The sequence below is a fragment of the Streptomyces ossamyceticus genome, from assembly GCF_001418475.1.
In the GTDB taxonomy this organism is placed as follows: Bacteria; Actinomycetota; Actinomycetes; order Streptomycetales; family Streptomycetaceae; genus Streptomyces; species Streptomyces ossamyceticus.
On the sequence record NZ_LIQX01000237.1, the window covers coordinates 1 to 48,100 of the forward strand.

General features: G+C 71.0%; 40 protein-coding genes and 4 pseudogenes. 22 read left to right on the forward strand and 22 right to left on the reverse strand.

Annotated elements, in window-relative coordinates:
• Positions 1-854: pseudogene (locus AOK15_RS18300) on the forward strand (hypothetical protein); the annotation flags it as partial.
• Between the two features lie 140 nt (positions 855-994).
• Here AOK15_RS18300 and nhaA read toward each other — a convergent pair.
• Together nhaA and AOK15_RS18310 are read right to left on the reverse strand one after the other, a co-directional pair.
• A pseudogene (nhaA, locus tag AOK15_RS18305) lies at positions 995-2,343 on the reverse strand (Na+/H+ antiporter NhaA).
• 195 nt (positions 2,344-2,538) lie between these two features.
• The gene (locus AOK15_RS18310; protein WP_055518079.1) at positions 2,539-3,618 is read right to left on the reverse strand and encodes a PucR family transcriptional regulator; all 1,080 of its coding nucleotides are present in this window, start codon (positions 3,616-3,618) and stop codon (positions 2,539-2,541) included.
• 588 nt (positions 3,619-4,206) lie between these two features.
• On the opposite strand from AOK15_RS18310, the gene AOK15_RS18315 reads away from it, so the two are divergent.
• The 3 genes from AOK15_RS18315 to AOK15_RS18325 all read left to right on the forward strand — a co-directional run bounded on the left by AOK15_RS18315 (position 4,207) and on the right by AOK15_RS18325 (position 8,305).
• Positions 4,207-5,442, forward strand: a complete 1,236-nt coding sequence (locus AOK15_RS18315) for a cation:proton antiporter (protein ID WP_055518082.1) — start codon at positions 4,207-4,209, stop codon at positions 5,440-5,442.
• 213 nt (positions 5,443-5,655) lie between these two features.
• Positions 5,656-7,590 (forward strand): potassium channel family protein, encoded by a 1,935-nt coding sequence (locus AOK15_RS18320; protein ID WP_055518084.1) that lies wholly within the window; start codon positions 5,656-5,658, stop codon positions 7,588-7,590.
• Between the two features lie 259 nt (positions 7,591-7,849).
• On the forward strand, positions 7,850-8,305 hold the full coding sequence (locus tag AOK15_RS18325) for a hypothetical protein (RefSeq protein ID WP_055518086.1): 456 nt from the start codon (positions 7,850-7,852) through the stop codon (positions 8,303-8,305).
• Between the two features lie 25 nt (positions 8,306-8,330).
• Here AOK15_RS18325 and AOK15_RS18330 read toward each other — a convergent pair whose 3' ends face one another.
• From AOK15_RS18330 to AOK15_RS18365, 8 genes are all read right to left on the reverse strand, one after another.
• The gene (locus tag AOK15_RS18330) at positions 8,331-8,642 is read right to left on the reverse strand and encodes a hypothetical protein (protein ID WP_055518088.1); all 312 of its coding nucleotides are present in this window, start codon (positions 8,640-8,642) and stop codon (positions 8,331-8,333) included.
• 14 nt (positions 8,643-8,656) lie between these two features.
• The gene (locus tag AOK15_RS18335) at positions 8,657-8,836 is read right to left on the reverse strand and encodes a hypothetical protein (RefSeq protein WP_055518090.1); all 180 of its coding nucleotides are present in this window, start codon (positions 8,834-8,836) and stop codon (positions 8,657-8,659) included.
• 70 nt (positions 8,837-8,906) lie between these two features.
• The gene (locus AOK15_RS18340) at positions 8,907-13,865 is read right to left on the reverse strand and encodes a DNA repair ATPase (protein ID WP_055518151.1); all 4,959 of its coding nucleotides are present in this window, start codon (positions 13,863-13,865) and stop codon (positions 8,907-8,909) included.
• A gap of 199 nt (positions 13,866-14,064) precedes the next feature.
• On the reverse strand, positions 14,065-16,098 hold the full coding sequence (locus AOK15_RS18345) for a flotillin family protein (RefSeq protein ID WP_055518092.1): 2,034 nt from the start codon (positions 16,096-16,098) through the stop codon (positions 14,065-14,067).
• Positions 16,099-16,257: 159 nt separating this feature from the next.
• Positions 16,258-16,746, reverse strand: a complete 489-nt coding sequence (locus tag AOK15_RS18350; protein WP_157870291.1) for a hypothetical protein — start codon at positions 16,744-16,746, stop codon at positions 16,258-16,260.
• A 283-nt stretch (positions 16,747-17,029) separates the two neighbouring features.
• Positions 17,030-18,139 carry an SPFH domain-containing protein gene (locus tag AOK15_RS18355; RefSeq protein WP_055518096.1) on the reverse strand — a complete coding sequence of 370 codons (1,110 nt, stop codon included), beginning with the start codon at positions 18,137-18,139 and terminating at the stop codon, positions 17,030-17,032.
• Positions 18,140-18,168: 29 nt separating this feature from the next.
• A complete protein-coding gene (locus AOK15_RS18360) occupies positions 18,169-18,606 on the reverse strand; it encodes an NfeD family protein (protein ID WP_055518099.1) in 438 nt (145 codons plus the stop codon).
• 247 nt (positions 18,607-18,853) lie between these two features.
• A complete protein-coding gene (locus AOK15_RS18365) occupies positions 18,854-19,042 on the reverse strand; it encodes a hypothetical protein (RefSeq protein WP_055518101.1) in 189 nt (62 codons plus the stop codon).
• A gap of 19 nt (positions 19,043-19,061) precedes the next feature.
• On the opposite strand from AOK15_RS18365, the gene AOK15_RS18370 reads away from it, so the two are divergent.
• Together AOK15_RS18370 and fdhF are read left to right on the forward strand one after the other, a co-directional pair.
• The gene (locus AOK15_RS18370; protein ID WP_055518102.1) at positions 19,062-20,747 is read left to right on the forward strand and encodes an NAD(P)H-dependent oxidoreductase subunit E; all 1,686 of its coding nucleotides are present in this window, start codon (positions 19,062-19,064) and stop codon (positions 20,745-20,747) included.
• Entirely contained in the window at positions 20,744-23,431 is a 2,688-nt protein-coding gene (gene fdhF, locus AOK15_RS18375; RefSeq protein ID WP_055518153.1) for a formate dehydrogenase subunit alpha, read from the forward strand. The genes AOK15_RS18370 and fdhF overlap by 4 nt, the downstream gene beginning before the upstream one ends.
• A 90-nt stretch (positions 23,432-23,521) precedes the next feature.
• Here fdhF and AOK15_RS42285 read toward each other — a convergent pair whose 3' ends face one another.
• The gene (locus AOK15_RS42285) at positions 23,522-23,914 is read right to left on the reverse strand and encodes a cation transporting ATPase C-terminal domain-containing protein (protein ID WP_338059911.1); all 393 of its coding nucleotides are present in this window, start codon (positions 23,912-23,914) and stop codon (positions 23,522-23,524) included.
• A gap of 100 nt (positions 23,915-24,014) precedes the next feature.
• Positions 24,015-24,338 carry a winged helix-turn-helix transcriptional regulator gene (locus AOK15_RS18385; protein WP_079058556.1) on the reverse strand — a complete coding sequence of 108 codons (324 nt, stop codon included), beginning with the start codon at positions 24,336-24,338 and terminating at the stop codon, positions 24,015-24,017.
• Between the two features lie 117 nt (positions 24,339-24,455).
• Between AOK15_RS18385 and AOK15_RS18390 the strand changes: the two genes are divergently transcribed.
• From AOK15_RS18390 to AOK15_RS18425, 8 genes are all read left to right on the forward strand, one after another.
• Entirely contained in the window at positions 24,456-25,079 is a 624-nt protein-coding gene (locus tag AOK15_RS18390; protein ID WP_055518105.1) for a VOC family protein, read from the forward strand.
• A 27-nt stretch (positions 25,080-25,106) separates the two neighbouring features.
• Positions 25,107-25,727: a cupin domain-containing protein gene (locus AOK15_RS18395; RefSeq protein ID WP_205632166.1), complete on the forward strand. Its 621-nt coding sequence runs from the start codon at positions 25,107-25,109 to the stop codon at positions 25,725-25,727.
• 95 nt (positions 25,728-25,822) lie between these two features.
• The gene (locus tag AOK15_RS18400; RefSeq protein ID WP_240508488.1) at positions 25,823-26,245 is read left to right on the forward strand and encodes a DsbA family oxidoreductase; all 423 of its coding nucleotides are present in this window, start codon (positions 25,823-25,825) and stop codon (positions 26,243-26,245) included.
• 94 nt (positions 26,246-26,339) lie between these two features.
• Positions 26,340-26,873 (forward strand): cupin domain-containing protein, encoded by a 534-nt coding sequence (locus AOK15_RS18405; RefSeq protein WP_079058557.1) that lies wholly within the window; start codon positions 26,340-26,342, stop codon positions 26,871-26,873.
• Positions 26,874-27,207: 334 nt separating this feature from the next.
• On the forward strand, positions 27,208-27,390 hold the full coding sequence (locus tag AOK15_RS18410; RefSeq protein WP_055518113.1) for a hypothetical protein: 183 nt from the start codon (positions 27,208-27,210) through the stop codon (positions 27,388-27,390).
• Between the two features lie 45 nt (positions 27,391-27,435).
• The gene (locus AOK15_RS18415; protein WP_055518115.1) at positions 27,436-28,206 is read left to right on the forward strand and encodes an SDR family NAD(P)-dependent oxidoreductase; all 771 of its coding nucleotides are present in this window, start codon (positions 27,436-27,438) and stop codon (positions 28,204-28,206) included.
• Between the two features lie 51 nt (positions 28,207-28,257).
• Complete coding sequence (locus AOK15_RS18420; protein WP_055518122.1) at positions 28,258-28,629, forward strand: DoxX family protein; 372 nt, start codon at positions 28,258-28,260, stop codon at positions 28,627-28,629.
• A 215-nt stretch (positions 28,630-28,844) separates the two neighbouring features.
• Positions 28,845-29,798, forward strand: a complete 954-nt coding sequence (locus AOK15_RS18425) for a GNAT family N-acetyltransferase (RefSeq protein WP_240508486.1) — start codon at positions 28,845-28,847, stop codon at positions 29,796-29,798.
• 853 nt (positions 29,799-30,651) lie between these two features.
• On the opposite strand, the gene AOK15_RS18430 is transcribed toward AOK15_RS18425, so the two are convergent.
• The 3 genes from AOK15_RS18430 to AOK15_RS18440 form a co-directional block, all read right to left on the reverse strand.
• A complete protein-coding gene (locus tag AOK15_RS18430) occupies positions 30,652-31,530 on the reverse strand; it encodes a potassium channel family protein (protein WP_055518126.1) in 879 nt (292 codons plus the stop codon).
• A 157-nt stretch (positions 31,531-31,687) separates the two neighbouring features.
• Positions 31,688-34,087, reverse strand: a complete 2,400-nt coding sequence (locus AOK15_RS18435; RefSeq protein ID WP_055518129.1) for a glycoside hydrolase family 65 protein — start codon at positions 34,085-34,087, stop codon at positions 31,688-31,690.
• Positions 34,088-34,145: 58 nt separating this feature from the next.
• On the reverse strand, positions 34,146-35,021 hold the full coding sequence (locus tag AOK15_RS18440) for a universal stress protein (protein WP_055518164.1): 876 nt from the start codon (positions 35,019-35,021) through the stop codon (positions 34,146-34,148).
• A 475-nt stretch (positions 35,022-35,496) separates the two neighbouring features.
• Here AOK15_RS18440 and AOK15_RS18450 point away from each other — a divergent pair, with 475 nt between their 5' ends.
• Complete coding sequence (locus AOK15_RS18450; protein ID WP_055518134.1) at positions 35,497-36,141, forward strand: CBS domain-containing protein; 645 nt, start codon at positions 35,497-35,499, stop codon at positions 36,139-36,141.
• A gap of 72 nt (positions 36,142-36,213) precedes the next feature.
• Here AOK15_RS18450 and AOK15_RS18455 read toward each other — a convergent pair.
• Positions 36,214-36,525 (reverse strand): annotated as a pseudogene (locus AOK15_RS18455) (pyridoxamine 5'-phosphate oxidase family protein); the annotation flags it as partial.
• Positions 36,526-36,547: 22 nt separating this feature from the next.
• Here AOK15_RS18455 and AOK15_RS42300 point away from each other — a divergent pair.
• Positions 36,548-36,763, forward strand: a pseudogene (locus tag AOK15_RS42300) (dsRBD fold-containing protein); the annotation flags it as partial.
• Between the two features lie 20 nt (positions 36,764-36,783).
• Here the strand turns inward: AOK15_RS42300 and AOK15_RS18460 are convergent.
• From AOK15_RS18460 to AOK15_RS18470, 3 genes are all read right to left on the reverse strand, one after another.
• Entirely contained in the window at positions 36,784-38,172 is a 1,389-nt protein-coding gene (locus tag AOK15_RS18460) for a nicotinate phosphoribosyltransferase (protein WP_055518137.1), read from the reverse strand.
• A gap of 40 nt (positions 38,173-38,212) precedes the next feature.
• Positions 38,213-38,818, reverse strand: a complete 606-nt coding sequence (locus AOK15_RS18465; protein ID WP_055518139.1) for an Rv1733c family protein — start codon at positions 38,816-38,818, stop codon at positions 38,213-38,215.
• Between the two features lie 157 nt (positions 38,819-38,975).
• Entirely contained in the window at positions 38,976-39,797 is an 822-nt protein-coding gene (locus AOK15_RS18470; RefSeq protein ID WP_055518167.1) for a universal stress protein, read from the reverse strand.
• 207 nt (positions 39,798-40,004) lie between these two features.
• Between AOK15_RS18470 and AOK15_RS18475 the strand changes: the two genes are divergently transcribed.
• The 5 genes from AOK15_RS18475 to AOK15_RS18490 all read left to right on the forward strand — a co-directional run bounded on the left by AOK15_RS18475 (position 40,005) and on the right by AOK15_RS18490 (position 44,201).
• A complete protein-coding gene (locus AOK15_RS18475; protein ID WP_055518170.1) occupies positions 40,005-40,874 on the forward strand; it encodes a universal stress protein in 870 nt (289 codons plus the stop codon).
• The gene (locus tag AOK15_RS18480; RefSeq protein WP_240508487.1) at positions 40,867-42,381 is read left to right on the forward strand and encodes a bifunctional aminoglycoside phosphotransferase/ATP-binding protein; all 1,515 of its coding nucleotides are present in this window, start codon (positions 40,867-40,869) and stop codon (positions 42,379-42,381) included. The genes AOK15_RS18475 and AOK15_RS18480 overlap by 8 nt, the downstream gene beginning before the upstream one ends.
• 145 nt (positions 42,382-42,526) lie before the next feature.
• The gene (locus AOK15_RS42305; RefSeq protein WP_205632167.1) at positions 42,527-42,703 is read left to right on the forward strand and encodes a hypothetical protein; all 177 of its coding nucleotides are present in this window, start codon (positions 42,527-42,529) and stop codon (positions 42,701-42,703) included.
• The gene (locus AOK15_RS46910; protein WP_157870293.1) at positions 42,700-42,873 is read left to right on the forward strand and encodes a hypothetical protein; all 174 of its coding nucleotides are present in this window, start codon (positions 42,700-42,702) and stop codon (positions 42,871-42,873) included. The genes AOK15_RS42305 and AOK15_RS46910 overlap by 4 nt, the downstream gene beginning before the upstream one ends.
• A gap of 440 nt (positions 42,874-43,313) precedes the next feature.
• The gene (locus tag AOK15_RS18490; RefSeq protein WP_055518141.1) at positions 43,314-44,201 is read left to right on the forward strand and encodes a universal stress protein; all 888 of its coding nucleotides are present in this window, start codon (positions 43,314-43,316) and stop codon (positions 44,199-44,201) included.
• 76 nt (positions 44,202-44,277) lie between these two features.
• Here AOK15_RS18490 and AOK15_RS46915 read toward each other — a convergent pair whose 3' ends face one another.
• The 3 genes from AOK15_RS46915 to AOK15_RS18505 all read right to left on the reverse strand — a co-directional run bounded on the left by AOK15_RS46915 (position 44,278) and on the right by AOK15_RS18505 (position 47,246).
• Complete coding sequence (locus AOK15_RS46915; protein WP_055518143.1) at positions 44,278-44,490, reverse strand: hypothetical protein; 213 nt, start codon at positions 44,488-44,490, stop codon at positions 44,278-44,280.
• Between the two features lie 182 nt (positions 44,491-44,672).
• Positions 44,673-45,878, reverse strand: coding sequence for a cytochrome P450 family protein (locus AOK15_RS18500; RefSeq protein WP_055518145.1), 1,206 nt, complete (start codon positions 45,876-45,878; stop codon positions 44,673-44,675).
• Positions 45,879-46,280: 402 nt separating this feature from the next.
• Positions 46,281-47,246, reverse strand: coding sequence for a pirin family protein (locus tag AOK15_RS18505; RefSeq protein ID WP_055518146.1), 966 nt, complete (start codon positions 47,244-47,246; stop codon positions 46,281-46,283).
• A gap of 319 nt (positions 47,247-47,565) precedes the next feature.
• Between AOK15_RS18505 and AOK15_RS18510 the strand changes: the two genes are divergently transcribed.
• The gene (locus tag AOK15_RS18510; RefSeq protein WP_055518148.1) at positions 47,566-48,054 is read left to right on the forward strand and encodes a MarR family winged helix-turn-helix transcriptional regulator; all 489 of its coding nucleotides are present in this window, start codon (positions 47,566-47,568) and stop codon (positions 48,052-48,054) included.
• Positions 48,055-48,100 lie beyond the last annotated feature (46 nt).

Here is a 48,100-nt window from a genome sequence, read left to right on the forward strand (position 1 = left end):
GGGTGTGGGTCATCGCCGTCGGGGCGACCACGGCGGTCGCCGTCCTCGTCACCGCACGGGCCCTGGCCGACGAGGCCCTGGCCCGCCGGGCGGCGCCCTTCCTGGCACTCGCGCCTGCCGCCGTGTGGATGGGAACGTCGGCCGACGGCTACTTCGCGGCCGTCGCCGCGTGGTTCGTGGCCCTGCTCGCACTCGCGGTGACAACACGGACGACACGCCGGTCGGGGGCCGCCGCGCTGGGCGCCGGCCTGCTGTTCGGTCTGACCTGTTATCTGTCGTACGGGCTCACGCTGTTCGCGGTGATCGGGACGGGCGTGCTCGTGCTCGGGCGGAACCGGCTCAGGGCATTGCCCTTCCTGTTTGCGGGAGTGGCCGTCGTACCGCTGGCGTTCACGCTCGCGGGCTTCGACTGGTGGGAGGCGTACCACCTGCTCGTCGAACGCTACTACCAAGGGGCGGGCGGGTTCCGGCCCTACGGCTACTGGGTGTGGGCGAACCTCGCCTGCACCGTGCTGGTGGTGGGGCCGGCCACGGTGGCGGGGCTGCGGCGGTCCGTGGCGGTACTCGTCCGGGAGCGCGAGCGGCTCCGGCCGCGCGAAGGCTCCTGGCCCGTCCGGATCATGTCCCGGCACACCCCCGAAGTCCGCCTGGCCCTGTTGGTGCTCGTCGCCTGTACCGCACTTCTCGTCGCCGACCTGTCGGGAATGAGCAAGGCGGAAACCGAACGGATCTGGCTGCCCTTCGCGGTGTGGCTCCTCGCGGCGGGAGCCTTCCTCCCCCGGCGCCGCGCCTGGCTGGCCGCTCAGGCCGCCGTCGCGCTGCTCCTCAACCACCTGCTCCTGACCGGCTGGTAGGGGCCCCGGTCCACCGGTCACTGTCCTCCACCGGACGCGAGCCGCCCGAGATGCGGACGCGCGGTGGCTCGGCGCGGCCTCTTACGACCGGCTGCGGCTGCTGATCGACCGGGCTCCCGTCGAGGTCCGGGTTCCGGGTACTACTGGCGCCGCGAGGACGACGGACCTCCGGCTGCCCTTGTTTCCGCACCGTCGTCACCGAGGACGGCGCGTTGGTAGACGTCGGGGATGCCGTCGGCGTCCTCGTCGCGGTTCTCGGCTTCCACCAGGCGGCGGTAGATGCCGTTGCGGCGTTTGATCAACAGGGCCGCGACCGTCGCGGCGGTCAGAGAGCCGATGAGGACGGCCGCCTTGATGTGCTCGGCGGCGGCCGGATCGGTGAAAGCGAGTTCACCGATGAGCAGGGCGACGGTGAACCCTATTCCGGCCAGTACCGCGAGGGCGAATACATCCGCCCAGGCCAGCTCGGGGTTGAGACGGGCCCGCGTGAAGCGGGCCGCGAGAAAGGTACCGGCGAAGATACCCACCGTCTTGCCCAGCACCAGTCCGAGGACGACTCCCAGCGGTTCCGGACGGGTGAACACCTGCCCCAGCCCGTCACTCGACACGCTCACCCCGGCGGCGAAGAGCGCGAACAGCGGCACCGCCACCCCGGCGGAGACCGGCCGCAACAGGTGCTCGGTCCGCTCACCGGGAGAGGCGTCCTCGCCCTCGTGGGGGGGGTGGTGCGGAGAATCAGCCCCATGGCCACACCTGTCACCGTGGCGTGCACTCCGCCGTTGTACATCAGCGCCCAGATCACCAGGCCCAGCGGCACGTACCACCACCAGCCGCGCACCCGGAAGCGCTGCAGCAGGTGGAAGACCACCAGTCCGGCCACGGCCCCGGCGAGGGCGACCGGGTTCAGGTCGCTGGTGAAGAAGACCGCGATCACCAGGATGGCGCCCAGGTCGTCGACCACGGCCAGGGTCAACAGGAAAGCTCGCAGGGCGGACGGCAGGTGGGTGGAGAGCACCGCGAGGACGGCGAGCGCGAACGCGATGTCGGTGGCCATGGGCACGGCCCAGCCCTCGGTGCTGCCGCCGCCGAGTCCGACGGTGGCCAGGTACACACCGGCGGGGACCGCCATGCCGCACACAGCCGCGACCACGGGGAGGGCGGCCGTGGCCGGCGTCCGGAGTTCGCCGACCACCAGTTCACGTTTCAGTTCGATGCCGGCGACCAGGAAGAACACCGTCAGCAGCCCGTCCGCCGTCCAGTGCCCCACGGACAGGTCCAGGCCGAGCGCCGCAATCCCGAAGTGCGCGTCGCGCAGCTGCTCGTAAGCACCGCTCCACGGGGTGTTCGCCCACCCCAGCGCCACCACGGCCGCCGCCAGCAGAACCAGTCCGCCGACCGTCTCCGTACGCAGGGCACGGGCCACCCGCATCCGCTCCGGCCAGGGCAGCAGAGCGAGGAAGACAGAACGCTCACGGCGGGCGGCGCACATCCGGGAAGACCTCCACAGCATCGGTTCCGGGCATACGTGCCCCTTCGACGCCGACCAGACTTCCCGGCACACCCCGCGCCCTTGACGCGTTCTTTACACAGTAACCGCCTCGGCTCCGGGCATGCGCCCCGGGCGCTCCTGATGCGGGCGGTCGGATGCGATCATCGCCACGTTTGGACACCCCCGCGAGCCACGTCAGAGAGGCTTGGTCGGCCAGTCCAGCAGCCGGGCCCCGATCACCGCGGTCTGGAGGGCGTAGCGGTGCACCGGATCGGACGGGTCGGCACCGGTGAGCTTGTGGATGCGCTCCAGGCGGTAGGTGAAGGCGCGCACGCTCAGCGACAGCCGTCGCGCCGCCTCCGCGGAGACGCACCCGCAGTCGAAGTAAGCGGTCAGGGTGTCGAGGAGCGGCTGGGCGCCGCCGCGGGCCTGGCGCAGCGGGCCGAGGGCGCTTTCCACCAGGTCGGCCATGGCCTGCCGGTCACGGGTGAGGACGGGGTAGACGAGGAGGTCCGCGGCGCGCAACACGGGATCGTCGAGTTCCAGGCGTTCGGACAGATCGAGGGCGTTCAGAGCTTCCTCGTACGACTGGACGACGCCGGCCGGTCCGGCGTGCGGGCGGCCGATCCCCACCTGTCCGCCGGCCGTCGCGGCGAACGCCTGCTTGGCGAAGTACGCGAGCACGTCCTCCTGGTCGCCCGGGGCGACGCAGACCAGTCGGCCGTCCTTGGTCGTGAGGAGGACACTGCGGTCGCCGAACCGCCCTATCAGAGCGCGCTCCACCTCCCGAAGCACCAGGTCGCCCTCCTCGTAGGCGGCCGTGCCGCGGGCCACGGCCACCGCGTGCTCGTACGACAGCCTCAGCCCGTAGCGTTCCGCACGCTGGGCGAGTCGGCCCAGGTCACTGCGGCCGTACAGCAGGTCGTCGATGAACTCCCGGCGGGCGGCCTCCTCCTGGCGTACGGCATGCCGTTGGGCCCGTTCGTAGCCCTCCGCGAACGCGTCAAGAGCCTGCGCGGCAGCGGACAGCACATCGTCCGCGGATGCTCCGCTCGCGGTGGGCCAGTGTGCCCGGGTGGCCGCCATGTGGGCGCCGACCAGGGCACGCAACCCGACCCCGGCGTCGGCCGCCTGTTCACCCAGGGCACGACGCGAAGCCAGCTCCTCCCTGGAAAGTCGGCGGCCCGTCGCCGAGGCGTCGGCGAGGATGCCGGCGTATCCCTCCAGGTAGGCCTCGTATCCCACAAGCCTTTCGGACGCGTCCCGTCCCGCCATGCGGATCCCCCGTATCGAATGTGTCACCGACGTCGTCCTGACGCGCGGTCGCAGGAGCGTACTCCGGCCGGTGCCGGGACCGCTGCCTGTCCCCGGCAACAAGGCACCGGAGGGAACGAGACCGCCGAGCGCGCGCGGGCGACGCGACGCGACGCGACGCGCAGGCTGCGGCCAGATGTGCCGGGACGTCTGGTCGGCGGCCATGTCGGCCTGCCCCCGGAGGTTCCGGTGCACCTGTTCCGTTTCCGCCGTCGACAGTCCCCCTTCCGCGCCGGCTCGGGGGCATGGGGTGGTGCGGCTGCGAGGCGGGCCCTCGACTTCCGTAGCGCCGTCGTCCGGTCCGCCATGCGGAGGATCGGCGTCAACCGGGCCCTCGCCCGTCCCCTGCCACGGCAGGAACGGCACCTCTTCCCGAACCCCGTCCAGGGGAGCGCGCACTGCCTGGTTCCGGCAACGAAGGGAGTCGCGTGGCTGCGCGCCAAGGGCCTGTCGACGCGGCGTAAGGAATGTGTAGGGTGCCCACGGTGTGCCGGGAAGTCTGGTCGGCGGTTCTGGGAGAGCTCTTTTCGCCGATCGGGGGTCCTGTTCATGGTGCTCGTCGTGGTTTTCGGGGTGGCGCTGCTGATCGCGGTGCTGCTGTCGGGTCTGGCCGCACGCACGGTGCTGTCGACGTCGCTGCTCTTTCTGGTCGGCGGCGCTCTCGTCAGCGACGGCTTCCTCGGCTGGATCCACATCTCGCCGGACAGCGAGATCGTGTCGGTGACGGCGGATCTGGCGCTGTTCGCGGTTCTGTTCACCGACGGCATGCACGTCTCCCTCCCCAAGCTGCGGGCGAACTGGCGCAACCCGGCCCGCGCTCTGGGGCTGGGCATGCCGCTGGCGTTCGTCGGAACGGCGCTGATCACGCACTACCTCGCTGGACTGGACTGGACGACGTCGTTCCTGGTCGGGGCCGTGCTCGCGCCGACCGACCCGGTCTTCGCCTCCGCGATCGTCGGCCGCAAGGAAGTCCCCGCGAAGCTACGGCAGTTGCTGAACGTGGAGAGCGGCATCAACGACGGGCTCGCCCTGCCTGTCGTGCTGGTCCTGATCGCGGCGGCCGGGCCGACCTCCGGCCACGCCGAGGCCGACCTCGGGAAGATCGCCTTGGAGCTGCTCCTCGGTCTGTCCTTCGGCCTCGCCCTGCCCTTCGTCGTCATCGAGCTCGTGCGGTTCCGGCTGCTGGGCGCCGAGCCCAAACTGCAGCCGCTGCTGCCGCTGGCGATCGGTGTGATCCTTTACGCGGTCTGCCACCTCACCCACGCGAACCCCTACCTCGCCGCGTTCTCCGCGGGCGCCGTGCTCACCGCGCGCTCGCTGGAGGCGAAGGAGTCGTTCGAGCCGCTGGGCGAGGCTCTGGCGGAGCTGGCGAAGTTCGCGGCGCTGCTGGTGTTCGGGGCCCTGCTGACCCCGCAACTGTTCGGGGACCTGTCGGTCGGCGGGTACGTCGCGGTGATCCTTGCGATCGTGCTGATCCGCCCCGCGTCGCTGCTGCTCTCGCTGCTCGGCACACGCTTCACCCGTCAGGAGAAACTGGTCGCGGCCTGGTTCGGACCGAAGGGCTTCGCCTCGGTGGTGTACGGACTCCTCGTCCTCCAGGCCGGGATCCCGCAGGGCGAGGAGGCCTTCACCCTCATCGCCGTGTGCATCGCCTTCTCGATCGTCGCGCACAGCTCCACCGACGTACCGATCGCCCGCCTCTTCCACGTCGACGACCTCGCGGGTGTCCCGTCCGGTGCCGACACCCCGCACGCCTCCCATGGAGCCGACCGTGTTGGCGCGTGACCTTGCCGAGCCCTACCCGCACATCACCACCGACGAAGACCCCGCCCTCGCGGACTGGCTGCCTCCCGGCAGCCCCAGGACCGCGGGCCCGCTGGTCGCCGCCGAGCGCGTCCCGGCCCTCGCACTCGCACTCGCACCGCCGAAAACCACGGTCGGCCGGCGTCGTGCGTCCACGCACCCCCGCCCCGCTCCCTGTCAGAGAAGAGGTGCCGCATGACGGTGTTCCCGCAGCGCTCAAGGCAGGCTCCCGGATCAGGGCACATGATCGTGTGCGGTGACGACGCACTGGCCGAGCGGCTGGCCGGTGAACTCACCTCGGTGTACCGGGAGCGGGTCACCCTGGTCGTACCTCCGGCGCCCGGGACCGGCACCGTCGCACGGGCACGTGCCTCGGCGTTGCTGGGCCGGGTGCAGTCCGTGATCGGGCGCGCGGACGCCGGCACGGACGCGCCACGCGTGCTCGAAGCCCCCGAGCTGGACGAGGGTGTGCTGGCCGAGGCAGGGGTAGGTGGGGCGGCCGCGTTGGCTCTGGTCCATGAGGACGACGAGGCCAACATCCGTGCCGCGCTCGTGGCCCGCCGGCTCAACCCCCGGCTGCGCCTGGTCATACGACTCTACAACCGCAAGCTCGGCCAGCACTTGGAGGAACTCCTCGACCAGGCCGCCGCCCTGGCCGTCCCCGGCCTGGACCCGGCGGCCCTGGACACCTCCACCACCGTCCTGTCGGACGCGGACACCGCCGCTCCCGCCCTCGCGGCCACCGCCGTGGCGGGCACCAGCAAGGTCGTCCAGGCCGACGGACTGCTGCTGCGCGCGGTGGAACGCACACCCCCGGCTGCGGGCGAGGTGGCCGACCCCGGTCTGTGCACACTCGCCCTGCTGTCGTCGACCACCGACGACCCGGCCGGTGCGGAGGGCTCGGACGCCAGCGGCCGGGAAGGGCCGACGCTGCTGCCCGACGACGAGACCGTGGCCGCCGCCACCGGACGCGGCACGGTCGTCCTGGAGACCGTCACGCACACCGGCACCGCTCCCCCACCAGGCCGCCTGGCCGGACGAGGGTGGCCGCTCACCACCCTGTTCCCGGCCCGACTGCGCTGGACTCTGGCAGGACTGGTGACCTGTGTGCTGGCTCTGGCCGTCGCCACCTCCCTGACCATCGACGGCCACCCGCTGCACGCCGCCTACCTCACCCTGCTCGACCTGTTCGCCATCAACGACCCCGCCCTCGACGAACCCACGAGCCGTCAGGTGCTCCAGCTCCTCGCCGGTCTGGCCGGGCTGCTGTTCCTGCCCGTACTGCTCGCCGCCGCGCTGGAGGCGTTCGGCACCTTCCGCACCGCGTCCGCGCTGCGCCGCCCGCCCCGCTCCCTGTCCGGCCACATCGTGCTGCTCGGCCTCGGCAAGATCGGCACCCGCGTCCTGTCCCGGCTGCACGAGCTGGGCATACCCGTGGTGTGCGTCGAAGAGGATCCGGAGGCACGCGGTATCCCGCTCGCCCGCCGCCTGCGTGTGCCGACCGTCGTCGGCGACGTCACCCAGGAAGGCGTTCTGGAAGCCGCCGGTGTCGACCGCGCCCACGCCCTGCTCGCCCTCACCAGCAGCGACACCACCAACCTCGAAGCCGCCCTGTACGCCCGCTCCGTCGCGGCCCGTCTGCGGGTGGCCCTGCGTCTGTACGACGACGACTTCGCCACCGCCGTCCACCGCACTCTTCGCGCCGCCCACCCCCACGCACTCACCCGCAGCCGCAGCGTCTCCACCCTCGCAGCGCCCGCCTTCGCCGGCGCCATGATGGGCCGCCAGATCCTCGGCGCCATCCCCGTCGAGCGGCGTGTCCTGCTCTTCGCGGCACTGAACGTCGCCGGGCACCCACAGCTGGAAGGCCGCACCGTCGCCGAGTCCTTCCGCCCCGGCGCCTGGCGCGTCCTCGCCCTGGACACCGCCGCCCCCGACGACCGCCTCCCCGACCTCGCCACCACCCCGGACCACGACGACACCGGGCGGCCCGCCGGCCTCGTGTGGGAGCCACACCCCGGGTACGTGCTGCGCCCGCAGGACCGGGTGGTTCTCGCCACGACCCGGCAAGGCCTGGCCGAACTCCTCGGACGGCGGCCACGCGTCCGGACGCAGTCCCCCGGCTTCTGAGGCCGACACCGATCAGCACCCGGCAGCGACCAGTCTCGGAGGCATCCTGTGAACAGTTCCGGCCGCGCCCCGTACACGCGGGCCCGGCGCGCCGCGCGCCGCGCGCCGAGACGCCCGACGGCAGCGCCATCGGATCCGCGAACAGCGGCTCACCGTGTTGGCTCAGGAGACAGCCCCGCCCGCCGCGCCGCCGAGCTGGCGGGCCGGACGGGGAGGACGTGTCCTCGCGATCCTTTGGTGTGGTCAGTTCCTGTGGTTCGTGGTCCGTCCTGTCGTCGAGGAAAAGGCCGACAGCACTCCGGGGGACTGGATCTTCCTGGGGTGGGCGACCCTGGTCGCCACGTGGATGGCGTGCCGCCTGGGGATGTGGCGCGTCACCGCAGGCCGCAGTGGTGTGTGGATACGGCGGTTCCGGACCGTCACGTTCCTTCCGTGGCAGCAGGTCAGCCGCGTGGACATGCGGCGGGACGGACTGCTGGAGTTCTTCGACGGCCACGCGCAACCGACGGCCGGACTGTACGGCCCTGCCTGGCTGAACCGGATCCTCGGCCGCCCCGCCGCCGGCCAAGGGGCAGCAGACATCCTGACGATCATGGCCCGCCACCCCCCTCTGCGGCCGGGTACGGATCCGGACCGGCGTCTCAGAGGCACACCGTTCGCCGTGTGGTCACCCTTGGCCCTGGGGATCGTCGCCTTGACGAGTCTGATCTTCTGACAGCGGCGAGCCGGGATCCGAACCGTCAGCCCGAAGCCCGGCTGTCCTTGATCGCGGACAGGACGAACAGAACGGCCGCGAGCCCGTAGAACCCGATACCGACCAGCCCGGCAACCATGACCACGTCGTACGAGGCGTTCGCCAGTCGGGGGACCCCGTTGGCCACCATGCCACCGAACAAGCAGAGAAGTGCGTAGGCGCGGGACCGCAGCCCCCCGGTGTACCGGCGTCGCATCCACGGCGGGACCCAGCCCCTCAGGATCGCGATCGCCGGCAGCAGCATCAGGACGCCGGCGGCGGCCAGAGCGATCCAGTGGTAGAGCGGGTTGCCGTGCACGTCGGGTCCTTCTCTCACCAGGGCCGGTCGGTCAGCCGAAGCGCTCCGGCGATCGCGAGACAGACGATGCCGAGCAGCAGTACGGGAAGACCGGGTCCGGGCAGCACCCACAGGACCACGCCGCAGAGTGTGAGCGTCGCGCCGGCGGCCACGAGCCGACGCGTCGCGGTGCGGCGGGTCGGCAGACTGTCCATCGGGCGACTCCAGGGAAGGCGACGAGGTGTCATTGGTTCCGCGCAACGTACCGCATATGCCATGGGCATCTCAGTGCGCCTCGGTGTCGCGGTCGGAGTGTGCCGCGTGCCGGGCTTTCGGACGCGCGGGCAGGGTGCGTGGGTCGGCGGCCTTGGCTATGGCCGACTCCACGGCGGCGATCCGGTCGGCGAGGAGGCCGAGGGCGGCGACCGCGCGGGTGAGCTGGTCGTCCTCGGGGCCGCCCAGGGCCTGGGATCGGGCATACGCCGCTTTCAGCTCCGCCCAGCGGGCGGCTTGTTCCGGCGTGAGCGTGCCCCGCAGTTCGGCCAGCTTGAGCAGGTTGGACTCGACCCCGGTGGTGAGGGTCTGGGCCTCGGCCGTGTAGTGGTCGTCGATCAGGGCGGCCAGCTCGGCGTCGTTCATGACCGGCTGGACGCGCTGGGCGATCTTGTTCATGTTGCGGTAGGAGCCCTGCAACTGGAACGGCGGCTCGGTGCGAGTGATGTCCGATTGTGTGGCGGAGGCGATGTACGCGACGTTCACCGTCAGGACCGCCTCGCGGATCGCGAGCAGGTGGCGCAGCACCGCGACGATCCGTTCCAGCTCGGCGGGGGCGTACGGGTGGGTGAGCCGGTCGGCGCGGGCCGTCGGGTCGTGCCCGGCGAGCCGGATCAGCAGGTCGAGGTCGGTGCGGTCACGGCCCGCGAGCGGGGCGAGGACGGGGTTGGCGGTGAGGGCGTTCTCGATGAAGCTCAGCGCGAAGGCGTCCTCCTTGCCCGTGAGGACGTCTCCGAGGTTCCAGACGTCGGCCCGGTTGGCGAGCATGTCGGGGACACGGAAGCGGCTGCCGGACTCGGTGTAGGGGTTTCCTGCCATACAGACAGCGAAGCGTTTGCCGCGCAGGTCGTATGTGCGCGGCTCACCGTCGCGCACCCCGTCGATACGACGGGTGGCGTCGCACAGCGGGATGAACCGTTGCAGCAGTTCGGGCGAGGTGTGCTGGATGTCGTCGAGGTACAGGAGGGTGTTGTTGCCCGCCTCCAGCGCGAAGTTGATCTTCTCGATCTCCCGGCGGGCGGTGGCGTCGGGGGCCTCGGCGGGGTCGAGCGAGGTCACCGCGTGGCCGAGAGCGGGTCCGCTGATCTTCACCAGCATCAGTCCGAGCCGGTCGGCGACGTACTCGACGAGTGTCGTCTTGCCGTAGCCGGGCGGGGAGACGAGCAGCAGCAGGCCGCCGGTGTCCGTGCGCCTGCTCCCGCCGGTGGTGCCGAGTTGCCTGGCCAGGCTGTCCCCGACGAGCGGCAGGTACACCTCGTCGACGAGTCGGCCCCGGACGAAAGCGGACATGATCTGCGGGCGGTGTTCGTCCAGGCGGAGCCGGGTGCGTTCGGCGGCCGCCAGGGCGTTGCGCTGACGCTGGTAGGCCCGGTGGGCGGGTACCTCGCGGGTCCGGAACGCCCACGTCCGGGCGAGGAGTTCGTCGACGCGGACCGTGAGTGTGCCGCCGGCGACGCGGGGGTGGGAGCCGAGCAGCCCGCCGACCGTCTCGGTGAGGGGCGCGTCGGATTCGTGGCGGGCCAGGTCGGGGCACAGCTCGGCGGCGACCGCCTCCGCCAGATCGCCTGGTGAGAGGTCCGTACCGGTCGACGCGGCGTACGAGGACAACCACGTCTCGACCAGCTGCCGACGGGCCCCGAGGTCGTCGAGAGCGGTGATGTCGTCGTCGTACGCCGGTACGGCCACCGTGCGGCGGAACTTGTCGAGCAGGGTGCGGGCGCCGGTGCTGATGACGAAGCCGGCGGGGCCGCTGGTGAGTTCATCGAAGAGGTAGGACGAGGCGACGTCCGCGGATTCTCCGCCGATCGCTTCCGCCCACTCCGCGCGCAGGTCGGCGATCGCCGGCGCGAGCCCGAACGTCTCGCGCGCGCGGGCCAGTGACACCGCCCGGCGGGTCCATGCCTCGCGCTCTTCGGCCGTGGTGCCGTGGGCCCAGAACAGCTGGGCGGTCGCGCGGGCCGCGGGCTCGTGGCGGAGGGGTCCTGCTCCCTCGTGCAGGCGGAGCAGCGCGGTGAGGATCAGGATCGCGTCGTGGTCGTGGACTCCGCGCTCGTACCCCTCGTCGTACGCCTCCCCAGCCGCCTGGCGCACGAGGGCGGGCAGGTCGGCCTCGGCCAGGGCCGTGGGGCCGTGTTCGTCGAGCAGTCGGGCGGCGAGGTGTTCGGCCCGGTAGAGATCGGGCGACTCCGACGGCAGTGGGCGGTCCCAGTACGGCCGGGTCGCGGCGAAGGCGGGGTCGGTGACCGGGGAGCGGTAGTCGGTGCCGGTGATCGCGAAGGCCAGGCCGTCGCCGTGCGGGACGAGGGTGAGGTCGAGCGGCTGGGTGTTCACCGCGAAGCGATGGGAGCCCAGGCGGATCGTTCGGCCGTCGTCGGCGTACAGCTCGGTGCGGTCGCGCAGGGCGCGCAGTGCCTCCTGGTGGGCAGCCTTGAGGTGGCCCTCCAGTTCTTCCGCCCGGACCTGGTCGCCGAGTTGCCGCAGGTCGTCGGCGATCCGGCGGACCTTGGTGGGCATCGGGTCGGAGGTGAAGTACGTGGCGACGGCATCCGCGTGGGGGAGGGCGGCGGCGCGGCGGGTCACCGTGCGCAGGACGCGGGCCGCCGACTCCGCCAGGCGCTCGGCGCGGCGGGCGCGGGCGTCGGCGAGGTTCTGCTTGCGGGCGGAGAACGCCTCTTGGATCTCGTCGCGTCTTCCGGCGAGTTCTGCGAGGAAGTCGTCGAACTCGGCGAACCGGGACTCCAGGTTCTCCAGCAGTACCAGCAGGCGGGCGAGCTGTTCGTCGCACGCCTCGGGAGTGTCGGAGGAGGCCAGGGCGCCGGTGACCGCATGCCCGAGCAGGGCGAACTCGGCGGCGAACTCCGCGTGCCCCTCCCGGTCGAGCAGCTCACGGCGACGGCCGTCCAGGATCGCGCGGGCACGGTTGACGCCGGCCAGGACCTCGGCGATCCGCTCCAGGACGGACGTACGGACCGTGGGGTCCCCGATGTCGAGTCCGGCGACGATCTCTGTCACCGTGCCGAGCCCGTCGGCGAGTTCGTCGATGCGGGCGGCGACGGGCGCGGCCTCGGCGACTGTGGCGACGGCGGCGGCGTCCGTGAGGAGCCGGTCGACGTTCGCGTGGTGGTCGGCGAAGGCGTCCTCACGGGCCAGCTGTGTGATGGCCCGCCGACCGAAGGAGGCGAGGTCCGACCCGATGTGCGTGGCCAGTTCGTCGATGCGGGCCGTGTCGGCGTACCGCATGTCCTTGAGGGTGAGGAGATGCCCCTGTGCCTGCCGGAGTTCGGTCAGGCCGGACACCCAGGCGGTGGCGCCCCGCGGGTTCTCACCCCGCAGTCTGCGCACGACCTGCGCGACCCGGTCCGCCGCCTCGCCGAACGTGTCGGCGGCCTGCCGGGTGAGAGTCCGCACGGCGTCGAACTCGGACAGCGTCTGCTCGGCCGTCGCCCGCACGTTCCTGAGCGGCTCCAGCAGATCACCGAGTTCGGGGTCCCCCAACCAGTGGTAGGAGTCGGCGGCCCGTACGCAAGCCGCCACCAACGCCTCGTACACCTCGCTCGTCGGGGTCGTCCGGGTGACCGTCCCGGCGATGGACAGGCAGTCGGAGATGCCCCGCACGAGGTCGGCGTTGCCGACACGGGCGAGCAGTCCGCCGCCCACGGGCCGGGCCGCGGCGTGGGTGTCGGAGAAATAGGGGGACCTCCACTGCTGGACGGGGTGGACGCGCTGCGGCTCGTCGTCCTCGGCGCGCAGCAGGACGAGCGTGCCGTCGGCGAGGAGGGTCCAGCCCCGGCAGGTCAGCGGGGTCGCGATCTCCTTGCGGATGACGTTGTAGGGCAGCAGGAGGCTGCGGCCCGCCGCGGGTGCGTGGAACGCGAAGAGGACGTCCTCGCCGTTGGGCGAGCGGACCGTCCTGTCGTACTGGAGGGTTGTCGTGTCCGGGGTTCCGGCGATGCCGTCGAAGGTCTTGTGCGTGCCGGTCGCGAGGCAGTAGCCGCCGGGGAAGACGATGCCCTGGTCCTCGGGCAGGCGGCGGCACGCGTGCCCGACGCCGTCGAGGCGGACGACGCTCCGGGTGAGCGTGTTGAAGACCAGGTACCGGTGGTCGTCCTCCTTGTAGGGGCGGATCCGCAGCAGGATGAGAGCGCCCACCCTCGCATACGCGATCCCGGCGTCGGCGAGCGACTGCAACGGCTCGGTGACCGGCTCGGAGTGGATCCCCTCGTTCGTCTCCGTGTCGTCCTCGGCCTTGACGGTGAGGGCGCCACCGACGGTCGTGACGAAGACCTCTCCCTCGACGGACACATGGGGGTGACGTCCGAGGACGTGGTCCTCACGAGTCGCCTCGGTCCAGGTGAAGTCGTGGGCCTGCGGGGGCACATGGTCGCGGTCGCCGCGTGCGTCGAGGAAGGAGGTCTGTCCGTCGTCGGTGAGGGACCAGCGCAGGACGCGGATGTCGTCGGCCTGCTCACCGGTGCGGAAGACGGCCAGCAGTCTGCCGTCGACGCGGTTCAGGCGCAGCAGACGTGCCTGGCGGTAGTAGCGGTGGAGGGTCGCGAACTCCCGCAGGAAGTCGGGGTCGTCGAGCAGGCCGGGAACGGCGTCGTCGGGCAGCCGGGTCAGGTTCCGGTCGTACAGTGCCAGGACATCGCTCACGGCCGTCTCGGCCCCCCGACCGGTGGGGGCGTTGTGGCCGAGGAGCAGCACGTCGCCGAGGGAGACGACGTCACGGGGCACGCAGGCGTGCTCGGTGCGCAGATGCTCGGTGCAGATGAGGTCGAGGCGCGTCGAGCCGAACTCCTCGGCGCGGAGGGCGTTCAGCAGCTCGGTTCGGCGGGCGAGTTCAGCGGCCTGCGCGGCGAGCCGGTCGCGCAGCACGTCATGTGTACCTGTGTCGAGCGTGTCGTGTGTACCGGTGTGGAGCACGTCATGTGTACCTGTGTCGAGCGTGTCGTGTGTACCGGTGTGGAGCATGTCGTGTGTACCGGTGTCGAGCGCCTCGTGTGTACCGGTGTCCAGACCCGTCGTCCCGGTGGTCATGCGATCGGTCCCTCTCGGAGGTCGGGCGTTGTCTTGAGCTCGGTGGTTCACGGTCCGGAGCCGCCGTCCCCTGTGCGGCGGCTCCGGACCGCTGAGCGGTCCCGGAGAGGTGCCCCTGGGTCCGCTCGGCCGGTCAGCTCCTCGCGCTGCCGTTCAGGGAGGCGAGCGAGGTGTCCGCGACACCCAGCTCACCCGCCTTGTCGAGCAGTTGCCGCAGGGCCCCGGAGTCGCCGCCGCCCGTCTTCATCAGCTTCATCAGCAGCGCGGAGACGGTCAGGTCCCGTACGTCGGCCGTGGAGACCGACCCGAGGGCGCGGGTGAGGTCGTCGGTGAAGCTCGCCGTGCCGTCCAGCCAGGGGCCCGCGAGCGCCCGTGCCGTCTCGGAGTGCTGGACGAACCCGTCGACGCCCTTGCCGAGTGCGATCGCGCCGACCAGCCGGTCGAAGAAGACCGACTCCCCGCCGACGATGTTGATGTCGGCGTTCTCCAGGCCGGTGGCGAGCACCGTGGCCTGCGCCTCGGCGACCTGCCGCTGCACGTCCAGCCCGGCCAGGCGGATGTCCTTCTCGGCCGCCAGCCGCAGCCGGTACTCCTCGTGGACGCGGGACGCCTCGTCGAGCGCGGCCATCGCGGCCGCCTTCTCGGTGAGGCCGGCGGCCTCGGCCTTCAGCTTCTCGCCGATGGCCTCGGCCTCGGCGAGCGCCTGGGCCCGCGTACCCTCCGCCTCGGCCCGCATGCGCGCCTCGGTCGCCTCGGCCTCCGCTCGGCCCGCCTTCTCGATGACCTCGGCCTCCTTGTCTCGGACCTGTACGGCGGCCAGGCCCTCGGCGGCGGTCTCCGCCTGGACGCCCTCGGCGAGCCGGAGCTTGGCCCGTGCGTCGAGGTCGGCGGTCTTCAACCGGGCCTCGGCCAGGGTGAGTTCCTCGGCGGCGCGGTGGGTGGCGGCCTGCTCGGCGGCCTCGGCCGCCTTGATGTCCTTGACCAGCTTCTCCTGGGCCTCCGCCTCGGCCGCGATGATCACGGCCTGCCGCTTCCGCTCCGCCTCCTCCACGGCCCGCAGCTTCTTGATCGACTCCTCCTGCTCGGCGACCGTACGGTCCACCGCCACCCGCTCACGGACGACCTCGGCGATCTCCCGCTTCTCCGCCTCGACCTCCTTCTCGGCGGCGATCCGCGTCAACTGGGTCTCCCGCTCCCGGGCGATGACCTCCAGCAGGCGGTCCTTCTCGATGCGCTCGCTCTCCACGGCGATGACCCGCTCGCGGTTCTTGGCGGCGACGGCGATCTCACGGGCCTGGTTCTCGCGCTGGATCCCGAGCTGCTCCTCGGTCTTCAGGAACGCGCCCTGCGCCCGCAGCCGCTCCTCCTCCACCACCCGCGCCGTCTCGGCCTCCTCGCGGGCCCGCACGGTGTCGATCTCCCGCCGCTGCTTGATCTCGGCGTCGGCCTGACGCCGCTCCAGCTCCAGGATGGTCTCCCGGGCGTCCACGTTCTGCCGGGTGATCTCCTTCTCCTCCGTGCGCTGGGCCTCGTTGGTGCGTACGTGCTCCACGGCCGTCAGCTCGGTGATCTTCCGGATGCCCTGCGCGTCGAGGACGTTGGCCGGGTCGAGCTGGGTCAGCGGCGTCTGCTCCAGGTAGTCGATCGCCGCGTCCTCCAGGTGATAACCGTTGAGGTCGACTCCGATGACCTCGATGATCCGGTACCGCAGTTCCTCGCGCTTGGTGTAGAGGTCCGTGAAGTCCAGCTGCTTGCCGACGGTCTTCAGCGCCTCGGAGAACTTCGCGTGGAACAGCTCCTGCAGCGTGTTCCGGTCGCTCGCCCGTGCCGTACCGACGGCCTGGGCGACCTTGACGACGTCCTCGACGGTCTTGTTGACCTTCACGAAGAACGAGATACGGATGTCGGCCCGGATGTTGTCCCGGCAGATCAGCCCTTCCTTGCCGGCTCTGGTGATCTCGATGGTCTTCACCGAGATGTCCATCACCTCGGCCTTGTGCAGCACGGGCAGAACGACCTGCCCGGTGAAGGTCACGTCGACCCTCCGCGTCTTGGAGACGATCAGCGCCTTGCCCTGCTCCACCTTGCGGAACAGTCGGGAGAAGGCGAACAGGACGAGCAGCGCTACGAGCAGGCAGGCACCGACGCCCACGGTCATGGCAGTCATGAGAAGCATCCTTGGCAGGTGAAGGTCCCGAGACCGGGAGGGCCCGGACGCCATCGGGAATCGAGAAGATCAGGAGGGAGCGCATGCCGGAGCGGGAAGGGAGTTCACGCGCTTCCGTGCGCCTCGGGAGGGAAGCCCTGAAGCAGGGAGATGTGTGGCTCAGGCGGCCCGACGGCGGCCATGGAGTTGCGGGGCGGGGTGGTCGCTCCGGAGCAGGCCGTCGTCCTGGCGCTCCGCACGGGCCTTGCGGGTCGGCCCGACGGAGTGCGGCGACGACGGCCCGGGGTCATCGGGATGGAGGCGCCGCAGTAGCCGTACGAGCACGCGGGTCGCACACCACGCGATCGAGGGAGCCGCGATGAGGACGGCGAGCCCGATCAGCGCACGCGTCAGCCACGAGAAGGCCGACGGTTGCAGCAGGATGACGGTACCGAGACTGCCGGCCCAGGCGAAGCCCGTCCACAGCGAGAACGCGACCGTGACCGGGACGCCGCCCAACCCCAGCGCACCGAGGTCGGCGTCCCCGTCGAAGGCGCGGGAGTCGGCGGCGCCCACCGCGACCAGCAGCCAGAAGCCCACGGCCACCAGCAGGGGGACGGTGAACAGAAAGGCCGGAAAGCCTGTGGCGGCCTCCAAGAACGTCCTCATGCCCAACCCCCCGTTCCACCCCGTCACGCGACGGCCTTGGCACGCCTCGGCGGCCGGATGCCGGACACCTGCCGGTGCCCGGCATCGAGACCTCCGTCGCGTGCTTCCCTCACCGCCCATCCTGCCTGTGCAGACCCTCGTGTCGCATTGCCGGATCCCGGCAGTCTTGACCGGACCGTCAATGCCGGTGCGCCGCTAAGAAAGCGTCAAGAGTCCTCGGCCGGCGCACATGCCGGCATCCACGGTCGCAGCGGTCTTCGGCGGGCAACAGTGGCCGTTGGGCTCAGTCGTCGGACGTACGCGACCGGCGGGGCACCTGGGGCGACTTCGCGGCCTCGGCCTCCGCCTTGGCGTCGCTCACCGCCGCGGCGGCCTGCTTCTCCGCTTCGTCCGCGGCCGCGGCGGCGTCGAGGGACACGATCGAGGCCGACTCCAACTGGGGAGTCCGGTTGCTGTCGGGGCTGTCGCGACCGTCCCCGGCGGCTGCCTTCTCGGTCTGCGCGGAGAGAGGAGAACCGGCCGCCGACTCGTCGCCGAACGCTCGGGTGACGGTGCGCACGGCCTCGGTCAGCTCCCCGGGGATCACCCAGAAGGTGTTGTTGTCGCTGCTCGCCAGGTGCGGGAGCGTTTCGAGGTACTTGTAGGCCAGGACCTTCGGGTCGGCGTTGTTGCGGTGGACGGCCTGGAAGACGAGCTCCACCGCCTTGGCCTCGCCGTCCGCCCGGAGAATCATGGCCTGCTGTGCGCCCTGGGCCTCCAGGATGTCCTTCTGCTTCGTGCCCTCCGCGGTGAGGATCTTGGCCTGCCGCTCCCCCTCGGCGTGCAGGATGGCCGCGCGCTTGTCCCGTTCGGCCCGCATCTGCTTCTCCATCGCCTCCTTGATCGTGGCCGGCGGATCGATGGCCTTGATCTCGACGCGGTTGACGCGGATGCCCCACTTGCCGGTGGCGTCGTCGAGGACGGCGCGGAGCCGCGAGTTGATCTCCTCGCGCGAGGTGAGGGTCTCCTCCAGGTCCATGCTGCCGATGACGTTGCGCAGTGTGGTCACGGTGAGCTGGTCGATCGCCTGGAGGTAGTCGGCGACCTCGTAGGCCGCGGCCCTCGGGTCGGTGATCTGGTAATAGAGGACGGTGTCGATATTGACCACGAGGTTGTCCTCGGTGATCACCGGCCTGGGGTCGGACGAATAGACCTGCTCCCGCACGTCGAGCTTGGTGTTGATGCGGTCCGCGACCGGCACGACCAGGTTCAGTCCGGGTTGCAGTGTCCGGCGGTAGCGGCCGAACCGCTCGACGTTGTAGCGGCGCGCCTGGGGCACGATCCGCACGCTGGAGGCCACGAGGAAGACGACGACGAGGATCGCCACGAGGAGGGGGATGACGACGGGATCCACAATGCCTCCGTTGAGGTGTGCTCAGCCGTTCACGGAAGGAGTTCGCGGGGGTAGACGACGGCCGTGGCGCCCTCGATCTCCATGACGTCCACCCAGGCGCCCACCGGGATGACCAGGGTTTCGTCGAGGGCACGGGCGGACCATTCCTCGCCGGAGAGTTTGATCAGGCCACGGGTCGCGGTGACCTCCTGCATGACCTCGGCCCGCCTGCCGATCAGCGCGTCGCTTCCCTCAAGGGTGAGGGGCTGCTGGTTCATGTGCCGCAGTACGAGAGGACGGAGCAGGACAAGGCCCGCTGCCGCTGACACGCCAAGGGCCACGAGCTGGCCGACAAACCCGATACCGACACCGGCGACCACAGCGGCCACGACGGCGGCGCCCGCCAGCAGCCCGAAGACCAGTGTCAGGATGAAGAACTCCGCGGCGCCCAGCGCCGCGGCAGCAAGCAGCCATACGAACCACGGCATCGCACCGCCCTCCTTCGGGGGCCCTCTCCACCAAGCTACCTTCCGCGGCGTAGGGCAGACAGACACGGGGACACCTTCGTCGGCCACCGGGTCCCCGCGTGGGCCCGCGCAGTTCGGTGACGCCCGCCTGCATGGGCAATTCGGCGCCCCGCCGTCCCCCTGTCGGGTCGATAGGGGGACGGCGGGGCGGAAGAGGCTTCCCCCAGGTACCGGTCGCGCTGGTCATGGCGCGGGCGCGCCGTCGGCGTCACTCGTCGACGTCACGCACCCCCGGCACGAAGACGAGTGCCCCCAGCACGAGTCGGACCACGCCACCACCGATCAGCGGCAGGTCGATGAACGCGGTGACCGAACCGGGGGTGACGCCGGCGAAGGGTCGGCAGGTGGTCGGTCCCGACGTCCGGCCACGTCGGTCCCCAGCTGCGGTCTCGTGCACCGTCCTCCACGATGAATGCATGGCGCGCGTCCGTTCAGCTCACACCTTCGACGCGTTCCGGGCGCTGGCGAACCGGCGGGGGCGGCCCGGAGAAAAGCTGGTGGAGTCGCTCGCCGAGGCCAGGGCCACGACAGGGGACGGCCCCGAGGTCTGGGCACCGCCTGTGGCCGCCCGTTTCGGACTTCCGGCCGCCGCCGCGCTGGGACCTGCCAGTTACTACGCCGACCTCTCAGCCCCGCACGGGAACCGCCATGTCCGGGTGTGCGCCGCGACGGCGTGTTTCGCCGCGTCCGGCGGTGAGCACCTCGCGGAGGTGGAGGGGGAGCTGGGCGTCGCTGCGCACACCGCCTCCCCACGGGGCGACGTGTCGCTGCAAACCGTCCGCTGCCTGGGCTACTGCTACGCGGGGCCCGCCGCCCTCGACGGCGACACACCCTGCGCCGGTGCGTCCCTCCCCGCTCAGCTCTCCGGGCGGGAGCCACCGCGGGCGCCGGAGATCCCGGTGGCCGACGACACCGGTGACCCGGTCCTGCTCGGTGGTGTGCTCTGCGGTGATCCGGCGTGGCAGGTGTGGTCGACGACGGTGCCGGCGGGGACCGCGGACGAGGTGCATCGGGAGGTGGCGGCGTCCGGGCTGCGTGGGCGCGGTGGCGCCGGGTTCGGCGTGGCCGCGAAGTGGGAGGCGGCCCGCCGCGCGCCCGGGACCGTGGTCGTCGCCAACGGCGACGAGGGCGATCCGGGTTCGTACGCCGACAGGTTGCTGATGGAGGCCGACCCGGGGCGCGTGCTGGAGGGCCTGGCCCTGGCCTGCTTCGCCTGCGAGGCCCGTCAGGGCGTCGTGCTGGTGCGCTCGGAGTACCCCGCCGCGCTGGCACGGATGCGGGAAGCGGTGCGCCAGGCGTACGCGCAGGGGCATCTCGGAGCGTCGGTGCACGGGACGGCCACCACCTTGGACATCCACGTCGTCGAGGGCGCCGGCTCCTATGTCGCCGGTGAGGAGACCGCTCTCATCGCGGGGTTGGAGGGCGGTCGCGGATGCGCCCGGCCCCGCCCGCCGTACCCGACGCAGCGTGGGCTGTGGAACGCGCCGACCGTCGTCAACAATGTCGAGACCCTGGCGGCCGTGCCCTGGATCGTCCGCCACGGCGGCCCGGCATACGCCCGGCGCGGCACCTCCGACGAGACGGGGACCAAGCTGGTCTGTCTGTCGGAGCGGTTCGCGCGGCCGGGGTGCTACGAGATCGAGCTCGGCACGCCGGTGCGGCGGATCGTCACCGAGCTGGGAGGCGGTCTGAAGGACGGCGCCGAGCTGACCGCCCTCCAGGTCGGCGGCCCGCTGGGTGGCTTCCTCGCCGCCGACGCGCTGGACGTGCCGCTGTCGGAGGCAGGGCTGTCAGCCCGAGGCTGCGCTCTCGGCCACGCCGGTCTGGTCGCCTTCGACGGGCGAGTCGCACCGGAGGAAGTGCTGCGTCATGTGTGGGAGTTCGCCGCGGCCGAGAGCTGCGGCGCGTGCTCGCCCTGCCGCGTCGGCTCGCGCCGTGGTCTGGAATGGGCGTCCGCCGCCGCACCGCCCGGCCTGGAGTGGGAGCGGCTGTCGCGGGTCCTGGCCGAGGCGAGCCTGTGTGCCTTCGGACAGCGGATCCCGCCCGCCGTGCACAGCCTGGCCCGCGCCTACGGTGACCGGCTGGCGGGATGGGCGCCATGAACAGGGTCACGATCGAGGTCGACGGCAGCGGCGTCGAAGTACCCGAGGAGTCGTCGCTGCTCACGGCGGTGCGGGCGGCCGGGATCGAGCTGCCCGCGCTGTGCTCCGACGACCGGCTCAGTCCCGCCGGGTCATGCCGTACCTGTCTCGTACGGGCCGAGGGGCGCGTCGTGGCGGCCTGTGTCACACCGGCCTCCCCCGGCATGCGCGTGGACACCAGCGGCGCCGAGGTCGTGCGGCTGCGCCGGGACGCGGTGGAGGTCATCGTCTCCGCGCTGCCGCCCCGAGCCCTCTCCGACGGCAGCCCCAGCGAACTGGCCCACGCCTGCCGGTCGATGGGCATCGGCCCCGACGCGGCGCGCGGTGCCGGAGGCCGGGGCGGGGACGAGTCCCACCCGTACGTGCACCTGGACCGGGACCTGTGCATCGCCTGCGGCCGCTGCGTGCGGATGTGCTCCGAGGTGCAGGGCACCTTCGCCCTCACCCTGGTCGGCAGAGGCGGCGACACCGTCGTGGCCCCCGGCACCGGCGGGCCCTGGGCCGCATCGGACTGTGTGGCCTGCGGCGGCTGCGTGGACACCTGCCCCACGGGGGCGCTCGCCCAGCCGGGACCGGCGCGGGGACTCACCTCGGCGTTCCACCCCCAGGAGGCCCGGACACGCACCACATGCGGCTACTGCGGCGTGGGCTGCACCCTCGACGTGATCGCACACGACGGCGAGGTCACGGCGGTGCTGCCCGCCAGGGACGGCCCGGTCAATCGCGGCCACGCCTGCGTGAAGGGCCGCTTCTCCCACGGATTCCGCACCTCACCGGAACGGCTCACCCGGCCCCTGCTGCGACGCGACGGCGTCCTCGAACCGGTCGACTGGGACGAGGCGCTGGTCCACGTCGCGCGGGGGCTGCGGGCCGCCGTCGACGCCGGCGGCCCGGACTCCGTGGCGGCGATCTCCTCGGCCCGTGCCACGAACGAGGAGAACTACCTCGTACAGAAGTTCATGCGGGTCGTCATCGGAACCAACAACGTCGACAACTGCTCCCGCCTCTGCCACTCCCCCTCCGCCGCCGGCCTCACCGCGTCCTTCGGCCTCTCCGGCGGCACCGACACCTTCGACGACGTGGAACGCTCCGACTGCCTGCTGGTGGTCGGGGCCAATCCCGTCGAGGCACACCCGGTGGTCGGGGCCCGACTGCTGGAACGGGTCCTCCACGGCACCGCACTGATCGTCGCCGACCCGCGTGCCGTGGGCCTCGCCCTCCACGCCGATGTACATCTGCGTCCACGTCCCGGCACCAACGTGGCGCTCTTCCACGGGCTCGCCCACACCCTCCTGGCCGAAGGGCTGACCGACGAGGCGTTCCTGCGCGAACGGGCCACCGGGCTGCCGGAACTCAGCGAGTTGCTGGTCGACTACCCGCCCGACCGTGTCGCGGACATCACCGGGGTACCGGCCGAGGACCTGGTCGCCGCCGCCCGTCTGTACGGCAGCGCCGAGCATCCGGCCATCGTCTACGGCCTGGGCGTCACCGAACACCTCCACGGCACCGATGGTGTGCGCTCCCTGGCCAACCTGGCGATCCTGCGCGGCGCCGTGGGCACCGACCGTGGCCACGGAGTCAACCCGCTGCGCGGCCAGAACAACGTCCAGGGCGCCTCCGACATGGGCGCCCTGCCCGACCTCCTGCCCGGGTACGGAAAGGTGACCGACTCGTCCGCTCGCGCGCGGGCCGAGGACGTCTGGGGCGCACCGGTCCCCCAGCGGCCCGGTCTGCGGATCCCGGACATGTTCGCCGCCGCACGGGGCGGCGATCTGCGGGCGCTCTGGATCATCGGAGAGGACGTCTGCGCCACCGACCCCGATTCCAACCAGGTGGCCAAGGCCCTGGAGGTCTGCCCGCTCGTCGTCTGCAACGAACTGTTCCTGTCCGAGACCGCCCGGCACGCCGATGTCGTCCTGCCGGTGGCCTCCTGGCTGGAGAAGGACGGGACCTTCGTCAATTTCGACCGCCGATTCCAGCGTGTCCGCCCCGCCGTGCCCCCACCGGGACAAGCCCGCGCCGACTTCGACATCCTCCGGGCCGTCGCCCGCGCCATGGGCGCCGACCTGAGCTGCGCGTCTCCGGCCGACGCCCTCGCCGAGTGCGGGCGGCTCGCGCCCGTCTTCGCCGGGCTCTCCCACGACCGGCTGGACCGCGAGGGCTCCGTGCCCTGGCCCTGCACCGCACCTGACCGGCCGGGAGAAGCCACGTTGTACACCGAGCGCTTCGCCACACCGGACGGCCGGGCCCACCTGGCCGCGGCCCCCTATCTCCCCCCGGGTGAACGGCCCGACGACAACCATCCGCTGATCCTGGTCACCGGGCGGCGCTGGGCTCACTACAACTCCGGAAGCATGACGCGGCGCGGCGGCAACCTCGAGCTCGACCCGGTTGACTTCCTCGACCTCCACCCTGACGACGCCCGCCGGTACCAGGTGCGCGACGGCGAACGGGTGACGGTGGAGAGTCGGCACGGTCGAGCCCTGCTCATTGCCCGTGTCGGTGACCAGACCGCCCCCGGCCAGGTCTTCTGTTCCTTCCACTTCCCGTCGAGCGGGGTGAACCGCCTCACCTCGGATGTCGCGGACACCGTCACCTCCTGCCCCGAGTACAAGGTCACGGCGGTCCGCGTGGCCGCGTCTTAGGGCTCGGCACGGCCGCAGCCCCCGGAACCGGTTCGGGCGCCGTGTCCGCCCTCGTCGCCCGCCTCGTACCCGCCGACCGTGCCGGATCGGTCACCGGCATCGTCGGCGCCGCCGGCGGACTGGGCGGCTTCTTCCCGCCCCGGGTCCTGGATCACCGCCTCCCGCCGAGGCGGCACGCGGTTGCCGTTCGGGCCACAGCCGTGCCTGGACACGCATGGCCACATGGCCGAGCCCGGACAACGCGCAGGCGATCGCCAGGTCCCCGAGCGACAGCGGCTCCGTGCCCAGCAGATCCCGGAGAGGAGGCAGGTGGACACCGGCCGCCTGGAGGCCCAGGGCCGCGCCCACGGCGACCAGCAGGAACGGATTGGCCAGGGTTCCCGGACGGGCGCGGGAGCCGAGGGCGACGCCCAGCTGGGTCGCACCGAGGACCAGGAAGATCATGGACTGCCAGGGGCGGCCCGTCCCCGTTCCCTCCCGGATCCGTTGGCCGGTGGTGACCTCCGGAAGCCGTCGAACACCATCCGCCTCGCCCCAACTGCTCTGTGAATGGCCCGGCGTCGTGTTGGAAGCCCCCGTTGAGTCAGTTCTGTGAAGTCTCCTGAGACACGGCCCAGGCGAGGAGCGATTCGAATACGGGCCGCAGGGACCGGGCTTTGTCGGTGAGCGTGTACTCCACGCGGGGTGGGACTTCTGCGTAGACCTTGCGCTCCACCAAGCCCTCACCTTCGAGTTCACGCAGTTGCTTGGTCAGCATGTGCTGGGTCACCTGGGGGATCTCGCGGCGGAGCTCACCGAACCGGTGGGTCCGCTGGTCCAGCAGCCAGAGGATCTCCATCTTCCACTTGCCGCTGATCATCGTCAGGACTCGGCGCATCTGGCGCCGTGCGTCCTCCACCTCCAACATGATCTCTCCAATGGTATGCAAAAGAATACTTAGGTACAGGAAAACATCCTACTGCCGTTTATTTATCTAAGCCCATACGGTGGTGTTAGTCGACAGAACGAGTAAGGAGGACGAAGGGTGAACAGCACGACGATCGTGCACCCTCGACTGCACCACCTCGAAATGACCACCAGCAACGCTGACGCCAAGGTGAGCCGGTATCGGGTGGTGATCGGGACGGATGTGGTCCACCGCACCGACTCGGCGAGCGCCGGTACGAAGGGCGCCCCCGCGATGAAGTCTGTCTGGGTGACCAACGACGAGGCCAACCACCGGCTGGCCTTCGTGGAAGTGCCCGGCTTCAGCGCCGATGAGAACAAGGCCGCGTACCGCCGCATCCAGCACTTCGCCTTCGCCTACCGCACCCTCGAGGAACTGCTCGGCACCTACCTCCGCCTCAAGGCCCAGGGCATCGTTCCGGTCCTGTGCACGGATGCCGGCGCCCAGACCGCGTTCTACTACACGGACCCGGACGGCAACAGCGTCGAGCTCCACGTCGACAACTTCGGCAACAGCTGGACGTCAACGGAGTACCTGCGCCACTCCCACGACTTCGCGGCCAAACCCATCGGCCACTTCGTCGATCCGGACAAGCTCGTCAAAGCCTGGCAAGCCGGGGCGTCTGCCTCCGAGCTCAGCGAACGCGCATGGCGCGACGAGTTCATACCCGACGAGCCATACGACCCCAGCGTCCTTCTCTGAGCCGAAACCGCGATCAGCAAGGCGGCCTTGAGCACGTCGTCGGCGCAGAAAACGACGGCAGAAGACCGTGAATCTCCGCTCCGCGAAGCCGTGGTCGACGCCCTCAAAGTGATCTGGACGGCGTCCGTGACGGATACGGCCCGTCACGCGGATCCGACGACCTTACTACCCATTTCAGGAGAAGATATGAGTACAGATCGGTTCATCTACCTCTCACAGGGCGAGAGCAGGCCCACCCGCGTACCGGTGGCGCCCGAATTCGCCTTGAAGGCAGGGAGCGAGGACACCGGGGGCGGCTACTCCGTGCTGGAGGTGACCGTCGGCGGCGACCTGCCTCTCCACATCCACCACAACGACGACGAAGTCCTCTACATGCTCGAAGGTGAAATCGAGGCAACGTTCGACGGCCGCGTCTACACAGTCAAGCCGGGCGACTTCATGCTGCTGCCCCGCGGTATTCCGCACGCCGTCCGCCCGACCTCGGACGTAGCACCCCGGCTGCTTCAAGTCTCGTCCCCCGGTGGGTTCGAGCACTTTGCCGAAGACCTCGTCGAGAGCTTCCGCAGCCTGCAGGACGCCGGCGGCCCCCAGGCCGTGTCGGAACTCGCCGGCAAGCACGGAATAACCTTCCTGCACACGCCGTCTTGATCTTCTCACGTGGGTGTAGTCACGGAGACGGCCGTTTCGGCGCTACTCACAAACACTTGCGTCGGTCCCCCGTCGCGTGATCAGACAACACCGACCTGGCGCACGAGTTCCTCGCCCACGCCTCCGCCGAGGGCAAGAACCGCGAAGCCTGGGACGCGATCTTCCGCGCCTACTTCGGCCAGGCCCGCCCCGTCTTCGGCATGGACGACCTGCTCGACCTGCTCGACCTGGGCCAGGAGATCGGCCTGGACCGCGAGGGCACCCGCCGGGCTCTCACCGAGCACCGCTACCAGCGGCAGGTGAGCGACGACGCCGCCCGCGCCCAGCGCATGGGCGCCACCGGCGCCCCCTTCATCGTCATCGACGGCAAGTACGGCATCCCCGGCGCGCAGGACAGCGACGGCCTCCTTGACGTGCTGCGCACGGCCTGGGACACATCCCACCCGCTCACCCCGGCGACCGGCGGCGACGCTGCGGTCTGCGGCCCCGACGGCTGCGCCGTACCGGCCCGCGGCTGACCTCCACCGGCCACCCCCACTTCTTACTGCTCCGCCCTGACCGCCCCACCGGCGTTGCGCAAGTGATCGAATCACGAGAAAAGGAGCTCCAAAGATGAATGCAGAGCAGACCAATTCCGATCGATCCTCGCAGAAGGCTCGATTCATCAAACTTGGACCAGGGGAGGGTCTGGAAACTCGCGTCAAAATCGCACCGCTCTACTTGCTCAAAGCGGGCGCCGCCCAGACCGACGGCCAGTACTCAGTCCTTGAGGTCTCGGTGAACCACGACCTCCCACTCCACATCCACGACACCGCTGACGAACTCTTCTTCCTGCTGGAAGGAACGCTACGGGTGACCTTTGACGACGAGCAGCATGCGGTCGGCCCGGGTACTTTCATGTTCCTGCCTGCAGGGATTCCCCATGCGATTAATCCGGTAGGGGAGACCGTGCCGCGTGTTCTGCAGATCTCGGTTCCCGGAGGTTTCGAGCACTTCATCGAAGATATGGTGGAGCTTCAAGCCAAGGGTAAGGCGATGGACTTGGATTCGGATGAGTTCCGAGAGTTCTCGCGTAAACACGACTGGACCTTGGTCGGGTCGGCTGGAAGCGCTGAGCCCAACACTGACGAACCGCAGGCTTCGTAGCTGCTGATGCCGCCCGCGCCCAGCGCCTGGGCGCCACCGGCGCGCCCTTCATCGTCATCGACGGCAGGTACGGCATCCCCGGCGCGCAGGACAGCGACGGCCTCCTTGACGTGCTGCGCACGGCCTGGGACGCATCCCCTGACTCATCCCTCCAGCAGGGCGGGGTCGCCGAATCTCCTTGAGGGAGCAGTCGCACCGGTCCCACGAGGCCGTCATCGCGCACCCGCGCGATGTGTGTATGACCATCCCTTCCGAAGAACCTCATTCCGACGTCAGGTATGTCGTCGTAGTAGCCCCGTGCGATGAGCCGGTTGTTCAACGAGCTTGAGACCCGGTGCTCGACCTGCACAACGAGTTGGCGGGATCCGGTATCCACGCCGCGCACATCGCCATCAACACCTGGCTCCGCGAGGGCGGCCCCGAGGGCATCCCCTCGGCCGGCCCCGAGCAGGTCGCGCCCCTGTACTGGGGCCTGTACGAGCGCCGCGACCAAGCCGAAGCCGTCTTCAACGGCTGACACCCCCACCAACTCCCACTTCTCGAACACCGCGAGGACACCAGCATGACCAGCACGCTCAGCGGCAAGACCGCTCTCGTCACCGGATCCAGCCGCGGTATCGGCCGGGCCACCGCCCTCGGCCTCGCCCGCGAGGGGGCCCTGGCCGCCGTGCACTACGGGCGCGACAAACAGGCCGCCCAGCAGACCGTCGACCTTATCGAGAAGGACGGCGGACGGGCCTTTGCCGTCGGCGCGGAACTGGGCACGCCCGGCGCCGTCGACCAGCTGTTCCACCAGCTGGAGGCCGGACTGCGCGAACACACCGGCGAGACCGTCCTCGACATCCTGGTGAACAACGCCGCCTCGACGATGCCCGCCGGCAGCGTCCCGGAAGAGGTGTCAGCCGAGCAGATCAACGAGATCTTCGCAGTCAACGCCAAGGCCCCCTTCCTCCTCGTCCAGCGAGCTCTCGGGCTGATCCCGGACGGCGGACGCATCATCAACATCTCCTCCGCGGTCACGCGCATGGCTGAGCCGTCGCAGATCGTCTACGCGATGTCCAAGGGCGCGCTCGACCAGCTCACGCTGCACTTCGCCCGGCACCTCGCCCCTCAGCACATCACGGTCAACAGCGTGCTCCCCGGTCTCACGGACAACGGCAGCGCGGTCTTCCAGATGCCCGGGGCGCGCGAACAGATGTCGCAGCTGTCGGCGTTCAAGCGCCTCGGTGAGCCGGAGGAGGTCGCCAATGTAGTGGTCTTCCTCGCCACCGACCGGGCGCGCTGGATCACCGGAGCCTCCCTCGACGCCACCGGCGGCAGCCTCCTCGGCTAGCGCTCCGCCGCGTCCCCTCCCTCGCTCTCTCCCCGAAGGACTCCACCCCTGATGAACGTCTTCCTGTGGATCGTGCAGGCCGTACTGGCCGTCATGTTCGCCATGGCCGGTGTCATGAAAACCACCCAGCCCAAGGACAAGCTCGTCGAGAAGCTGCCCTGGGTGGCCGACTTCTCAACCGGCACCGTCCGCTTCATCGGCATCGTGGAATGCGCCGGCGCCCTCGGTCTGATCCTGCCCGCGGCCACCGGTATCGCCACCGTACTGACACCACTGGCCGCTGTCGGCCTCGGTATAACCATGCTGCTGGCCGCGACGTACCACGCCCGCAAGAAGGAATCCCCCGCGATCGGCCTCAACGCCGTCCTGCTGATCCTTGCCGTACTGGTGGCCTGGGGACGCTTCGGCCCGTACGGCCTCTGAAGCCGCCATCCGCTCCAACTCCCAAGTACGGGGGCCCGGTTCGTCACAGATCACCGGGCCCCATCGCCCGCCCCACTTCTTACTTCTCCGCCCTGACCGCCCCACCGGCAAGGAACCCCATGCGTGTCACCGTCTTCGGCGGGACCGGCGGCATCGGCCGCCGTGTCGTCTGCGGGGCCCTGTGACGTTGCGCTTCAGTTGGCGGGTTGTGCGCGATGGCTGGCGGGCGGCCGGAAAACCGGGTGCGGCATGGTCTGGCCCTTCCCTACGCTGAAGTGATGGACTCTGTGCAGGTCAGGCCGATGCACGAGAGTGATCTCCCGTCGGCTGAACGGGCTTCGGCGGTGACGTTCTTCGAGGCGGAGCGGGCCACCAGGCGGGTCAGCGATCCTGAAGTCGAGGAACGTTCGGCGGTCGCCTCGAAGCAGTGGATCGACCGGATGCGCTTCTTCCTGAACGCCGACCCAGGAGGATGCTGGGTCGCGGTGGAGGCGGATGCAGGTACCGAAAGTGCGGTTGGGTTCGCCATCTCGCAGAACCGCGGCCGTCTGTGGTTTCTTGCTACCTACGGCGTGCTGCCCGGCTATCAGGGTCGGGGCATCGGCAAGGGCCTGATGGACGCCGCGCTCGCCCACGCCGACGGGCGCCCCGGCATCTTCTCCTCCAGCGTCCATCCCGGGGCGACCCGCCGATACCGGTTGGCGGGATTCTCGCTCCACCCGCAGTTGAGGATGGTCGGTACCGTCGACCGGTCCACCCTCCCCGCAGTCAACGGCCTGCGGGAGGGCCGGTCCGACGACTTCGAGTGGATGGACCGGCTGGACCGGGATCTGCGTGTGGCGGGCCATGGTCCCGACCACGGCTACATGCTCAACACCCTCAGGCTGGTCGTGTCCGAAGACCGGGCCAGGCCGGGATACGTCTACATCGACGACCGAGGGCAGGCGTCGCTGCTGGCTGCCGCGGACCCGGAAACCGCGCAGAGACTGTTGTGGGAAGCCCTGGCCTCGTCACAGGGAAGGACCCTGGTCAACTGCATCACCGCCCCCAATGAGTGGGCGGTCGATGTCGGACTGGCCGCCCGTCTCGACATCGGCCAGGAGGGCTACATCGCCGTTCGCGACATGCCCGTCCCGGCGCCCTACCTCGCCAGCGGGCATTTCCTCTGACTGCTATAGCCGTTAGGGCAGTTCCGCCCCCACGTCTTATCGGAGGACCGGCCGTCCGTGACGCTCCAGCTGCCCGCCGGAGTCTCCATCGAAGCGAGGCTGCGGTGCCCTCCGCTCGTCTGAGACGAAAGCGCGGCGTCTTGGCCGACGAGACGTTGCGCTTCGGTCAGCGGGTTCTGCCGGGTGGTTGGCGGGCAGAGTAGCGCCCTCGATGGGTGGTTGGTGCGGGTTTATGAGAACCGTTCGCGGGGTGCCGGCAACGGCGGTGTTCTGACGGCATGGACGCCGTATTCCGTGAGGGAGACGCCGAGTCCTCCGTGGTCTGGTCCCATGCGTGCACGCTTGACGGTCTGTGTGCTCCGTACGCCCTGCCGGAAGGGGCGGTACGCCAGATGGACAGCGGTCCGGGCTGGGCACGCCGGTGGACCGCCACGTGGAAGACCGGCAAGGCTGACGTTGTCTGCCCGGTGAAGGACCTGGCCGGGGCGCCGGTGCTGTCCTCCGTTCCGCTGCGGCGTTTTTCCTGGCGCTCTGGCCAGGAACACCGTCCGGGGCTTGAGTGCCTGGTGTCCACGGGGCGCCAGCACGGGTTCGAGAGCCTCGCCGAGCGGCGGCGGCGGCTGCTGCTGCTGCTGCTGCTGGCATTGGACTTCGCCGGAGGCGTGAACGAGGTGCTGTCCCAGCCGTTCCGGCTGCGGTTCACCGCTGAGGCGGGGCCGGGCGAGCACACTCCCGACTTCCTGGCGTTGGGGGCGGGCGCCGGCTGGCTGCTGGACGTCCGGCCTGCGGGGAGGATCAAGCCGGAGGACGAGCTTCAGTACTGGGCCCCGTCCCGCGGGTACGGGCCTGTCGGTCAGGGCTGTGCGAGGCTGCGCCCGTGGTCTGCCGCGTACGCCGCGAAGACGTCCGTCGCCGTGCCACCGGTGTGCAGAAAGCGCTGGTCGAGTACGGCCGCGAGGTCCTTCAGCGCACCGGCCAGCACCTCACCCGCCAGGCGTACCTCCGATCGCCGGGCGGCCTGCCCTCGCCGGGCGAGGGTGGCGGCGTAGCCGACCGTGGCCGCCAGTGACGAATGGTCCTCCCCGTCATGGAAGTAGTACGCCTCGGCGTACTGGGTGAAGTCGATACGCACGCGCACGACATCGGTTGCCAGGCTGTCCAGCAACAGCGCCCCGGCGGTGCAGTCGATCTGCTGCGACGTCCGGTTCGCGTCGCGCAGCAGGGCCAGCCGGATGGCCAGGACCCTCCTGCGGGTCAGTGCCGGGTAGATCTCCAGCACCCAGGAGACCGTGGCCGTCAGGAGGGCGAAGCCGACGAGGGCTTCCAGTGGGGAGACCAGGCGCAGCCAGGCGTCGCCGGGTGCGATGTCCCCCAGGCCCAGGGTGGCCACCGTGACGAGCGACAGGTACAGGGAGTCCAGGAGCGGGGGCGCCTGCGCCGCCTCGGAACCGGGTGAGAGGGCGAACGCCCCTGGCATGTGCGGCCAGTAGACGACGGCCCAGCCGAGGACGACGGTGAGGGCCCACATACCCACCACCGTGACCATGGCGAGCGGTCCTACGAGCCCGACGACACGTCGACGCGCGCGGAAGCGCCGGGCCAGGCGCCACATCGCCGTCATGACGAGGCGGCTCAGACCACCGTGGCGGGTGGGGTGCCAGAGGGTGTGGAAGAGGTCTCGCAGGGTGAGCATGACGAGCCCGGCGCCGATCAGCGAGACCAACCACTTCATCCATGTCTCCCACGGCACTGTCGCCTGAAGCGGAACCCCGCTTGCGGAGCCTACGGCCTGTCCGGCGGATCCTGCCGCAGACGCCGAGGTCGGCGCGCCCGTCCGCGCGGATCAGGCCCGCCCGTCCGCGTGGATCAGGCCCGCCCGTCCGCGTGGATCAGCTGTCCGCCAGCACGAGCGTGCAGGTCTCTCCCGGTGCGATGGTGACGGCCCGGTCGGCCAGCACCACCCGGATCGGTGACTCCTCCGAGTCGGGCACTCTGATCTCCAGCTGCCCGCTCCGGCGCCGTACGCCGACACCCCAGTGGCCGCGGTAGCGCAAGGAGAACCCGTACTCCGAGAGCGCGGGAAGGGGCACCGGGTCCAGGCAGAGGGCGTCCTCACGCGTCTCAAGGCCCGTCAGCCCGCGTTGCACCAGGTCCAGGGTCCCGGCCATGGCGCCGAGGTGGATACCCTCGCCTGTGGTGCCGCCCTGGATGTCGGCGACGTCCGCCTCCAGGGCCTCCTGGACGTAGGTCCACGCCTCGGCTCGCCTGGCCCGGGCGAGGACGAGGCCGTGGACGAGGCCGCTGAGGGTGGAGCCGTGGCTGGTGCGCCGCAGGTAGTAGTCGACGGTCCGGCGCCAGACCTGATCGTCCACCTCGTACCCGAGACGGTGGAACAGGTTCCGCAGCTCGGCGGGCGAGAAGAGGTGGCCGAGCATCAGGACGTCGGCCTGTTTGGAGGCTTGGTAGCGGTTCACGGAATCGCCCTCGGCCTCGAGGATGCGGTCCAGCCGCCGGATGCTGTCGTAACGGGTGCGATAGGCGTCCCAGTCCAGCTCGGCGAGGTCGCCGTAGCCGTCGAACTGGCTGATGACTCCCTGGTGGAACGGCACACTCAGCCGCCGGGAGACCTCCTCCCACTTCGGGAGTTCGCCGCTGTCCAGCTCGATGCGCTCGAACAGCTCCTGCCGACGCCATACCGGAAGGCGCCGCACCAGGTCCAGGGCGCGACTGAGCACCCAGACGGCGGTGACGTTCGTGTACGCGTTGTCGTCGAGTCCCGGCCGAGCGGCGTCCGGGTAGCCGTCGTGGTATTCGTCGGGGCCGACCACACCACGGATGCGGTACCGACCGAGGCTGGGGGCGAACTCCGCGCTGTCCGCCCAGAACCGGGCGATCTCCAGCAGCATCTCCGCGCCTTTGGTGTGCAGGTACTCGGTGTCACCGCTTGCCTCGCAGTACTGCCACACGTTGTAGGCGATCGCCGAACCGACGTGGTGCTGGAGCCGGGAGTGGTCCGGCAGCCACCGGCCCGAACGGGGGTTGAGGTGCACCTCCTGTGTCTCCTCACGGCCGTCGCTCCCGGACTGCCACGGGTACATCGCCCCTGCCCGGCCGGCCGCGCGAGCCGCGCGGCGTGCCTGCGGCAGGCGCCGGTGACGGTAGTTGAGCAGAGCCCGGGAGACCTCCGGGAAACGCAGGTTCAGGTACGGAAGCACGAACAACTCGTCCCAGAAGACATGCCCCCGGTACGCCTCGCCGTGCAGCCCACGGGCCGGCACCCCCACGTCCAGCTCAGCGGTGTGCGGCGACAACGTCTGCAGCACATGGAACAGATGCAGGCGCAGGACCCGTCCCGCCTCCCCCGGCACCCGGATGTCCGCGCTCCGCCACAACCGTGCCCAGGCGGCGACATGGGAGTCCACGAGCGCGGGGAAGTCGGCGGCCGTGGCCACTCGGTCGAGCGCCGCGCCGAGCGGGTCACTGATCGCCGGATCACGGGAGGTGTGCAGGGCCACTGTCTTGTCCACGACGGCGGGTCGGCCCGGAGCGACCGGGACCACCAGCCGGTGTACGGCACGGCGGTGAGACGGCCGAAGCTCCGACGACGTGGGCGGCTGCCCGACGGCGACCGTACGGGCCGCCATGCCGATGCCCACCTCGGAGGTGCTGGTGCGGCAGCTCAGCCACGTGAGGTCGGGCGCGGACGCGCCGGTCCGTACACGGGCCAGGTGGTGACCGTCGAGGGATCTGTAACGGTGCACGTTGCTGTTGATCACATCGCCGTCAAGGGCGGCTTCGACCTCCAGGTCTCCCGACCACTCCTCGGCTGTGACGACGGTCCGCAGTGCGGCCAGGTGCGGATCCGCCATGTGCACCAAGCGGATCTGCTCCACGCTCAGCGTGCCCGCCGCCTCGTCCCGAAACCGGAACATGCGCGTCAGCGTGCCACGGCGCAGGTCCAGGGCGTGCCGGTGATCGAGCACGGGACGCGTGTCGGGTGAGATCCACGGGCCCACCGATCCGTCGGCATGACGGAGACGGAAGCGCAGGAGCAGCCAGTTGGGGAGATTCACGAGGTCCTCGTTCACCACCCGCCGGCCGGCCACGGTCGACTCCAGGCGGTTGTAGACCCCGGCCGCGTAGGTGGCCGGGTAGTGCACCAGGCTCGCCCTGCTCTCGGGTACGGCGCCGCGGGTGGCGAAGTAGCCGTTGCCGAGCGTGCACAGCGATTCACGCAGCCGCTCGCCGGCCGGGTCGTAGCCCTCGTACTCCCAGGTCCACTCCGCCATCCGCCGTCCTCTCCTTCTCCCCTCACGAGGTGCGCGGGAGCATGAGACGCGTGTCGGGTCAGTCCCGTTGGGGGACGACGGCCACCGGGCACTCGGCATGATGCAGCAGGGCATGGGCGACCCTGCCGAACTGCAGACCGACATGGCCGTGGTGCCTGCGCGCACCCACGACCACCAGGTCGGCGTCGGAGGAAGCATCCAGCAGGACCTTGTGGGCGGGGCCTTCGACAGCCTGTCGACGCACTTCTACCTGAGGGTGGTTCCGCACGGCGTCGCGCAGCACGTCGGTGAGGAGGGCGGAGGCGCGCTCCTCGTGGGCACCGGCGGCGTCGTCCGCGATCAGGGGATGGACCACGTGTTCCTGGGCGGGGCGGCGCCAGGCCCGTACGGCGTGCAGGGCGCAGCCGCGCGTCTCGGCCTCGTGGAAGGCGAACCGCACGGCAGCCGTGCCCTCCGTGGAGTCGCCGAGGCCGACCACTACCCGCCCGAAGGAGCCCTGCCGGTTCGGCTCACCGCCGCGGACCACGATCACCGGGCACACGGCACGGGCGGCCACCGCGAGGCTGACCGATCCCAGCAGGATCCCGGCGATCCCACCGCGGCCGCGGGAGCCCGTGACCAGGGCGAAGGATTCATGAGCCGCGTGCAGGAGCGCGGTCACGGCGTCGTCGGGCAGTACGTCGCTGGAAACCTTCACCTCCGGGTTGCGCAGCCGGGCTCGTTCCGCGCAGGAAGCCGCGATGTGCTGGGCCATGACCTCTTCGGCGGGGCGGTCAGTGCCGAAGGACGGGCGGGCTCCCTCGTACCGCTCCCACAGAGAGGCGTGGACGAGCCGAAGTGACAGCCCGAGACGCGCCGCCTCGTCCACCGCCCAGTCCACGGCCTCCAGGCTGGAATCCGATCCGTCGACACCCACGACCAGCGGGAGCTCCATGGTCACCATCACCTTCCTCCCCGGGCACTGCCCTAAAGCCCCTGTCAATACCGTCGCACCGCAAGGGTTCCGACGCGACACAGGGACCGGCTCTCGAAGGGGGTCTTCGGCCCGGGTTGCAGGGCGACGGTTTCCGACGATCGTGGAGTCATGCGGTGGGACAAGGAACGGGGCTCCATCCCTCACATCGCCGCCACAGCCGCCGCATCGGTCTGATACGAGCCCGCTTCCGCTTCGAGGCCGGGGTGAAGGGAAGGGAGGGCGGTCGTGGCAGCCCTGTCACGCCTGTGAGTTCGACGCGGCTGCGGTCCGTGAGGCGTGCGGAAGCGACCCGGAGCTGGATCACGCGCTGTTGACCTACGTCGTCGGCGTGATCGCGGGCCGGCTCAGGTCCTCCCGGGTGCGGCCGCTCGACCTGTACGCACCCCATGGCGCCGGTGAGGTGCCCTGACGAGGCGAGACGAGGAGGATCGCGGTGCCTGAGACCCCGCACATCGTCAGCGATGTGATGACCCAGACGGTCGTGGCCGTGGGACGCGGCGCGCCGTTCAAGGAGATCGTGCGGACCATGGAGCAGTGGAAGATCAGTGCCATGCCGGTCCTGGAGGGCGAGGGCCGTGTCATCGGCGTCGTCTCCGAGGCCGACCTGCTGCCCAAGGAGGAGTTCCGCGACAGCGACCCGAGCCTCTCCGAGCAACGCGGGCGCCTTTCCGACGTCGCCAAGGCCGGGGCAGTGACGGCGGAGCAGCTGATGACCACCCCGGCCATCACGGTCCACCCCGACGCGACCCTGGCACAGACGGCCAGGATCATGGCGGTCCGGCGCGTCAAGCGGCTGCCCGTGGTCGACGACATCGGCATGCTTCAGGGCATCGTCAGCCGCGCCGACCTGCTGAAGGTCTTCCTGCGCTCGGACGAGGAGATCGAGGAGGAGGTCCGCCGCACGGTGGTGTCGTACCTCTTCCCAGCCTTCAGCCACGCCATCCACGTGAACGTGCACGAGGGGGTCGTCACACTCCGCGGGCACATCCACGACACCTCACTCATCTCGGTCGCCGTGCGCCTCGTGCGCGCCGTGGAGGGCGTCGTGGACGTCGAGCCACAGCTCACCGGCGAGTGAGCCTCCCAGGTTCAGCGGGCTCGTGAGTCGGCGGCCCGCCGAGGTGGGGCCGCCGGCGGCGACCCGTGCGCGCTACTGATCGGCCGGAGTGATGCGTCTGCCCGTGAGGCGCGTGGGCCGGATCGACACCCACATCTCGCGTGCACCGCCCGCCCATGGCCCGGTGTGCGCGCGCCGGGCGAGCCCACGCACGGCGTCGGGCTCCGTGACGACGTTCGCGGGGCCGACTGCGAGCACACTCCAACCCTGGCTCAGCGCCTCGTCCACGTGGTCGGCCTCGAAGGCGACCTCCGTTCCGACAGCCGCCGCGGGCACGGAGTCGGGCGCGGTCCGAAAGACGATCGCGTCCTCCACGACCTCGTAGTTGACCGGGACGACCGCAGGAGCAGCGCGTGCCCGCCGCCACCTGAGAGGGCGGTCAGACCTCTTCGAGGACGACGCCGGAACCACGAAGGTACGCGTGGTGCTGGACACCGGCACCACGGCGCTCACCGGCCACGGGACCGCGCGCTGCCACCCGGCGGACGCCGACGCGCCCGAGACCGGCGACGAGTTGGCGGCAGGCCGGGCCATGGAGGACCTCGCCGGACAGTTGCTGAACACAGCCGAGCGCGACATCGAGGTGCGGCCTCGCCGTCCTCCTCACCTCGCTGCGGACCCGTGCGGTCCGGACACGGTTCGTTCTGGGGCCGAGGACCGTGCGTTTTCCGCTGTCTGTTCCTCGATGCGGCGCCGGACCCGGGCGGTGAGGGCGCTCAGCCGCTTGGAGGCCGTCGCCCGCGGCGCGACCGGCGCTCGGATCCGTCGGGCCGCCGACGGCAGCCGGCCGAGGTCCGCCGTGAATCGCTCCCGGCACTCGTCGAGCGTGGGCCGGGTGCCGGTGCGCTGCCCGCCCCGCATCACCGTCTCCAGCAAAGGTCCGCCACCCGCGGGTGGCTGCTCGTCGGCCAGGCCGATCACGTCCGTGTATCCGGGGAGGCGAAACACCTGCTTGGGTCCGGGTGCCGTCACTTTCGCCGACGACAGCTTCATCACCGGGCGTCCCTCGTACTCCACCATCTTGTACGCCGAGTCCAGATACGGTGCGTCGGCCGAGACCCCGACGCGGGTGCCGACGGCGTACGTGTCGATCGGCGCTCCCGAGCGGATCAGGTCGTCCAGCGCGTACTCGTCGAGACCGCCGCTGGCGACGATCCTCACCTCCGGCAGGCCCTCCTCGTCGAGGATCGACCGTGCCCGCACCGCCAGGGCCCCGAGGTCGCCGCTGTCCAGCCGCACGGCCGAGCCGGGCCCACGGTCCAGGTCCCGCAGCACGCGCGCGGCGACACGTACGCCCGCGTCGGTGTCGTAGGTGTCCACCAGCAGGGTCACCGGCCCCGGGTGGGACCGTGCGAAAGCGCGGAAGGCGTCTTCCTCCCTGGTGAACGCCTCCACGAAGGAGTGGGCCATCGTGCCGACGGCGGGGATGCCCAGGGCGGTGGCCGCAGCCACGTTGCTGGTTCCGGCGAAACCCACCATCGCGCCGAGGCGGGCGGCCTGGAACCCGGCCTGGGGGCCGTGAGTCCGCCGCAGGGAGAAGTCCACGACCGGATGCCCCGCCGCCGCGAGGACGCACCGTGCGGCCTTCGAGGCGATGGTGCTCTGGTGACTGAGCTGGTTGACCACGTAAGTTTCGGCCAGCTGCGCCTGCGGCAGAGGCGCGGTCACCTCCAGCAGCGGCTCTCCCGCCAACACGATCCGTCCCTCCGGCACCGCCCGCACGTCACCGGTGAACTCCAGGCCGAGCAGGAACTGGAGATCCCGCCGCGGTCGACGCACCGCGGACGCGAAGGCGTCGACGTCCTCTTGGCCGACGCGAAGTCCTGACAGATAGTCCAGGACCGACTCCAGCCCCGCGGCGACCAGGAAGCCGCGCTCGGGCGGCAGGTCGCGGACGAAGAGGCTGAACGTCGCGGGGCCGGTCATTCCCTCCCGGAGGTAGGACATGACCATAGTCACTTCGTACAGGTCGGTGGTCGTCACGTCGGACATCGGCGTCGCCTCCTCGGCTCCCGTCCGGGCTTCCTGCCTGTCACCGGCGAAAGCGCGCGGACCACAGGGGCTCGACCACGTTCCACTCGGCGTCCCACTGTGCGTACCTTCTCCGGTCCAGCACATGGCGCATGCCTGCCCGCGCCGCGTAGAACCCGGCGCCCACACCGATCGCGGTCATCCCGCCCACGAACCAGCCGGTGGTCGTCGCGTTGAGCTCACTCATCGGCGGACTGGTGAGGCCGCCGCCCCGGTCCACCCACACCCGCACGGGGGCGCCCTTCGGCGTTTCTGACTTCACGAGGGTCGTCCCCGTCCGCACTGTGCCGTTGTCGTCGGTCCAGCGGACCTGCGCCCGGCGCTTCCCATCTGTGGCGACACCCTTGACATTCGTGGTCAGTCGGGCGGTGACCTCGTGCCGATCCGCCGACTGGGCATGCACGGTGCGCATCGACGACTCGTACGCCGTCAGCCCCGCGCTGAGCGCGGCCATCGGCAGGCCGAGGAAGAGGACCAGCGTCAGCAAGCCGCGGAACCAGGACTCGAACCTGTCGGACGTACGTCGCAGAGGGTTCGCCCCCTTCGACGCGTGCTCCGGGCGCGGCGGCAGCGGACCGGACGCTTGCGGCGAGTTCTGTGTACTCATGACTCGGCCTCCACCAGGTCGCCGGCCAGTTCCTCCGCCACTTGTCCCACCATGGAACGGCAGCGGCCTGCGGTCACAGGGCCGAAGGTCCTTGCGGGGACGACGTCCGGCCTCGCAGCAGCCGACCGTCCGACGTGGTTCGTCTCCGCCGGTCCGGTCACATCCGGGGAACGACCGCGACCGGACATGGCGCGTGATGCAGTACCGCATGGTTGATCAATCCCAGTTGCAGGCCCAGGTGCCCCTGCCGTCTGCGGGCGCCGACGACCAGCAGGTCCGCCTCGGAGGCCGCCTCCAGCAGCGCCTGGCGTGCAGGTCCCTCGATCACCCGTCGGCTCACCGAGGCGTCGCGGTACTGCTCCGACGCGTCCCGCAGGGCGTCGTCCAGCACCTGCGCCGGCGGACGCCGATGGTCCTCCAGGGCATACCGCGAGGGGGCTTGAGATGTGGTGAGAGCACCGAACGGTGCGCTCCAGGCGTGCACCGCCACCAGCCGGCAGTGCCGCACATGGGCCTCGCGGAACGCGAACCGCACGGCCGTGCTGCTGCCCTCTCCCTCCTCGACGCCGACGACGACGCTCCCGAACCGGTCGTCCCGGTGCTCTGCCGCGCCGCGCACCACGACGACCGGGCAGTCCGCTCGTGCCGCCACTGCCAGGCTGACCGAGCCCAGGAGCATCCCGGCGAGGTCACCCAGCCCTCTGGACCCGAGCACCAGCGCGAAGGCGTTGCGCCCTTTGTCGACCAGGGCGGCGGTGGCGTCCCCCTGCAGCACCTCGCTCGACAGCCGCACCTCGGGAGCACACGCCCTGACGCGTTGCGAAGCGGAGTCGATCACGTCGGGCGCCTCGCGGTCCCGCGCCGCCGCGTGCAGGAGATGGAGCGGCACACCGTGCCGGGCGGCTTCGCCGACGGCCCAGTCGACCGCCTCCAGGCTCCCCGCGGACCCGTCGATGCCGACCACCAGGGGAATCGTCACCGCCCCCATCTCCTCTCGGACGGATCCCGCCTCTCCGGCTCCCCTCCTCCGGTCCGCATGCGCCGTGGAGAGGATTGGGGTACTCCTCGAATGAGCGAACCCGCCACGCCCGGCATGCCGGCGGCGTACGGACCATCCACACCGTGGGACTCGTTCACCGTCATCCACCCGTCATCTCCAGCTTCGTACGAGACGGAGGCCGCCGCCATGCAACCGGTCGTCACCGTGGGCCTGGACGGCTCACCGGAGAGTCTCGCCGCTGCCCACTGGGCCGCCGACGAGGCCGAGAAGCGCAAGCTCACCCTCCGGCTGCTGCACGCCTGGCCGATGCTGGCACCGGAACCGACCCACGTTCCCTCTGAGATCGATCAGAACCAGGGGGCGAGACGTCTCGTCCACACCGCGCAGGCAGAACTCCAGGCACGCCACCCGGGCCTGTCCATCGTCGGGAACCTGGTCGCCGACGATGCCCAGAACGCCTTGCTCCAAACGGCGTCGGAATCCGACATGCTCGTACTCGGTTCGCGGGGGCTGGAGCCCGCCGAGAGTTACTTCCTCGGCGACGTGAGCATGCCCGTCGTGGCACGGGCGGAGCGGCCGGTGGTACTGGTCCGCGCCCGGACCGGCGGGGAAGGGCCGGGCCCGGCGTCCACGGATCGCGTGGTCGTGGCCCTGAGCCTGCACGGTTCCTCCGACGACCTGCTCGACTTCGCCTTCCACACCGCTGCCGCCCGAGGCGCTTCCCTCCACGCCATGCACGGCCGAAGAGTGCCACTCCACGCACGCGTGCCCTGGGGTGCGGACCACTACGGCACCGAGGAGACCGCGCGAGACGCGCTGAGGGAGCTGCGCAAGGCACTCCGCCCCTGGCGCGAGAAGTACCCGCAGGTGGACGTGGACGACGGCGTCCGTCTCGAGAGTCCCGCCATGGCCGTGGTACGGGCCGCCGAAGGCGCCGCGCTGCTGGTCGTCGGTCGGCGCCGACACCGTCCTGGTCTGCCACCTCACCTGGGTCCCGTGGCACAGGCCGCCATTCATCACGGGCGCTGCCCCGTCGCCGTGGTTCCTCATGGCTGAGGCCGACGGCGGGCCGGTGCCGCGCGCGGAGGTGTGCGAGACCCACACCGCGATCGTGTTCTTCGTCGGCGACCGCGCCTACAAGCTGAAGAAGCCGGTGGATCTGGGATTCCTGGACTACACGACGGTGACGGCCCGCCGGGCCGCGTGCGAACGCGAAGTCGCTCTCAACCGCCGCTTCGCCCCCGACGTCTATCTGGGTGTGGGTGAGGTCCACAGCCCCGACGCGCAGGTGCCCGAACCGCTCGTGGTGATGCGCCGGATGCCCGCGGACCGCCGCCTTTCCCAGCTGGTACGGGAAGGGGTCGCCGTCGACGACGTCCTGCGGGCCGTCGCCCGGCATCTCGCTGCGTGGCATGCGGACGCGCCCCGGAGCCGGGAGGTGGACGAGCAAGGCACACGGGACGCTCTGTCCTCCCGCTGGGAGGCCAGTTTTCAGCAGGTCCGCGCGTTGGCCGACGACGACGTCGTGCCGGACGGGGTGGCGGAGGTGGAGCGGCTGGTACGCCGCTACCTCGCCGGCCGCAAGCGGTTGTTCGACTCCCGTATCGAGCAGGGGCGGGTGGTCGACGGCCACGGCGATCTGCTCGCCGAGGACGTCTTCTGCCTCGACGACGGGCCCCGTGTCCTGGACTGCCTGGAGTTCGACGACCGCCTTCGCCATGTCGACGGCCTCGACGACGCCGCGTTCCTCGCCATGGATCTGGAACGACTCGGCGCCCATCAGGCGGCGGCGTACTTCCTCGCCCAGTACGGCGAGTACTCCGGCGACCCCGCACCGCCGTCCCTGTGGCACCACTATGTCGCCTACCGCGCCTTCGTCCGCGCCAAGGTCTCCCTGATCCAGGCGCGCCAGGGGGCGCCTGGCGCGGAGGCCGCGTCGCGGCGGCTGATCGCGATGGCGCTGCGCCACCTGCGTACCTCCGCCGTCGGCCTGACGCTCGTCGGCGGACTGCCCGGCAGCGGGAAGTCCACCCTCTCCGGAGCGCTGGCCGACCGGCTGGGGGTCACTCTGCTCAGCAGCGACCGCCTCCGCAAGGAACTGGCGGGGATCCCGGCTGAGCAGTCCGCGGCGGCCGGCTACGGCGAGGGCCTGTACACGCCGGAGTGGACGGCCAGAACCTACGCCGCTCTGCTCGACCGTGCGTACGCCCTGCTGTCCTCCGGTGAGTCCGTCGTCCTGGATGCCACCTGGTCGGACGAGGCACAGCGCGAAGCGGCTCTGCGCATGGCCGAACGCGCCGGCGCCGATCTGCTGGCCCTGCACTGCCACGTGCCGGGCGACGTGTCAGCGGCTCGCCTGAGCACGCGCGCTCCCGGAGCGTCCGACGCCGACCTCGGCATCGCCACCACCATGGCGGCCAGGGAACAGCCGTGGCCCGAGGCCGTCACGGTCGACACCAGTGGCACGTTGGAGGCCGCGGTCGCCCAGGCACTGGCCGCCGTACGACCATGGGGCACCGGCCAGGCACCGGTCTTCCGCCGCCCCTACATGGAGCCGGACTAGACGACCCGCTGTCCCGCCTCCGCCTCCGCCTCCGCCTCCGCCGGCAGGGAGTGGATGACCATGCGCGCCCTCGTCTGGCCCCGGGCCCGGTGGGCCAGGCGGCGCTGATCCCCCCGACCGCCGCTGCCTGGACCACGAGGAGGCGTTGCCGCGGGACTTCGCCGACCAGCGCAGCGACGAACCGCCCGCCCTCGACACCTCGCTGGAACGGGGCTGGCGGGCGCAGCTCACCCTGACCCGCAGCCAGCTCTCCATACTCCCCGTCCCCCTCCTCGACGCCCACGGGGCCAAGGACGCCACGGACACGGCGGCGTCCCGATGACCAGCGCCCGCCGTACGCCGCCCGGCCGTGCGGGGCGCCAGCGCCCAGGGCGCGGTCTTGATGCCGCCGAGCGCGGAGCCGATCTGCTGGAGCAGAAGCTGCGCATCCCGCGCTCCGAGCACCAGCGGCTGCCGCGTGCGCGGGAGGCAGCCGAGCGCGACCGCGACTGACGGGACCTGCTGGTTGAGGCCGAGAGCCGGCTGCTGCGCGGACTGCTCCTGGGAACAGGCCCTCGACTCGGCCGCCGTGGGCATCCGCGCCGCCGGGGTCACGGTGCACTGGACCACCTCCATGGGGGTACGCCATCCGGCGACGGTCTCCACGTCGGTACCGTGCCGTACGCACCGCCGCCGAGTACGTGGCCGCCCACGCCGCCGAGTTGGTGGGCGCCGAAGTCGTCGGCACACGCCACCGGGCCCGTGCTCTGCGGCGTCACTGGATCCCCCGCCTGCGTGAGGCGCTCGACTGGAGCGACCTGGCCTTGGAGCAGGCGGAACACGAGGACGGCGTCCGGCGGCGCTGGGCTGCGCGGCTCAGTCCTGAGGCGGCGGAGCGTGGCGGAGGGGAACCTGAGGGTGAGAGGTGACGGCATCGATCCGAAGGAGGCATCGTGAGCGGTCTCGTGGTCGTGGGCGCGGACGGTTCGGCGTCGAGTCTTGCCGCGGTGGAGGTGGCCGCGCGGGAGGCGCGGTCGCGCGGGGCGGGGCTTCGGGTGGTGCATGCGTTCGTGTGGCCGGCGATGCATGTGCCGTTGGGGTCGTCGCCGCTGGGACCGCCGGAGGGCGGGCTGCGGAACATGGTCGATCGCCTGGTGGCCGAAGCGGTCGAACGGGCGCGGGCGGTGGCGCCGGACATCGAGGTCGGTCATGTCGTGGTCCATGGTGAGCCGTTGACGGCTCTGGAGGCGCAGTCGCGTGCCGCTGAGCTGGTGGTGGTCGGGTCCCGGGGCATGGGCGGGTTCGTCGGGCTGCTGGTGGGGTCGACGGCGGTGCATCTGGCGGCGCACGGCCGTTGTCCGGTACTGGTCGTGCGCGAGCAGCCGCACGCCGACGGTCCGATCGTGCTGGGCGTCGACGGCTCGGTCGCGGGGCGGGAGGCCGTGGATTTCGCCTTCGCCGAGGCCGCCCTGCGAAACGCGCCGTTGGTGGCCCTGCGCACCTGGACCACGTGGAACGCGCCGATGCTCGCCCCGCAGGATCCGTCCGAGCCGTTCGCGAACCCGCCCGGGGCACTGGCCGAGGAGGAGGAGCGGCAGCTGGCCGAGGCGCTCGCCGGCCGTCAGGAACGCTACCCCGGTGTGGTGGTGGAGCACCGGGTGGTGCACGGCGGGGCGCGGGAGGCGTTGATCGAGGCGAGCCGCTCCGCTCAACTGCTGGTGGTCGGTGCGCGGGGGCGCGGTGGTTTCGCCGGGTTGCTTCTGGGCTCGGTCAGCCAGGCCCTGTTGCATCACGCGCAGTGTCCGGTCGCGGTGGTGCGGGGAGAGGAAGGGCGCCGCTGAGGGCTCTGTCGCGTGGCCCGGCACCCGGCCCCGCCATACTGGCGGCCCAGCCTGGCGTGCCCGCCGTGGGGGCGGTTCACTGGAACGCCGCGTGGATCTCCTGTTCGGTCGCGGAACGGGAAACGAGCAGGAGCTCGTCCCCCGCCCGCAGGCGGATCGCCGGATCCGGCACGGTGGGCTGTCCGTCACGGACGATCGTCGCGACAACCGTCCCCATGTTCTGGTAGACCGCCCGGCCGAGCCGTACCGCCGTCGCGATGGACGCGAACGAGTCGTCCAGTAGCACCATCGAGGCCGCCTCCCGGGCGCGCTCCCTTCGTGCGAGATCCTGCCTCGGCTCCAAGGGCACCCCCAGCGGCGCTCGCTCCGCTGCCAGGGGGCCCTGTCCCGGCACACCCCGTCCACGAGCGCGGCGCGGGTCGGAATGTGTGGCGATAGAGGGGCGTCGTTCTCGGCGGCGGGGGGCCGCGTCTACCAGCGCACCGGCAGCTCTCGCAGGCTCCGCATGAGGCTGGGGCGCCACCGTGGTGTGCCGTCACCGTCGAAGGACAGGCGGGGGAAACGGTCCAGCAGGATACGTAGGGCCAGCGTCGCCTCCAGCCGTGCCAGCGGGGCGCCCAGGCAGTGGTGCAGGCCGTACCCGAAGGCGAGGTGAGCACGGGTCTCGGCCGGATCACGGCGGATGTCGAACCGGTCGGGGGCGGGGAAGCGCGCGGGATCGCGGTTCGCGGCGGCGATGGAGAGCACGACACGCGCACCCGCCGGTACCCGGGCGCCGCCGAGAGCGATCGGTTCAGCGGCGTAGCGGTAGGTGCCCGCTGGTGCGGGTGGCTCGAAGCGGAGCGTCTCCTCCACCGCGCCCTTCAGCAACTCGGGGTCGGTACGGAGGGCGGCGAGCTGCCCGGGATGGCCGAGCAGCAGCTGGACGGCGTTGGCAATGAGGTTGACGGTGGTCTCGTGCCCTGCGACGAGCAGCAGGAAGGCCATTCCGAGCAGTTCCTCCGGGGTGAGCCGGTCGCCGCCGTCCCCGTCGTGGGTGCGGACCAGGGCATGCAGCAGATCGCTGTCCGCGCCGTCCCGAAGCCGCCGTTTCTCCTCCGCCAGCCCCGCGAGGTACGCGGCCATCTCCTGGCCGGCGCGGGCGGACTGCTCCGCGTCGTCGAGGGCGACGACCTTCGTGGACCACGCCCGGAAGGCATCCCGGTCCCCGTCCGGCACTCCGAGCAGCTCGCAGATGATGGTGAGCGGCAACGGATGGGCGTATGCGGCCACCAGGTCGGCCCGGCCGTCGGCGGCCACGGCGTCCAGAAGCGCACCGGCCGCCTCCTCGACGCGGGGCCGCAGCGCCTGGACGCGGCGGGCGGTGAACTCGCGGGCCACGAGCGTCCGCAGCCGGGTGTGATCGGGCGGGTCGACCTGGAGCATGTTGCGGCCCACGGAGTACAGCCCGTCGTCCTCGAAGTCGGCAGAGTGCCGTACGTCGTTGCGCAGCCTGGGGTCGGCGAACGCGACACGCACTTCCTCGTGCCCGACCACCAGCCACGACTCGTCCCCGGTGGGGAAACGCACGTGGTGGACGGAGCCGCGGGAGCGCAGCGAGTTGAAGGCGGAGTAGGGGTCGGCGGTGAAGTCGTCGGTGAGATCGGCGAGTCGGACGGTATGGCGCTGCGTACACATCGGCGGCTCCCGAAGAGAAGCGGGGATCAATCCCCGTTTAGAAGTGGGGAACATCCCCCGTTTAGGTTCCGGCCGCGACCGTAGCACGAAGCGGGGAGCGGTCCTCGTTTCCGTCTGCAAGGGCAAGCCCACAAGTGTCCGAATGACGACTGTGACACCCGGCGCCTGTCCGGGCGGCTACGGCAACGAACCGCACAGCGATCGCGTTGCGGCCGCCGGTGCGATCACGGCGGCACAGCCGGGCCTGGACAGACCTCCGTTCACCGGGATGAGCCCGCGCCGCTTCGGCAGACCGGTGACCGCCGTGCGCCGCGAGGGAGGGGACACGGTCCGCCGAGGCCGGCCCTGGAGCCCCACTCGATCGAGCGCCGGCCAGGTCAGCATCCGACGCGTTTCCACAGGTCAGCGCACCCTTCCCCGCGGCTTCAACGGCACCGGAGGCAGTGCCGGGGCGGGCAGAGGAGCACCGTCGTACCCCTTCACCTCTCCGAATCGCGTTCCCTCCATCCAGTCCCGGCGAGCCTGTTCGATCTCCTCCTGGGACCGGCCGATCCAGTTCCAGAACATGATCAGTTCCTCCTCGAAGGGCTCGCCGCCGAGGAGCATGACGGACGCGTCGGAGTCGGCGCGCAGGGGGAGTTCGGTGCGGCCGCAGCCGAGGTACAGCATGGAGCCGGGGATCACCGGCACCCCGTCGACGTGGGCCTCGCCGGACATGGAGAGGACCGCGTACTCGAAGTCGGATTCGAGGGGGAGGCGGAGGTCGGCGCCCCGCGTGAGAGTGAGGTCGGCGCCGACGATCGGCGTGAACGCCGTGCCGGGGGACGTCGCGCCGTCGAGGGAGCCCAGGATGAGCGTGGCCTCCAGGCCGGGGGCGGTGACGACCGGCAGCTCCGCGTGGTGCTCGAAGCGCGGCTCGGTGTGCCGGTGCTCGTCCGGCAGGGCGACCCACAGCTGCGCGCCGTGCAGGAAACGGGCGTGCGACCTGGGGCTCTCCTCGGAGTGGCTGATGGCCCGCCCCGAGGTCATCAGACCCAGCTCGCGCGGGCGGATCGTCTCCAGGCTGCCGGTGGAGTCGCGGTGCAGCACCTCGCCCTCGTGCAGCCAACTGACGGTCTGGAGGCCCATATGCGGGTGCGGCGGCACCTGCATGCCGGGCTCGTCCGCGATGTCGTCCGGCCCGTAGTGGTCGACGAACGCCCACGCGCCCACCATGCGGCGCCCCAGGTTCGGCAGCAGGCGCCGCACTTCCGTGGACTCGCCGAGTCGCACACGGCGGGGGCTCAGCAGCTCCCGCACGGGCTCGGCGACGACGAATCCCCGGCCGCCGCACACGCTCGGCACCGCCTGACGGTCAAGATTGCTCATACCGCTCAACCTAGCCCCCGCCCGGCCCTTCCGTCAGACCGAACGCCTCCCCCCACCACCTGGGCGCCACCGGCCGACCGCCCTGGGGTGCCCCTGGCCGGTGAGGAAGTCCTGCGCGAGGCGCGCTCCAGGGGGGTGAGCGGGACCCGGTGCCCCGCGCGTCGAGCACGCGCGCCGCCAGTGCGCCGGCCCGCCCGGTGGAAGTCGACGCTGACCGCGGGCGCCAACCGTACGGCGCAGGGGGTGAGGTCCAGGGCACAGCTGGGCTCATCCTCATAAATAGTAGCCATGGCTATAGTAGCCATGTACGGTATTGGCCATGAGCTCGACTTTCGAGGGCGCGACGCCCGGATTCCTCGTGTGGCGCTTGTCCATGAAGTGGCGCGTCGCGGTCGACCGCGCGGTGGCGCCGCTGGGGTTGACGCACGCCCAGTACGCGCTGGTGGCCTCGCTGCACGGCATGCACCGGGCCGGGCTGCGGCCCAGCCAGCGGCAGCTCGCCGATCACACGGGTCTGGAGGCGCTGTATGTGTCGAAGCTGGCCCGAGCCCTGGAGACCGCCGGGCTGCTCGAACGGACGCGGGACCCCCGTGACCCGCGCGCCGTGCGGTTGGCACTCACCGATGAGGGACGCGAGGTCACCCGCCGCGCGATCGACGTCGTCCAGGGCCTGCTGCACCAGCTGATGGAGCCGCTCGGCGGCCTCGACAGTGCCCGCGCACGGGAGTTCACCCGTGAACTGACGACCCTGCTCAACGTCCCCCTGGACCCGTCCCTCCCCTCTGAACGCACCGAGGAGCAGTCATGACCACCCCTGCGACGACCACCGCCTCCACCCCGTCCCCGGCACCGCC

Coding starts and splice junctions, on each gene's coding strand:
- AOK15_RS18310 (WP_055518079.1), bottom strand. CDS start 3,618: ATGGCGGGACGGGACGCGTCCGAAAGGCTTGTGGGATACGAGGCCTAC.
- AOK15_RS18315 (WP_055518082.1), top strand. CDS start 4,207: ATGGTGCTCGTCGTGGTTTTCGGGGTGGCGCTGCTGATCGCGGTGCTG.
- AOK15_RS18320 (WP_055518084.1), top strand. CDS start 5,656: ATGACGGTGTTCCCGCAGCGCTCAAGGCAGGCTCCCGGATCAGGGCAC.
- AOK15_RS18335 (WP_055518090.1), bottom strand. CDS start 8,836: ATGGACAGTCTGCCGACCCGCCGCACCGCGACGCGTCGGCTCGTGGCC.
- AOK15_RS18340 (WP_055518151.1), bottom strand. CDS start 13,865: ATGCTCCACACCGGTACACACGACACGCTCGACACAGGTACACATGAC.
- AOK15_RS18345 (WP_055518092.1), bottom strand. CDS start 16,098: ATGACTGCCATGACCGTGGGCGTCGGTGCCTGCCTGCTCGTAGCGCTG.
- AOK15_RS18350 (WP_157870291.1), bottom strand. CDS start 16,746: ATGAGGACGTTCTTGGAGGCCGCCACAGGCTTTCCGGCCTTTCTGTTC.
- AOK15_RS18360 (WP_055518099.1), bottom strand. CDS start 18,606: ATGCCGTGGTTCGTATGGCTGCTTGCTGCCGCGGCGCTGGGCGCCGCG.
- AOK15_RS18370 (WP_055518102.1), top strand. CDS start 19,062: ATGGCGCGCGTCCGTTCAGCTCACACCTTCGACGCGTTCCGGGCGCTG.
- fdhF (WP_055518153.1), top strand. CDS start 20,744: ATGAACAGGGTCACGATCGAGGTCGACGGCAGCGGCGTCGAAGTACCC.
- AOK15_RS18385 (WP_079058556.1), bottom strand. CDS start 24,338: ATGTTGGAGGTGGAGGACGCACGGCGCCAGATGCGCCGAGTCCTGACG.
- AOK15_RS18405 (WP_079058557.1), top strand. CDS start 26,340: ATGAATGCAGAGCAGACCAATTCCGATCGATCCTCGCAGAAGGCTCGA.
- AOK15_RS18415 (WP_055518115.1), top strand. CDS start 27,436: ATGACCAGCACGCTCAGCGGCAAGACCGCTCTCGTCACCGGATCCAGC.
- AOK15_RS18420 (WP_055518122.1), top strand. CDS start 28,258: ATGAACGTCTTCCTGTGGATCGTGCAGGCCGTACTGGCCGTCATGTTC.
- AOK15_RS18425 (WP_240508486.1), top strand. CDS start 28,845: ATGGCTGGCGGGCGGCCGGAAAACCGGGTGCGGCATGGTCTGGCCCTT.
- AOK15_RS18430 (WP_055518126.1), bottom strand. CDS start 31,530: ATGAAGTGGTTGGTCTCGCTGATCGGCGCCGGGCTCGTCATGCTCACC.
- AOK15_RS18435 (WP_055518129.1), bottom strand. CDS start 34,087: ATGGCGGAGTGGACCTGGGAGTACGAGGGCTACGACCCGGCCGGCGAG.
- AOK15_RS18440 (WP_055518164.1), bottom strand. CDS start 35,021: ATGGAGCTCCCGCTGGTCGTGGGTGTCGACGGATCGGATTCCAGCCTG.
- AOK15_RS18460 (WP_055518137.1), bottom strand. CDS start 38,172: ATGTCCGACGTGACGACCACCGACCTGTACGAAGTGACTATGGTCATG.
- AOK15_RS18465 (WP_055518139.1), bottom strand. CDS start 38,818: ATGAGTACACAGAACTCGCCGCAAGCGTCCGGTCCGCTGCCGCCGCGC.
- AOK15_RS18475 (WP_055518170.1), top strand. CDS start 40,005: ATGCAACCGGTCGTCACCGTGGGCCTGGACGGCTCACCGGAGAGTCTC.
- AOK15_RS18480 (WP_240508487.1), top strand. CDS start 40,867: ATGGCTGAGGCCGACGGCGGGCCGGTGCCGCGCGCGGAGGTGTGCGAG.
- AOK15_RS46910 (WP_157870293.1), top strand. CDS start 42,700: ATGACCAGCGCCCGCCGTACGCCGCCCGGCCGTGCGGGGCGCCAGCGC.
- AOK15_RS46915 (WP_055518143.1), bottom strand. CDS start 44,490: ATGGTGCTACTGGACGACTCGTTCGCGTCCATCGCGACGGCGGTACGG.
- AOK15_RS18500 (WP_055518145.1), bottom strand. CDS start 45,878: ATGTGTACGCAGCGCCATACCGTCCGACTCGCCGATCTCACCGACGAC.
- AOK15_RS18505 (WP_055518146.1), bottom strand. CDS start 47,246: ATGAGCAATCTTGACCGTCAGGCGGTGCCGAGCGTGTGCGGCGGCCGG.
- AOK15_RS18510 (WP_055518148.1), top strand. CDS start 47,566: ATGAGCTCGACTTTCGAGGGCGCGACGCCCGGATTCCTCGTGTGGCGC.